Origin of the sequence: Curtobacterium sp. Leaf154, from assembly GCF_001424595.1 — a bacterium.
GTDB classification, from domain to species: Bacteria; Actinomycetota; Actinomycetes; order Actinomycetales; family Microbacteriaceae; genus Curtobacterium; species Curtobacterium poinsettiae.
The window spans coordinates 169,251-221,546 of the sequence record NZ_LMOS01000007.1; the positions used below are offsets into that span (position 1 = coordinate 169,251).

A 52,296-nucleotide genomic window follows, 5' to 3' on the forward strand; every position below is an offset into this window, starting at 1 on the left:
GTGTCCGCCGGGGCGTTCCCGACGATCCACGTGTCCTTCGCGCCGCCGCCCTGCGACGAGTTGACGACCATGCTGCCCTCGGGTGCGACGCGGGTCAGGGCCACGTCGGCCAGGTGCACGTCGTCCGGTCCGGTCCCCGTCGCGTACACGAAGGCCCGCAGGTCCACGTGCCGCGGGTCGAGCCCGGCCGGTCCGATCGTCGGGTGCGAGGAAAGCTGCACCACCTCCTGCCCCACCCACCCGGCGGGGTCCGCGGCGATCTCGCGCCGTCGTTCGGCGACCTCGGGGGCGCTCGCGCTCGGTCCGATCAGGACCCCGCGGCCACCCTCGCCGTCGACCGGCTTCGTGACGAGTTCGCCGACGCGGTCCAGGACCGACAGCCGTTCGACCTCGATGCTCGTGCGGTACGTCGGCACGGACGCCAGCAGGGGTTTCTCGTCCAGGTAGTACCAGATCAGGTCCGGCACGGTGACGTACATCGCCTTGTCGTCGACCAGCGCGTTGCCCGGCGCGTTCGCCAGGTAGACGCGTCCTGCCTCCGCCGCGTCGAGGATCCGCGCACCGAGGTCGGGAGCGTGCTCTGCCGTCAGCGCGCTGACGTCGCGGTCGATCCGCAGGTACAGCCCGTCGAGCACGTCACCCGTCGTCGCGTCGACCACGCGTCCGTCACGGACGTCCAGGTCCGACCCGGACACCAGGCGCAGCCCGGCCCCGTCGGCCAGCCTGCGGTGCTCGAACCACGCGCCGGCGGCGGGGCCGTCACTGACCAGCGCGATCACCGGGTCGGTCGCGCCCGTCACCGCGGTGGTGTTCGCGCAGAGGGTCCGGCGCAACCGGTCGGTCACGCCGTGCGGATCGCGCAGGTTCGCCGGCCGCGGGGCGTCCGGCACGACGTCGTCCATCAGCTCGCGCAGGGCGATGCCGTACGCGACGCCCGAGGGCGAGCGGACGTTGTCCTCGAGCACCCGCCAGCCGCCGAACTCGTTGCGCACCAGGTCGAACCCGAGCACCGGCGCACGGACCGCGGTCGCCGGCAGCCGCGTGGCGTCCGGGTCCCAGCCCTTCGCACCGACGAAGTGGTCCGCGTCCAGCACGCCGTCGGCCACGATCCGCCGATCGCCGTACGCGTCGCGCAGGAACAGTTCGATCGCGCGGGACCGCTGCCCCAGGCCACGCTCGAGCTGCGACCACTCGTAGGCGCTGATCGTCCGGGGCACCAGGTCACAGCCGAACGCCTGCGCCCCGCCGTCGACCACGAAGCCGACCTGGTGCTCGCGGGTCCAGGCGTCGCGGGCGGTGCAACGGTCGATCGCGGTCTCGGCGTCCCAGCCGTCGAAGAAGGCAGCCAGGTCTCGGAACGCCGGTCGGGGTCGCGCCCCGGGGCCGACCGCCTCGTCGCCGGCACGGACGCGGTACCCGGGGAGCGGGACCACCGGGTCCTCGTCGCGTCCGGACGGCAGCCCCGCGGTGTCCTCCACCACCAGGGCGACGACGTCGTCGATCTCCCCGCGCTCGGCGTACGCGGTGCGCTGCCGATCGGTGGAGTTGCCGCGGGCCAGGGTGGCGTCGAGCAGCTCCGTCACCGTGCCCCAGTCGCCGAGCTCCTCGAGCTCCGGGCGCAGGCGGGACACGAGCTGGCGCACCGCGACCTCGGCGGGCAGGCGTTCGGGGTGCTGCCCGAGGCCGACCAGCTCGCCGCTCAGCCCGGAGCGGGCGGCCTGCCACATCGCCGCACGGTGCAGCGGTTCGCTGCGCGGGTGCCACTCGGCGCCGGACACGACCGACTTCTCGGCCTTGCGCACGGCGGCGCGGAAGAGTCCGGCGATGAGCACGGCGTCGTCCACCACCGGGGTCGCGTCGCAGACCCGCAGCTCGAGCGTCGGCGCGTGTGACGACGGCCGGACGTCGAAGTAGGCCATCTTCTTGTCGGCGATCACGCCCGAGGCGATCAGGTCGTCGAGCACCCGGTCGTACTCGGCGGCGTCCTCCACCGGGCCGAAGCTGCCGGCCGACGGCCACCGCTGCCAGATGATGCTCCGGAACGAGGCGTACCCGGTGTCCTGCCCGTTCCAGAACGGACTCGACGCACTCAGGGCCAGCAGCACCGGGAGCACCGGTGCCACCCGCTGGGCGATCAGCACCGCCAGGTCGCGGTCGCTCACCCCGACGTGCACCTGCAGGCCGCAGATGAGCTGCTCGTCGACGAGCATCCGGTACTGCTCCTGCATCCGGCCGTACCGCCCGCCGGCGCTCAGCTCGAAGTCGGCGTACTCCGACCTCGGCGCGGTGCCGACGGCGGCGATCGTGACCCCGGCCGGGGCGATCGCGGCACTGAGCTCGCTGCGCAGGTCGACGATCACCCGCCGCAGGTCGTCGAGGGTCCGCACCACCGGGGTGTTCGTCTCGATCGTCGTGCGCTGCAGCTCCGCGCCGAAACGGTCGGTGGGCAGCTTGGGCAGAAGGCGGGGGGCCTTCGCGGAAAGTCGGCCGGACTCGAGGTCGATGAGGTGCAGCTCTTCCTCGGCGCCGAGCGTCAGCTCTGCACTCATGGCTGGAACCTACGCGAGACGCCCGTGCCGTGTCTGCCGCGGCACTCCCCCGACTCACACTCGTAACACGCCCGCGGGGTGCGGTCACGGCACCGTGCGACACTCACTCCGTGACCCAGACCAGGACCGGCCCCCGACACGAACACCGGGCACCGGTCGCCGCGGCGGTGCTGGTCAACCTGGCGCTCAGCCTGTTCCTGCCCGACGAGGTGCTGTTCTTCCCGTCGTGGGTCGTGCCGGTGCTCGGCGTCCTGCTGCTCACCCCGCTGATCGTCTTCAACCCGCGGCGCCTGACCCGCGAGACCACCTGGTCCCGGTGGGTGTCCTTCGCGCTGGCGGGACTGCTGACCGTCGCGAGCCAGCTCACGGTGATCCGGACGATCACCGAGTTGCTGGGCGGCCACGCGGACGGAGCGGCCGTGCTGCTCACCGCTCTGCAGGTGTGGGTGAGCACGATCATCGTGTTCGGGCTCGTCTACTGGGAGCTCGACCGCGGGGGTCCGGTGGCCCGGCGACGCCCCGAACTGTGGTCGAGCGCCGAAGCGGACTTCCAGTTCCCGCAGGAAACCGACCCGAAGACCGCCGACTGGCGCCCGGTCTACCTCGACTACCTCTACGTCGCGATGACGAACATGATGGCCTTCAGCCCCACAGACACGATGCCGATGACCGTCCGGGCGAAGATGATCATGGCCTACCAGGCGCTCAGCGGGTTCATCCTGCTGGCGCTGGTCATCTCGCGCGCGGTCAACATCATCAGCTGACACCGCGCTCCGGACCGGCGGAACCACGGACGGGAGGCACGGTGCCAGCTGGCACCGTGCCTCCCGTCCGTCGTCCGGTCGCCGCTACTGCGGGTCGTCGGGCTCGCCGCCCGAGTCGACGTCGCTGTCCTGCTGCGGGTCCTTCGTCGCGTCACCCGTCGACGACCCGTCCGGCAGGTCCTCGGTGTACTGCTGCTGGGTCTCGGTGGGATCGCTCGATCCGTCCGGTGTCGTCGAATCAGTCATGGCCCGGACGGTACGCGGACCGGCACCACGACCGTTCAGCGAGCGGACCCGCGCCGGAGCGCCACCCACTGCAGCAGCATGATCGTCTTGCCGTCGGCGATCCGGCCGTCCGCGACCATCGCGAGTGCCGCATCGAGCGGGAGCTCGAGCACCTCGATGTCCTCACCCTCGTCCTCCACACCGCCGCCGGCCTCGACCCGGTCCGCGGGCGTGTACGCGCCCACGTAGAAGTGGACCCGCTCGGTGACCGAACCGGGGCTCATGAACACGGCACCCAGGTGCTCGAGCGCGCCGAGCCGGATGCCGAGCTCCTCGGCGGCCTCGCGCCGGACGGCGGTCTCCGGGTCGTCCTCGTCGAGCAGACCCGCCGCGGCCTCGATCAGCATCCCGTCCGGGTGTCCGTTCACGTACGCCGGCCACCGGAACTGCCGCGTGAGCAGCACCGTGCCGCGCTCGGCGTCGTACGGCAGCACCGTCGCACCGTTGCCGCGGTCGTAGGTCTCGCGCTGCTGCCGGTCCCACCGACCGTCACGGCGCCGGACGTCCAGGGTCGTGCGGCGGAGCACGTGCCATCCGTTCGACACCACCTCGACGTCCCGCACGACGACGTCGGGGTTGCGGTCGAGGTCGCGGCCGACGGCGTCGAGCCCAGTCCGGCCACGATCGTCGGGGACGTCCACTCCGGGACGCTGGACGGTGGTGCGTTCGTCGGTCACACGATCACCGTAGCGAGGCACCCCGGCAGGACTCCGCCCCCTCGGTACGCTCGACGTGCCGCACCAGGGAGCGGCAGAGGACGGTGCAGCATGACCAGGACGTTCATCCTCCGACGACCGGACCGACCGCAGGTGGTCACCGTGTCATTCGTGCTGTGGCTGGTGTGGGTGGTCGCCTGCATCGCTGCCACGGTGCTGCAGTTCTGGAGGCCGGACGCGGCGGTCGACCCGGCTCCGGTCATCGCCGGGATCGTCGCCCTGGTGCTCTGGGCTCTGGTGACGTGGGCGGTGTTCCGGACGGCAGCGGGATCCCGGGTCGCACGCATCGTGCTCGTCGTCGTCGCGGGCTTCCGCGCGGTCCTGAGCATCACCGGCGGCCAGCTCGACGTCCTGACGATCGCACTGTCGGTCGTCGCCGCGGTCCTGCTCTTCCTGCCCACCGCGCGCCCGTACTTCGCCGCACGAGCGGCGTGGAGGACCGGCCACGGGTTCGACGGGACCGGCGTGTCGGGGCCGAGCCGTGCCTCCGCGCCGGATCCTGACCGCACGACGGAGGCGGACCGGTCCTGACGCCGGCGGCTGGACGGACGGCCCGGGGAAGCCCCTGGAGACCAGGCCCCGGAAACAGGAAAGGCCCCGGATTCCTCCGGGGCCTTTCCTGTTCTTCGCCTGGTGCGCGAGGGGGGACTTGAACCCCCACGCCGTTTCCAGCACACGGACCTGAACCGTGCGCGTCTACCAATTCCGCCACTCGCGCCAGCCCCGAAACACTACCACGCACAGACGGGTGTCAACGCCAACCACTACCATGCAGTGGTTGACGACCGACGACACGGGAGACGCATGGGCCTGCTGGACAACTTCGAGCGAGGGTTGGAACGCGCCGTCAACGGCGCGTTCGCCAAGACCTTCCGCTCCGGGGTGCAGCCCGTCGAGATCTCGAGCGCCCTGCGGCGCGAGCTCGACACCAAGGCCGCGGTGGTCTCCCGCGAGCGCATCCTCGTGCCGAACGAGTTCACCGTTCGCCTGGCGCCGCCGGACTGCACACGCATGAACGACGTCGGTCGTCCGCTCATCGACGAACTGACCCAGATGGTGCACCAACACGCCGTGGCGCAGAACTACTCGTTCTCCGGCCCGGTCACCATCCGGCTCCAGCAGGACGGCACGCTCTCGACGGGCATCCTGCAGGTCGACTCCACCACCGTGCAGCGCGACGTGGCCTGGATCCCGGTGCTCGACATCGGCTCCCAGCGGCACCGCCTGCACCGCGGGCGCACGGTGATCGGGCGCGGCAGCGACGCGGACATCACCATCGCCGACACCGGGACGAGCCGGAAGCACGTCGAGGTCCTGTGGGACGGCAAGCACGCGCAGGCCACCGATCTCGGCTCCACGAACGGCTCGAAGCTGAACGGTCAGCACTTCCAGCAGGCGATCGTTGAGCCGGACTCCACCATCGAGATCGGTCGGACCCGTATGGTGTTCCGGGTGATCCCGGAGAACGACGGAGGTGCTCGATGACCACAGGCCTGACCCTGCTCGTCCTGCGCTTCGTGTTCCTCGCGGTGCTCTGGCTGTTCGTCTTCGTGATCGTGTTCGCCCTGCGCAGCGATCTGTTCGGCCAGCGCGTCCGCACGATCCCGACCGATCCCAAGTCGGCCCCGTCCGGACCGAGCACCCCCACCGTCCCGGCAGCGGCGGTCCCCGGCCCCGCGTCCAGCGGCGCGTTCACGGACGTCATCGGACAGCCCGGTGGTGGGCAGCGTCCCGCCTCGTCGGCCGCGTCCCGCCTGGTCATCACCGAGGGTGCGCGCGAGGGCATGGAGATGCCGCTCGGTGGCGGCCCCATCACGATCGGGCGCTCGAGCGAGTCGAACGTCGTGATCCGCGACGACTACACCTCGACCAACCACGCCCGCCTCGACCTGCGCGCCGACGGCTGGCTCCTCACCGACCTCGAGTCCACGAACGGCACCTTCGTCAACGGTCAGAAGGTGAGCGCTCCCGTCCTCGTGGCAGAGGGCACGCCGATCACGATCGGGACGACGACGTTCGAGCTGCGGCGGTAACCCGGCATGACCGCTCGCACGCTGAGCGCCGCTGTGTCCCACGTGGGGCGCATCCGCGCGAACAACCAGGACTCCGGCTACGCCGGGGCGCACCTGTTCGCGGTGGCGGACGGCATGGGCGGCCACGCCGGCGGTGACGTCGCCTCGGCGATCGCGATCCGCCGCATCCGCGAGGTCGACCGCGAGTTCCCCTCGGCGCACGACGCCGAGTTCGCACTGCAGTCGGCACTCATCGCCGCGAACCAGCTGATCACCGAGACCGTGTTCGAGCACCAGGAGCTCACCGGCATGGGCACCACGGTGTCCGCGATGATCCGCGTCGGCGAGCAGATCGCGATCGCGCACATCGGCGACTCCCGCATCTACCGCCACCGCGACGGCGAGCTGCAGCAGATCACGTCGGACCACACGTTCGTCCAGCGACTGGTCGACAGCGGCCGGATCACGCCGGAGGAAGCCGCGGTCCACCCGCGCCGCTCCGTGCTGATGCGCGTACTGGGCGACGTCGACGCAGCACCCGAGGTCGACACCGCGATCATGGACATCCAGCCGGGCGACCGCTGGCTGCTCTGCTCCGACGGGCTGTCGTCGTACCTGGCCGAAGAGCGGATCCGGCACGCCCTGGCGTCGAACATGGACGCCAACCAGGTCACGCAGCGCCTGGTGAAGGAGACGCTCGACCACGGCGCCCCCGACAACGTCACCGTCGTGGTGATGGACGTCACGGACACCGAGCCCGAGGACGACGACGACGCGGCCACCACCGTCGGGTCCGCCGCGGCACCCCTCACCTTCGAGGCGTCGACCGGCCGCAAGCCGATCCGCCTCCCCACGATCCTGCTGCACCCGCTCAAGGTCACCACCGCGCCCGAGGACTCGCACTTCGAGCCCGAGTCCGACCAGTTCTTCGCCGAGCTGATCGCCGAGGACCGCCGACGCCGCATCCGTCGTCGGGTGTCCTGGACCGTCGCGCTCGTGGTCGCCGTCGCCGTGCTCGTCGGCGCCGTGTTCGTCGGTTGGCGGATCACCCAGGACCACTACTACGTCGGCACCGACCGGGGCACCGTCGCGATCTACAAGGGCGTGCAGCAGTCGATCGGGCCGTTGGCGCTGTCGGACGTGTACGAGGACAGCGACATCACGGTCTCGTCGCTGCCGGACTACACCCGCGAGAACGTCCGCTCGACGATCAACGCGCAGTCGCTCTCCGACGCCCGCGACATCGTCGAGCGCCTGCGCAAGGCCGCCGCGACCGGTGAGGACCAGGCCGGCACCGGCGGGGACGGCAACGCGAGTCCGTCGCCGTCGCCCTCACCGACGCGATCGTCCTCGCCGTCGCCGAACCCGACGCGGAGCTCGCGATGAGCACCGCCACGGCCGCCCAGTCCTTCACGCAGGCGATCACGATCAAGCTCCGGGAGCCCGCCCGTGCGCGGAACCTCGAGCTCTTCCTGCTCGTCATCGCCTGCGGCATCTGCGCGGGCGCGATGGTGCTCGTGCAGCTCGGCACCAAGGGCCGGCTGTTCGACCAGTCGGTGCTCTGGGTGGGTGGCGGCATCCTCGGCCTCGCGCTCGTCATGCACGTGGTGTTGCGCGTCGTCGCGAAGAACGCCGACCCGTTCATCCTGCCGATCGCGCTCGTCCTGAACGGCATCGGCATCGCCGAGATCTACCGCATCGACGTCCACAACGGCCTGTCCGGCTGGGACGCCATCGGCGTGAAGCAGATCGTCTGGACGATGCTCGCGATGGTCCTGGCGATCATCACGCTCGTCGCCGTCCGGAACCACCGGTTCCTGCAGCGGTACCGCTACATCTTCATGGCGCTGACGATCGTCCTGCTGCTCCTGCCCATGCTGCCCGGCATCGGCACGAACATCGGCGGCGCGCGGGTCTGGATCAAGATCGGCCCGTTCTCGTTCCAGCCCGGTGAGCTCGCGAAGATCACCATGGCGCTGTTCTTCGCCGGGTACCTCGTCACCGCCCGTGACTCGCTGTCGATCGTCGGCAAGAAGTTCCTCGGCATGACGTTCCCGCGTGCCCGCGACCTCGGCCCCATCCTGGTGATGTGGGGCGCCGCGATGGCCGTGCTCGTGTTCCAGCGCGACCTCGGCACCGCCCTGCTCTACTTCGGCCTGTTTCTCGTGATGATCTACGTCGCCACGGCACGGGTCAGCTGGGTCGCGATCGGTCTCACGCTGTTCATCGGTGGCGCCCTCGTCGCACAGAGTCTCCTCGAGTACGTCCGTGGCCGCTTCGAACAGTGGCTCGACCCGTTCAACCAAGAGGTCTTCAGCCGCGACACCCAGGCGAGCTACCAGCTCGTGCAGGGCCTGTTCGGCTTCGCGAACGGCGGGATCACCGGCACCGGCCTCGGCCAGGGCCGGCCGTACATCACCCCGGTCGCCAACGCCGACTACATCGTCGCGTCACTCGGCGAAGAGCTCGGCCTGATCGGTGTCTTCGCGATCCTCGCGCTCTTCATCGTGTTCGCGTCCCGTGGCATCCGCGTCGGGTTCATGGCGCAGGACGACTTCGGCAAGCTGCTCGGTGTGGGCTTCGGCTTCATCATCGCCCTGCAGGTGTTCGTCGTCGTCGGCGGCATCACCCGGATCATCCCCGTCACCGGTCTGACCACCCCGTTCATGGCCGCGGGTGGTTCCTCGCTCATCGCCAACTGGATCATCGCCGCGATGCTGCTGCGCCTGACCGACGCGATCCCCGCCGAACAGCGTGTCCAGCAGGGCGCGATCCCCGCCGCGAGCGGGCGGTCCGCGCGCGCGACCAGGAAGGAGCGTCGTCGATGAACCGACAGCTCCGCGGTGTCTCGACCGTCATCGTGCTCATGTTCGTCGCACTCTTCGTGTCGACGACCTCGATCCAGTTCTTCTCGGCAGACTCGTTGCGCGCCGACTCCCGGAACTCCCGAACCATCTTGGACAGTTACTCGACCAAGCGCGGCGCGATCCTCGTGGACGGCAGCCCGATCGCCGAGTCGACCCCGGTGAACGACCAGTACGAGTACCAGCGCAAGTACACGAACGGCGACCTGTACTCCGCGGTCACCGGCTACTTCACGATCGGCCAGGGCAACACCGGCATCGAGAGCGCGGAGAACACCGTGCTGTCCGGCAACTCGGACGCCTCGTTCTTCCAGAACCTCAACTCGATCCTCACCGGCCAGGACGTCCAGGGCGACAACGTCAACCTGACCATCGACCCGGACGTGCAGCAGGCCGCGTACGACGCCCTCGGCACGAACAGCGGTGCGGTCGTCGCGATCCAGCCCAAGACCGGCAAGATCCTGGCGATGGTGTCGAAGCCGAGCTACGACCCGAACTCGCTCACCTCGCACGACACGGCCGAGGTCAAGCGGCAGTACGACGCGCTGCTCGGTGCCGACACCGCCCCGTTGCAGAACCGTGCCATCGGCGGCGACCTGTACACGCCCGGATCGGTGTTCAAGCTCGTCGTCGCCTCGGCGGCGCTCGAGGGCGGCAAGTACAACCTCGACTCCACGTTCCCGAACCCGTCGCGGCTGCAGCTGCCGGGGACGAGCTCGTACATCAACAACGCCGAGGGCGGCACCTGCGGCGGCGGCGACAAGGTCAAGCTGCGCACCGCGATCCAGTACTCGTGCAACATCCCCTTCGCCGAACTCGGTCAGAAGCTCGGGTACGACGCGATCAAGGACATGGCCGACAAGTACGGCTTCGGCGACGCCATCGAGATCCCGATGGCCGCGACCGCCAGCCAGTACCCCGACGTCGACTCGACGGCCCAGCTCATGCTGAGCGCCTTCGGCCAGGCGAGCGTCCGGGTCTCCCCGCTGCAGATGGCGATGGTGTCGGCCGGCATCGCGAACGGCGGCAAGGTCATGCAGCCCTCACTCGTCGACTCGATCACCACGAGTGACCTGAAGACCGTCGAGTCCTTCTCTCCGAGGCAGTACAGTGATCCGCTGTCGTCCTCCGAGTCCGCTGACCTCACCGAGGCCATGCAGAGCGTCGTGAACGCAGGGACCGGTACCAATGCCAAGATCGACGGTGTCGACGTCGCCGGCAAGACCGGCACGGCTGAAGGCGGCACCGGCGATCCGTACACGCTCTGGTTCACGGGGTTCGCCCCCGCGAAGGACCCGGAGGTCGCTGTGGCGGTGGTCGTCGGGAACGGCGGCGGGCTCGGGCAGTCCGGAGTCGGCAACACGGTCGCGGCCCCGGTCGCGAAGAAAGTCATGGAGGCGGTGCTGAACAAATGAGACCCACCAGCGGACTCACCTTCGGTGGGCGGTACCAGCTCTCCTCCCGGGTCGCCATCGGCGGCATGGGCGAGGTGTGGCAGGCGACCGACCTCGTCATCGGCCGAACCGTCGCACTCAAGATCCTCAAGGACGAGTACCTCGGTGACCCCGGCTTCCTCGAGCGCTTCCGCGCCGAGGCCCGGCACGCTGCCCTCGTCAACCACGAGGGCATCGCCAACGTCTTCGACTACGGCGAGGAGGACGGCAGCGCCTACCTCGTGATGGAGCTCGTCCCCGGCGAGGCCCTGTCGACCATGATCGAACGCGAGCACACGCTCCCGGTCGACAAGGTGCTCGACATCGTCGCGCAGACCGCGAACGCCCTGCAGGCCGCACACGCGGTCGGCCTGGTGCACCGCGACATCAAGCCGGGCAACCTGCTCATCACGCCCGACGGTCGCGTCAAGATCACCGACTTCGGCATCGCCCGCATCGCCGACCAGGTCCCGCTCACCGCGACCGGTCAGGTGATGGGCACGGTGCAGTACCTGTCGCCCGAGCAGGCCAGCGGCCACCCCGCCTCGCCGTCGACCGACATCTACTCGCTCGGCATCGTCGCGTACGAGGCCCTGGCGGGTCGTCGTCCGTTCACCGGTGAGTCGCAGGTCGCGATTGCGATGGCGCACATCAACGAGCAGCCGCCGCCGCTGCCCGGGGACATCCCCGAGCCGGTCTCGGCCCTGGTCATCTCGTGCATCGCGAAGAAGCCCGCCGACCGTCCCGCGACGGCAGCGAACCTGGCCCGCGCCGCCCAGGCGCTCCGCCGGGGTGACGTCGCCGCCGCCACCGTGGCCGTCCCCGCCATCGCGGGGAACGGCACCGTCGCGTTCAACCCGCCCCAGGGCCAGGGGAACGACGCCGCGACCGCACTCATCGGCACCCAGGCAGGATCGATGGCCGGCGGACCCGGGGCCCCCCGCTCGCCCGTCAGCGACGAGCCCGAGGAACCGAAGAAGAAGCGTGCCTGGATCTGGTGGGTCGTCGGCATCGTCGTCGTGCTCGCCATCGCCGCCGGCACGGCGTACGCCCTGAACGCGAACAACGCCCCGGAGCCCGAGCCCACGAAGTCCTCGAGCACGCCGAAGCCGTCCCGCACGCCCAGCGAGACGCCGTCCCCCGAGCCGACCGAGACCCGCGTCACGGTGTCGGCAGCCGACTACCAGGGGCAGAACGCCGAGGACGTCGCGAACCAGCTGCGTGCCCGGGGTCTGCAGGCCGAGGTCGTCGACGGATCGAACGCGACGACGTCCGACCAGGTCGGCACCGTCGAGTCGCTCAGCCCCGAGGGCAGCCTGGCACCGAACACGCTCGTCACGATCAAGTCCTACGGCGACGTGCTGACCGCACCGGCGCCCGAGCGTGCCACCGGTGGGACCGTCAGTGAGTCCGGTCGCGTGACCTTCAGCTGGCCGGCGTACACGAGCTGCCCCGCCGGGTACTCGGACGTCAGCTACACGTACACGATCGACAACGGCACCGTGACGTCGAACGGCAGCAGCTCCGGCTCCACCTCGGGCACCGCGGTGACCGTCGCCGGTGCCCAGTACGGCAAGGTCGCCCTGTCGTACAAGGTCACCTGCAAGTCGCCGCAGTCCGATGCCTCGGTCGTCTCGGCGTCCTCGCCGGGCGCCCAGGTCGAGTGGACCGAGCCCACGGACCAGGAGACGACGGACCCGGGTGACGGAACGGACCCCGGCGACGGGACCAACCCGAGCCAGCCCGGCCCGCAGGACGGCCAGTGAACGACCCCCGGACGGGGGCTGTCGACACCGTTCGGTAACGGTTCGGTCGACCCCTCTCCGGCCAGCGTCTCACCAGGTCGTGCTGCCGTACACTAGCCGGACGAACAGACGGAGGAGTACGTGCCAGAAGGTGTGACCGCGGGGATCACGCTCCTCGCCAATCGCTACGAGATCGGTGACGTCATCGGTCGGGGCGGCATGGCGACCGTGCACCTCGGCAACGACACCCGCCTCGGCCGCAAGGTCGCGGTGAAGCTCCTCAAGCCGAGCCTCGCCAACGACCCGGCCTTCCGCACGCGCTTCCGGCAGGAAGCCCAGGCTGCTGCGCGCATGGCACACCCGACCGTCGTGCGCGTGTACGACGCCGGCGAAGAGACGGTGTCCGAGCCCTCGGGTGCCGAGGTGCAGGTGCCCTTCATCGTGATGGAGTACGTCGAGGGCCGACCGCTCTCCGACATCATCGCCGAAGGTGCCGTCGCCCCGGACGAAGCCGTCCGCATCACCGAGGGCATCCTCACCGCGCTCGAGTACTCGCACCGCGCCGGCGTCGTCCACCGTGACATCAAGCCCGCCAACGTCATGGTCACGCACAGCGGCCAGGTGAAGGTCATGGACTTCGGCATCGCCCGGGCGATCACCGACACCTCGGCCACGGTGGCCCAGACCACCTCGATCCTCGGCACGGCCTCGTACTTCTCACCGGAGCAGGCCCGCGGCGAGACCGTCGACGCCCGCACCGACCTGTACTCCACCGGCGTCGTGCTCTTCGAGCTCCTCACCGGTCGCGCGCCGTTCCTCGGGGACACCCCGGTGGCGGTCGCGTACCAGCACGTCAGCGAGCAGCCGGTCGCACCGTCGACGATCTCGCCCGAGGTGTCCCCGGCCCTCGACGCCGTGACGCTCCACGCCCTGGTCAAGGACCGCACGCGCCGGTTCCAGAACGCGGCCGAGTTCCGCGCGGACCTGCAGCAGGCCGCGGCCGGCCGGGTCCCCACCTCCACCAAGAAGCAGCAGCAGAACGCCCAGAACGATGCGTCGACCGTGCTGTTCGGCGTCGATCCCCGCACGACGACCAACGCCGCCTCGGCGTTCCGCGAGCTCGACGACGACACCGCCGAGCACCGCCCGCAGCGCACGCAGAACCGTCCGCCGGTCGCGTGGATCTGGGTGGGCATCCTGCTCACCGTCGCGGTCATCGTGGCCGTGGTGTTCTTCGTCGCGAACCTGCAGCCCGGCAAGCCCCCGGTGTCGTCCTCGGTCAGCGTGCCGAACGTCGCAGGGTCGACGTACAGCTCCGCGGCCAGCGCCATCGAGAAGAAGTCCCTCAAGCCGGTCAAGGTCGAGGAGAACTCCGACAGCGTCGACAAGGGCCTGGTCATCCGGACCGACCCGGGTTCGGGCGTGAACGTCGGACGCAACCAGAACGTCAACGTCGTGGTCTCCATCGGACCGGAGCGCGTCCCCGTGCCCGAGCTGAACGGGCAGTCGCAAGCCGCAGCGCAACAGGCGCTCGACAACGCCGGCTTCCGCTTGGGCGCGATCTCGAGCGACTACTCCACCGACGTCCCCGAGGGCACGGTCCTGAGCTCCGACCCCGAGTCGGGTTCCCTGCACACCAAGGGCATCGTGATCAACCTGACGGTCTCCAACGGCAAGGTGCAGCTGCCCGACGTGACGCAGCAGCAGTACTCGGCGGCGAAGGGCACCGTGGAGCAGCTCGGACTCACCGTGAACCCGGCGCCGTCCTACTCGTGCACCGGCGGCGTGGTCACGCAGCAGGACACCCCCGCTGGCGACGTCGCGCAGGGCAGTGCCGTCACGCTCACCTACTGCGCACGAGCTGCGGCGCCGCCGAAGGCACCGTCGTCGAACAACAACAACGACAGCGGCGGCAACGGTGGTGACGGTGGGAACACCGACCGCGGTGGCGACGACGGTGGCGACGGCCGCTGAGCCGACCACGGGGCCGGGCGGCGAACCCGACCATCTCGTGACGGGGCCGTCCTGACGGACGGGTGACGGGCCTCCAGTCCGCGGACCGGCGTTGCGGTCGCGTGCGCCGCGCCCGTTCGTCACGGCTCCTTCGTCACGGCTCCTTCGTCACGGCGTGTTCGTCACGGCGTGTTCGTCACAGCCTGGAGGCACAGCGCACGCCCGCCCCAGAACGCGCGGCACGCAGGCGGCCCGGTCCAGTGCCAGGCACACGCCGGCGTGTCGGCGTGACGCCCCGCAACGCACGAGACGCCGCCGATTCCGGCGGCGTCTCGACAAGACGACGGCGTCTGCCGCCGTGGAGGCTCGTCAGGCGCGGTGCGTCGCGATGAGCGGCCCGAGGCCGGCGGCACGCTCGGCCGCCCCGGACAGCCCGGTGGTCTCGAGCCAGTTGCCGACCATGCGGTAGCCGCCCTCGGTCAGGACCGACTCCGGGTGGAACTGCACACCGAACACGGGGTGCTCGCGGTGCTGCACCCCCATGATGACCCCGCCGCCGGTGCGCGCCGTCACGGTGAGCTCGTCGGGGACCGTGCCGTCGACGATCGCGAGCGAGTGGTAGCGCGTGGCCGTGAACGGGTGTGGAACGCCGTCGAACAGCGGACTGCCGTCGTGGTCGACCTGGGAGGTCTTGCCGTGCATGAGCTCCTCGGCGTGGGTGACCGTGGCACCGAGGGCCTCGGCGATGGCCTGGTGCCCGAGGCAGACGCCGAGGAGCGGGACCTCGGCGGCGATGGCGGCGTGCACGGTGGGGATCGAGACGCCCGCGGCCGCCGGTGTCCCCGGACCCGGGGAGAGCAGCACGCCGTCGTACTCCGCGATGCGGTCGGCGATCTCGGACTCGGGGAAGGCGTCGTTGCGGACGACGTCGGTCTCGGCGCCGAGCTGCTGCACGTAGCCGTTGAGCGTGTAGACGAAGCTGTCGTAGTTGTCGACGACGAGGATCCTGGTCATGGCGGTCCACCGTACTCGTGGGCGATGTGTGCGGCGGTCCGCGGGCCGATCCACACACGTGGTCACGGTAGGATACCGGCCATGGCCAAGGACAAGGACCGCACCAAGCCCGCCCGGAGGACCCGAGCCGACTCGGTCGACACCGCTGGGGACGCCCCCAACCCGGTGTGGTTCAAGCCGGTCATGTTCGGCTTCATGCTCGTCGGCCTGGTGTGGGTGATCGTCTTCTACATCTCGAACGCCACCCTGCCGGTCCCGAGCCTCGGCTCGTGGAACATCCTGATCGGCTTCGGCATCATGTTCGTCGGCTTCCTCATGACCACCCGGTGGCGCTGACCTCCAGGTCGCTGCCCCCGACGCCCGTCGCACCGCAAGGTGCGGCGGGCGTCGTCGTTCTCCACAAGCAGGACCGACACCGAACCGCACATCCTCGACGATCCTGCTGTTCTCCACACTTCTCCCCACTCTCCACACGATCATCCACAGCACCGCCCCGGAGTTATCCACAGCTGAGTCCACAGTGGGGATAATCACACTGGTGTAACTCACCACCTTCTCCACACCTGTGGATAACTCTCGGTGGCGCTGTGGACAGCTGTGGACGAGCAGGGCACGGACAGCACCGGGAACGACGAACGCCCCGTCGCAGTGCGACGGGGCGTTCGAGGAGCGCGTTGTGGCGGTGTCAGCCGATCGTGACCGCGTACCCGACAGCCGTGAGCGCGATGCCGAGCACCGCCGCGCCGATGATCAGGGCGATCTGCAGCGGTCGCTTCCGGACGTTGCGCGTCTGCGCGAAGACGAAGCCCATCAGGAACCCGCCGATGATCCCGCCGACGTGCGCCTGCCACGAGATGTTGACTCCGGGCAGGAACCCGATGACCAGGTTCAGTCCCATGAGCACGAGGAGTTGCACGGCGTTGTTCCCCAGGCTGCGCTGCAGCACGAAGAACGCGGCGAACAGCCCGAAGATCGCACCCGAAGCACCCAGCACGGTCGTCCCCGGCGCCAGGAAGGTGACGAGCATGGACCCGAAGATCCCGGTGATGAAGTACAGCGCCACGAACCGCCAGGTACCGAGCATGTTCTCGAGCATGCGACCGAAGATCCAGAGCGCCCACATGTTGAACAGGATGTGGAAGATGCCCGAGTGCACGAACAGCGAGGTCACCACACGCCAGGGCTGCGTCGGCAGCAGCAGCGAGTTGTAGGCGAGCAAGCTCGTGAAGAACCGTCCGCTGACCTGGTCGAGCAACCAGATCGCCACCGTGATCGCCACGATGACGGTCGTGCCCTTCTGGTCGAGCATCGCGAACCGACGCCGAGCGACCGTGAACCCGCTGGGGGCTCCGGACGCTCGGCGGTTCGCTGCGAACTGTGCGCGCTGTTCACGCACGCACTCCGGGCAGTGCACCCCGACCGCCGCCGGCGTCTGGCACTCCGGGCAGATCGTCCGCCCACAGCGCTGGCAGAGCACGAAGCTCTGCCGGTCCGGATGCCGGTAGCAGGTGTTGTTCGGGTTGTACGCCTGGTCGGTCACGTGCGGGTCAGACGCCTTCGACGTCGATGCTCTGGATGACGACGTCCTCGACGGGCTTGTCGCGGCCGTCGGTCGGCACGGCCTCGATCGCGTCGACGACCGCGCGGGACTCGTCGTCGGCGACCTCACCGAAGATGGTGTGCTTGCCCTGCAGCCACGGCGTCGCCACCGTGGTGATGAAGAACTGCGAGCCGTTGGTGCCGCGGCCGCCCTGGATGCCGGCGTTCGCCATGGCGAAGATGTAGGGGTTCTGGAACGTGAGCTCCGGGGAGATCTCGTCGTCGAAGCGGTAACCCGGGCCGCCGATGCCCTGGCCGAGCGGGTCGCCGCCCTGGATCATGAAGTCCTTGATGATGCGGTGGAAGATCACGCCGTCGTAGAGCTTGTCGGTCGAGACCTTGCCCGTGCCGGGGTGGGTCCACTCCTGCTGGCCCGTTGCGAGGTCGACGAAGTTCTTGACGGTCTTCGGTGCGTGGTTGCCGAACAGGTTGACGCGGATGTCGCCCTTGTTGGTGTGGATCGTTGCGACAGCGGTGTGCAGAGACATGTTCCGATTCTCGCATGTACTCCTGACCGTGGACGGATCCCACAGCTACGGCTCCGTGACCTGTCAGGCAGTGTGGTGGCAGGATGGGGTCACGCCGATCCGATGGAGGTACCAGATGACGACGATCGAGATCCCGCGAAAGCGTCGGAAGCAGATCAAGAAGCTCAAGGGCCAGACCGCCTCGCTCCTCGGCGAGCAGCGCAAGGTCCTCGAGCACGCGAACGCGATCCTGGCTGAGGCCCGGACCAACGCCGCGGACGCAGCTCGCAAGGACATCGCACCCCGCGTGCAGAACGCGATCGACAACGGGATCCGTCCCGCGTTCGCGACCGGCGTGCACGCTGCCACCTCGGCAGCGCAGAGCGCTTCGCACAAGTTCCAGTCCGAGGTGGTCCCCGGACTCGTCTCGACCGCTGGTTCGGTGCTGAGCGTGACCGATCTCGCGAAGGACCCCCGGGTCAAGAAGATCGTGAAGAACGCCCAGAAGAAGGGCAAGAAGGCCAAGAAGGCCGCTGCGAAGTACGTCCCGTCGCAGCAGAAGAAGGGCCTCGGCTTCGGCGGAGTCGCACTCATCATCGTCGGCGTCGTCGCCGTCGCCGGTGCTGCGTACGCCGCGTACCAGACGCTCCGTGCCGACGACGACCTCTGGGTCGCCGACGACGCTGACACGGCGGAGAAGCCCGCCGCCTGACCTCCCGGTTCGTACGAAGGGCCCCGGCACCAGCCGGGGCCCTTCGTCGTTCCCGGGCCTGGCGACCACGCACCCGCGCACGGTGACGCGCCCTGAACGCGCCCGCCCACCCGCCTGGAGGCCCGCACCGGCCTGGCACCGCGCCTCCCGTCCGGCGGGCCGTCACGCAACACGCCCCGGGGCAGCCACCGACAGGTCGCATCCTGTCGTCCGGAGGACGCGCAGACGACAGTTCCAGCCACCTCGGCAAACCGCACGCGGCATGTCGTGACCACTCGACAAGAAGCAACCTGCAGGGAGAGTGGCAAACCCAACCATCGCGGAGCGGCGCGTCGCCGAAGGCGTGCAAACAAGCACGACGACCGAAGACGGCGGAGCGAGGAACGAGCGAAGCAGGACTCGTGCAGAGGGAGTGGAGCCTGGGAGAATCGAACTCCCGACATCCTGCTTGCAAAGCAGGCGCTCTACCAACTGAGCTAAGGCCCCGAGTGCCACCGAGGTGATCGGCGACAGGATCGGATTGTCGTGCTGTTCCGGAGAACTGGTGGGGCTACAAGGACTTGAACCTTGGACCTCTTCGTTATCAGCGAAGCGCTCTAACCGCCTGAGCTATAGCCCCTCAGACCGGATGAAAGCCTACCGTACCGATCCCAGAGAACGAAATCGAGCGGTCGGCCTCATCCGGCCGGGTGTGTCAGTTGTTCGTGAAGCCCACGAGCAGCCCGCCCGTGATCCGCACACTGAGGTTGTAGAGCACGCTCACGATGGCGCCGAGCACGGTGCCGACGACCACGTTGAGGATGCCCACGACGATGGAGAACCCGAGGACCTGGCCCAGCGAGAACTGGTCCATGATCGAGTAACTGTTCTGACCGGTGACGTCCTTCAGCAGGGCGTCGATCTGGGTGAACACACCCGTCTGGTTCAGGATGACCCACACCAGTGCCGTGGCGACCACGATCACGATGCTGCCGGCCAGGGCGATGAGGAAGCTCAGCTTCACCATCGACCAGAAGTCGACGTAGACCAGTCGCAACCGCACCTGGCGGGTGCCGACGGGTCGCTTCGCCTTCTTCTGGAGCTTCTCGGCGACACTACTCATTGCTTGACTGGTCCTCTCCGGCCTCGTCTGCGACGGGCTCGGTGTCGATGGGATCAGTGGAATCCGGGGCCGCTTCGGCAGGGCTGACCGTCTCCACCGGGCCCGCGGGCTCGATCTCGGCGTCGTCCTGGTCGTCCAGGTTCCGCTCGGTGTTCCGGGCCACCGCGATGATCCGGTCGTTCTCCGCGAACCTCGCGAAGACGACGCCCATCGTGTCACGGCCCTTGGCAGGGACCTCGGCCACGGCAGACCTTACCACCTTGCCCGATTGCAGCACGACGAGCACTTCGTCGTCCTCGCCGACGATGAGAGCGCCCACAAGATCGCCTCGGTCGAGCGCCAACTTGGCCACCTTGATGCCCAGACCGCCACGGCCCTGCACGCGGTACTGGTCGACTGCGGTGCGCTTGGCGTAGCCACCCTCGGTCATCACCCAGACGAACCCGTCGTCGGAGACGACCCGAGCCGCGAGCAGCGAGTCACCGTCGCGGAAGGACATGCCCTTCACACCCGAGGTCGATCGACCCATCGGACGCAGGGTGTCGTTCGTCGCCGTGAAGCGGAGCGACATGCCCTGGCGGGACACCAGCAGCAGGTCGTCGTGCTCGTCGACGAGCAGCGCCTGGCGGAGCTTGTCGCCGTCGCGCAGGTTGATCGCGATGATGCCGCCGGTGCGGTTCGTGTCGTACTCGGTCAGCGCGGTCTTCTTCACCAGGCCGTGCTCGGTCGCGAGGACGAGGTACTGGGCGACCTCGTAGTCGCGGATGTCGAGCACCTGCTGGATCTGCTCGTCGGGCTGCATCGCCAGCAGGTTCGCGACGTGCTGGCCCTTCGCGTCACGGCCGGCCTCCTGCAGCTCGTACGCCTTGGCGCGGTAGACCCGTCCCTGGTCGGTGAGGAACAGGAGCCAGTGGTGCGTCGTCGTGACGAAGAAGTGCTCGACGATGTCGTCGGCGCGGAGCTGGGCCCCACGGACACCTCGGCCACCGCGGTGCTGCGAGCGGTACTGGTCGCTCCGCGTGCGCTTGACGTACCCGCCGCGGGTGATGGTGACGACCATCTCCTCTTCGGGGATCAGGTCTTCCATCGACATGTCGCCGTCGTAGCCGAACATGATCTCGGTGCGGCGGTCGTCGCCGAAGCGGTCGACGATCTCGCTGAGCTCGTCGCGGATGATCGAGCGCTGACGGCTCTCCGACGCCAGGATGTCCTGGAAGTCGGCGATCTTGCGCTCGAGTTCTTCGGCCTCGTCGTGGATCTTCTGGCGCTCCAGGGCCGCGAGGCGACGGAGCTGCAGCTCGAGGATCGCGCGCGCCTGGATCTCGTCGACGGACAGCAGGTCCATCAGGCCGGTGCGGGCCTCTTCGACGTCGGGCGAACGACGGATGAGCGCGATGACCTCGTCGAGGGCGTCGAGCGCAGCCAGGTACCCGCGCAGGATGTGGGCGCGCTTCTCGGCCTCACGCAGCCGGTACTGCGTGCGGCGCACGATGACGTCGACCTGGTGGGCGACCCACGCCGAGATGAAGCCGTCGAGCGGCAGGGTGCGGGGCACGCCGTCGACGATCGCGAGCATGTTCGCGCCGAAGTTCTCCTGCAGCTGGGTGTGCTTGTACAGGTTGTTCAGCACGACCTTGGCGACGGCGTCGCGCTTCAGCACGATGACCAGGCGCTGCCCGGTCCGACCGGAGGTCTCGTCGCGGATGTCGGCGACACCGGCGAGCTTGCCGTCCTTGACGAGCTCGGCGATCTTGATCGCCAGGTTGTCGGGGTTGACCTGGTACGGCAGCTCGGTGACGACGAGGCAGGTGCGACCCTGGATCTCCTCCACCGAGACCACGGCACGCATCGTGATCGAGCCACGGCCGGTGCGGTAGGCGTCCTGGATGCCCTTGGTGCCGAGCACCTGTGCACCGGTCGGGAAGTCCGGGCCCTTGATGCGCTGCATGAGCGCGGCGAGCAGCTCTTCACGGGTGGCGTCGGGGTTGTCGAGCGCCCACTTGGCCCCCTCGGCGACCTCACGCAGGTTGTGCGGCGGGATGTTCGTGGCCATGCCGACCGCGATGCCGACCGAGCCGTTGACGAGCAGGTTCGGGAACCGGGCGGGCAGGATCGCCGGCTCCTGGGTGCGGCCGTCGTAGTTGTCCTGGAAGTCGACGGTGTCCTCGTCGATGTCGCGGACCATCTCGAGCGCGAGCGGCGCCATCTTCGTCTCGGTGTACCGCGGGGCGGCGGCGCCGTCGTTGCCCGGCGAACCGAAGTTGCCCTGGCCGAGCGCGAGCGGGTACCGGAGCGACCACGGCTGCACCAGGCGGACGAGGGCGTCGTAGATCGCCGAGTCACCGTGCGGGTGGAACTGGCCCATGACGTCACCGACGACACGGGAGCACTTCGAGAACGCACGGTCCGGGCGGTACCCGCCGTCGAACATCGCGTAGATCACACGGCGGTGCACCGGCTTGAGGCCGTCGCGGACCTCCGGCAGGGCACGACCGACGATGACCGACATCGCGTAGTCGAGGTACGAGCGCTGCATCTCGAGCTGCAGGTCGACCTGCGAGATGCGGTCACCGGAGACGACGATGTCCCCGCTGTCGCCGTGGACGATCTCGGGCTGCTCGTCGGCGCCGTTCTCGTTGTCGTCAGCCATGTGGCTTCGTTCCCTTTCTGGACAGCCTGGAGGCTGTGGTTCCGTTGGTCGCGCCGGGCGCGACCACAGGTGGTCAGGACTGGTCGACGCGGCTCACACCGCGCCTCCTGGCCGTTAGATGTCGAGGAAGCGGACGTCCTTGGCGTTCTGCTGGATGAACTGGCGACGTGCGTCGACGTCCTCACCCATCAGCGTCGAGAAGGTGCTGTCGACCGCGGCTGCGTCCTCCAGCGTGACCTGCAGGAGCGTGCGGGTGTCCGGGTTCATCGTGGTGTCCCAGAGCTCCTTGTAGTCCATCTCGCCGAGGCCCTTGTAGCGCTGGATCCCGTTGTCCTTCGGGATGCGCTTGCCGGCGGCGAGGCCGGCCTGCATCAGGGCGTCGCGCTCCCGGTCGCTGAACACGTACTCGTGCGCCGAGTTCGACCACTTCAGGCGGTACAGCGGCGGCTGCGCGAGGTACACGTACCCACGCTCGATGAGCGGACGCATGTAGCGGAACAGCAGCGTGAGCAGCAGCGTCGTGATGTGCTGGCCGTCGACGTCGGCATCGGCCATCAGCACGATCTTGTGGTACCGGGCCTTGTCCGGGTCGAAGTCCTCACCGATGCCGGCGCCGAACGCCGTGATCATCGACTGGATCTCCTGGTTGGCGAGGGCACGGTCGAGCCTGGCCTTCTCGACGTTCAGGATCTTGCCGCGCAGCGGCAGGATCGCCTGGGTCATCGGGTTGCGGCCCTGCACGGCGGAACCACCGGCCGAGTCGCCCTCGACCATGAAGATCTCCGACAGGGTCGGGTCCTTCGACTGGCAGTCCTTGAGCTTGCCGGGCATGCCGCCCGACTCGAGCAGCCCCTTGCGACGGGTGGTCTCGCGCGCCTTGCGGGCCGCGAGCCGAGCCTGCGACGCCTGGATCGCCTTGCGGACGACGTCGCGTGCCTGCGTCGGGTTGCTCTCGAACCAGTGGGTCAGCTCGGTGCCGACGACGCGCTGCACGAACGACTTCGCCTCGGTGTTGCCGAGCTTGGTCTTCGTCTGCCCCTCGAACTGCGGCTCGCCGAGCTTCACGGAGATGACGGCGGTGAGCCCTTCGCGGATGTCGTCACCCGTCAGGTTGTCGTCCTTCTCCTTGATGATCTTCGCCTCACGCGCGTAGCGGTTGACGAGGGTCGTGAGCGCGGCGCGGAAGCCCTCTTCGTGGGTCCCGCCTTCGTGCGTGTTGATCGTGTTCGCGAAGGTGTGGACGCTCTCCTGGTACGAGGTGTTCCACTGCATCGCGACCTCGAGCGCGATCTTGCGGTCCGGGTCCTCGGACTCGAAGCCGATGACGTCGGGGTGGACGAGGTCGGCCTTCTTCTGCGCGTTGATGAACTCGACGTAGTCGGCGAGCCCACGCTCGTACATGAAGGTGTCGTTGCGAGCTTCTTCCCCTTCTTCGGGGGCGCGCTCGTCGCGCAGGTTGATCCGCAGACCCTTGTTCAGGAAGGCCATCTGCTGGAAGCGCGTGCGCAGGGTCTCGTAGTCGAAGACGACGGACTCGAAGATCTCGGCGTTCGGCCAGAACGTGATCGTCGTCCCGGTCTCGTCGGCCGGTTCGTCCTTCGAGACGGGGGCCACTGGGACACCGTCGGTGTAGCTCTGACGCCAGACGTGGCCCTGCCGACGGACCTCGACGTCGAGCTCGGAGCTCAGCGCGTTCACGACGGACGAACCGACGCCGTGCAGACCACCGGAGACGGCGTAGCCGCCACCGCCGAACTTGCCGCCGGCGTGCAGGACGGTGAGGACGACCTGCAGGGTGGAGACCCCCTCGGCCGCGTGGACGTCGACCGGGATGCCACGGCCGTTGTCGACCACCCGGACGCCACCGTCTTCACGGATGCTCACGTCGATGGTGTCGCAGTACCCGGCGAGGGCTTCGTCGACCGAGTTGTCGACGATCTCCTGGACCAGGTGGTGCAGACCGCGGGGACCGGTCGAACCGATGTACATACCGGGACGCTTGCGGACCGCCTCGAGCCCCTCGAGCACCTGAATCTGGTCTGCGCCGTAGGACGGTTCGCTCTGCGGGGTCTCCGCTTCGAGCGGGTTCTGCGGGTCGTCTTCAGATTCTGATGCCATGTCGAGCGTGCTCCTGCCTGCGCGCGGAACGCCCGCGCACTGCACCTCCCAGTCTACCGCAGAGCCCCCTCTTTCGAGGGCTCATCTGCCCCACAGACGGGCTTTTCTGGCACTCCAGGATGATTTCGTCGCCTCAACCGTAGGTGTCGCGAGGACCGCGCCCCTGGACCGTCCTGGGGCCGCGTTTCCAGGTGGGGGCGTCCGGGCCGGAAACCCTGATCGACTCGACCCCTGCTTCCGGGTGCCGTTCCGCGATGGTGGTCGTGACCGTCGCGCGCATCAGTCGGAGCTGGGTCGCCCAGGCCGTCGAGTCGCACCGGATGACGAGTGCGCCGTCGTCGATGGTCACCGGGCGGGAGTGCTTCGCCAGCTCCTCGCCGACGACGCTCGGCCAGTCCACGAAGAGCTCGGAGCGGGCGAGTGGTTCGGTCCACCCGAGCTCGTGGGCGAGCGACCCGACGATGTCGGCGAGGCCCTTCGGCTCACGGCCGCGCCCGTACGGCACGGTGTCGGCGTCGAACTCGCGAGCGCGTCGGCGGCGGGCATCGGTGCCGCGCTTGGACGGGTCGCCGAACACGGCGCGCAGGTGCCGGTACACCTGCGAGGGTTCGGTGGGCTTGCGGGGCTTCGGCATCAGGCGTCGGCTCCGGCGGGGGTGGGGTCGTCGTCGGTCTTGCTGTCGGCGCCCGCCGTGGTGTCGGCGTCCGCCGGCTCCGTCGCGCCCGTCCGGTCCGTCGCCGGACTGGAGGCGCGGGTCGCGTCCGCCTCGTCGGTCACGATCGTGCCCGCTTCGATCCGCACCGTGTGCGCCGCCAGCTTCGGGGGCACGTCACCGAACACCGCTGCCGTGATGAGCACCTGCTCGTAGTCGGCGACCGCGTTCGCCAGCCGTTCCCGTCGCGATTCGTCGAGCTCGGCGAACACGTCGTCGAGGATGATGATCGGGTCGCCCAGGTTCGACTCCGCGCGCAGGATGGACGCGCTCGCGAGCTGTATCGCCAGCGCGAAGGACCAGGATTCGCCGTGACTCGCGTAGCCGCGGGCCGGTAACCCGTTCAGTTGGAACAGCACGTCGTCCCGGTGCGGTCCGACGAGGGTGAGTCCGCGGTCGAGTTCGTCCCGCCGACGTCGTTCGAGCGCTGCCGCGAACGCCTCGGCCGCCGACGCCACGGTGACCGGTTCGTCAGGTGTCCCGAGCACGGGGTCGGTGGCCGCCGCGGACTCCGGGTCGCCACCGCGGATCGACAGGACCCCCGTGATCGAGGCGTCGTGGTGCTCGCCGGCGACGGTGGCGTAGGCCTCGGCCACGAAGGGGGCGAGGCGTCGGGTCAGGTGGTCGCGGGCCGCGACGATCTCGGCACCGAGCCCCACGAGGCGGTCGTCCCAGACGTCGAGCGTCGACAGGGCGTTGGCCTTCGCACCCGTGGCGCGGGCCGACTTCAGCAGCGTGTTCCGCTGCCGGAGCGTGCGGTCGTAGTCGGCGAGCACACCCTGCATCCGCGGCGCGATCTGACCGAGCAGCTCGTCGAGCATCCGGCGTCGCCCGGCCGGCTCGCCCCGCACCAGGGCGAGGTCCTCCGGTGCGAAGAGCACCGACGTGCAGTAGCGCGGCAGCTCCCGCGGCTTGATCGCCGAACGGTTCACCTGCGCACGGTTCGCACCGGTGCGGTTGATCTGCACCTCGGCGAGGATGCTGCGGTCTTCGTGCGCGAGTCGAGCCCGGACGATCGCGGCGTCACAACCCTGGCGGACGAGCGCTGCGTCGGTGGGGACGCGGTGCGAGCCGAGGGTGGAGAGGTACCCGATCGCCTCGACCAGGTTGGTCTTGCCCTGTCCGTTGCGTCCGACGAACACGTTCGGCCCGCGTGCGAGGGCGACGTCCGCCTCCCGGTAGTTCCGGAAGTCGGTCAGTTGGAGATGGTCGACGTGCACGCGGGCCGAGGCCGGGTTCCCCCGGGAAGTCCTAGGACTTCTTGACGGCGTGACCGCCGAACTGGTTGCGGAGCGCCGCGACGGCCTTCATCGTCGGCGAGGCACTGCCCTGGCGCGAGACGAAGCGCGCGAAGATCGACGCCGAGAGCGCCGGCATCGGCACGGCGAGCTCGATGCCCTCTTCCAGCGTCCAGCGACCCTCGCCCGAGTCCTCGACGTAGCCCTCGAGCTCGTCGAGCTTCGGGTCTTCGTTCAGGGCGAGGACCATGAGGTCGAGCAGCCAGGAACGGACGACCGTTCCGCGCTGCCACCCGGCGAACACGGCGGGGACGTCGGTGATCAGGTCCTTGGCTTCGAGGAGCTCGTAGCCCTCGCCGTACGCCTGCATGATCGCGTACTCGATGCCGTTATGGACCATCTTCGCGTAGTGGCCGGCGCCGATCGGGCCGGCGTGCGAGAAGCCTTCTTCGCGGGGGCCCTCGGGGCGCAGGGCGTCGAAGACCGGCATCGCGAACTCGACGTCCGCAGCGTCACCGCCGACCATCAGGCCGTAGCCGTTGTCCTTGCCCCAGACACCACCGGAGACGCCGGCGTCCATGTAGCGGATGCCGCGCGCACCGAGCTGCTCGGCGTGCTTGGTGTCGTCCAGCCACTTCGAGTTGCCACCGTCGATGACCAGGTCGCCCTCGCCGAGGACACCGGCCAGGTCAGTGATCACGTCGTCGGTGATCTTGCCGTGCGGGACCATGACCCACACGAGGCGCTTGCCCTCCGGGAGGGCAGCGGCGAGGGCGCCGAGGTCAGCGACGTCGGAGACGGCGGGGTTGGCGTCGTACCCGGTGACCTCGATCCCTGCGTTGCGGAGACGGGCACGCATGTTGTTGCCCATGCGACCGAGGCCGACAAGACCGATGTGCATGATTTCCTCTTCTGTTCGTCGTCGCGCTGATGCTGCCGGTGGTGTGCGCCAGCGCAGGTTGCCTGTTGCGCCTATCGCAGCAGCAGGTTGGGCTGCAGCAGGTACCGGTATCCATCGGTCGCTGCGGCCTCTTGCGAAGTCTGGCCGGTGATCAGCACCGGGCCCGGCTTGTTGGGGTTCTCCGTCTTGGTGAAGGAGATGCGGACGAACTCGGAGTGCACCGCGTTCAGCCCGTCCAGGAGGAAGGCGGGCTTCAACGAGACCACCGTTTCCTCGCCGGTCAACAACGCACTGATCGACTCTGACGCCTGCGCTTGTTCGGATCCGATCGCCTCGAGCGTGAGCCCGTCGACCGTGAAGGAGAACCGGAGCGCGGCTTCGCGCTCCAGGACGAGGGAGACCCGTCGGACCGCTTCGACCAGCTCAGCGGTGTTGATCACCGCGTGGTCGTTGACGGTCTCGGGGAAGAGCCGGCGGACCGGCGGGTAGTTGCCCTTGATGAGCAGCGACGTCACGGTCTTGTCGTCGGCGTGGAAGGCGATGAGCTCGCGGTCCGAGTTGCCGCTGATCGACACCGACACCGTCGACGCCGAACCGAACGTGCGGCCGACCTCCTGCAGGGTGCGGGCCGGGACCAGTGCGTGCAGGGGGTCCGAGCCGACTCGGCCGGAGTCCCACGCGATCGTGCGGACGGCGACACGGTAGCGGTCGGTCGCGATGAGGGACAGGTCGTTGTCGCCGACCTCGAGCTGCACGCCCGTGATCACCGGGGTGACGTCGTCACGGCTGGCGGCGACGGCGACCTGGGACACGGCTTCGGAGAACGCGTCGCCCGGGATGACACCCGTCTGCGGACCGATCTCCGGCAGCGTCGGGTACTCCTCGACCGGCATGGACAGCAGCGTGAAGTGTGCCGAACCGCAGGTGACCGAGATCTTCGCGTCCTCGGTGGTGAAGGACACCGGGGCGTTCGGCAGCCGGCTCGCGATGTCGTTCAGCAGCCGGCCGGAGACCAGGACGGTGCCCGGTTCGTCGATCTGCGCCGAGATCGACGTCTGCGCCGAGACCTCGTAGTCGAACGACGAGAGCGTCAGGCGATCGCCATCGGCGTGGATCAGGACGCCCGACAGGATCGGCAGGGTCGTGCGCTGCGGGAGGAGCTTCACTGCGAAGGAGACGGCTTCGGAGAAGACGTCCCGGTTGACCTCGAACTTCACAGCTGGAACCCCTGTCGATCGGCTTGGACTGTCCGGCCGCCCCATTCTGGCACAGGCGGAGGAGCGCCGGATTTCTTGTCATCCCGCCGTCCACAAGGTTGTCCCGCGGAGATTGATCGTTAACCAGGAGTAATGGTGTTAACGCCTGTGCACACTGTGGATAACCCTGTGCATCCCGGTCCGGAGTAGGGAACTACACGCTTGTGACTTGTGAGCGGTGTGTGAGCGTTAACGGGATGAATGAATCTCATCTATCCACTTCCATCCCCAGTCTCCACAGGCGACCCCTCACCTGTGTACAACCGGGCGGCGTGTCCTCCACAGTTATCCACAGGCTATCCACACTGTGAGAACTCCGGCCCATGGAACCGTCTCAGATGGTGGATGGGTCCGGGAACCCGCCGATCTCAGCGGTAGCGGCGGTCCTGTTTGATGCGGCTGGTGAGCTCGGTGACCTGGTTGTAGATCGACCGACGCTCCTTCATCAGCTCGGTGATCTTCTTGTTCGCGTACATGACCGTGGTGTGGTCGCGGTTGCCGAACAGTTGCCCGATCTTGGGCAGGGACAGGCTCGTCAGCTCACGGCACAGGTACATCGCGATCTGTCGTGCCGTGGCGATCGCCTGGGAGCGGGACGAGCCGTAGAGGTCGTCGACGGAGAGCTTGAAGTACTCCGCGGTGTGGTTGATGATGTCCGTCGGCGCGACGACGTTGTCCTCGTCGAGGGTGATCAGGTCCTTGAGCACCGTCTGCACCAGCGCCATGTCGACGGCCGTCCGGTTCAGGCTCGCGAACGCGGTGACCCGGATCAGGGTGCCCTCGAGCTCGCGGATGTTGCTCGACACCTTCGACGCCATGAACTCGAGGATGTCGTCGGGCACCTGCAGATGGTCGGACTGCGCCTTCTTGCGGAGGATCGCGATGCGCGTCTCGAGCTCGGGCGCCTGGACGTCGGTGATCAGACCCCACTCGAAGCGCGACCGCATCCGGTCCTCGAACCCGGTCAGGTGCTTCGGCGCCACGTCCGACGTGATGACGACCTGCTTGTTGTGGTCGTGCAGCGTGTTGAAGGTGTGGAAGAAGGCCTCCTGGGTGGAGTCCTTCCCCTGCAGGAACTGGATGTCGTCGATCAGCAGGATGTCGATGTCGCGGTAGCGCTGCTGGAACTGGTTCGACCGGTTGTTCGCGATCGAGTTGATGAAGTCGTTGGTGAACTCCTCGCTCGACACGTAGCGGACGCGGATCCCCGGGTAGAGGCTCTCGGCGTAGTGCCCGATGGCGTGGAGCAGGTGGGTCTTGCCCAGTCCGGAGTCCCCGTAGATGAAGAGGGGGTTGTAGGCCTTGGCCGGTGCCTCGGCGACGGCGACGGCTGCGGCGTGGGCGAACCGGTTCGACGAGCCGATGACGAAGTTGTCGAAGTTGTACTTCGGGTTGAGCCGCGACTCCGGGCGCCCGCTGGTGCCGGGAGAGTCGATCTGGCTCGGGACGAACGGCGCCTCGATGTACTGACGCGGCGCGGCACTCTGCTCGACGGCTTCCTGCACGGGTTCGGCGTACTCCGGCACGTTGGGGTCCACCCGCGGCTCCGACGCCATGTCCGGGTTGACCGTGATCGCGAAGTTCGCGACCGAGTCGTCGCCGATGCGTGCGACGGCCTCGGTGATCGGGATGCGGATTCGCTGCTCGAGCATGCCGCGGGTCAGGTCGTTCGGGACCTCGAGGTACAGGGTGCCGGCGAGCACGCCCTTCGGCTCGACCAGGTTCAGGAACCCGTGGAGCTGCGGCGTGATGCGGGGGTCCTCGGCGAGGATTCGGAGTACGGATGACCAGAGGTCCTCGACGGGGTCGGCCGGCATCGTCATGTCGCGCTCGTCTCCAGGGGTCGTGTCGTGCGTTCGCTGCCGGACGAGAGTGCGTCCCGCGGGGTCGGACATGCCGTGGCGTCCTCGGCGACCGCACTCGGGACAGGGTCGTCTCCGGCGGATCGTCGGTGGCTCCGGAAAGTTCTCCGAAGCCTCGTTGCCACGGAGGTTCCCACAGGGTTGTCCACAGTGTTGTCCACGACCGCTCCGAGTCGTCCGACAGGAGTACTTCCCTGTCGTACCGGGCCTTCGAGGCGATCGATCACACCACTGTAAAGGACCGGACCGAGTCCCACCGAACGGAAGTTGTCCCCAATGTGGAGAATGGGCTCGAGCGACACCAGCCACGGGTGTGACGGCACCACCTGTCCGCGCGGGGTTTGACCTGCCCGCCGCTGTCACGTACCGTTAACCAGTTGACTGCGGCCCTTTGGTCGCGCCCATCTGCGTCGTCCGCACCCGGACGACTACACATACGTGACGGCTCGCCGCGAGCAGCCGTGTGGAGAACATCATGAGCAAGCGCACCTTCCAGCCGAACAACCGTCGCCGCGCCAAGAAGCACGGCTTCCGCCTCCGCATGCGGACGCGTGCCGGCCGCGCCATCCTGTCGGCGCGTCGCGCCAAGGGCCGCACCGAGCTCTCGGCCTGATCAGGCTCATCCGCCTGATCCGGTCCTCGGTCTGACCCCGGCGTCGCAGTGTTGGCCAGCGCCAACCGCATCGTGCGCGGGGACGACTACCGGAACGTCGTGCGTCGTGGTCGCAAGAGCGCCACGGCGCACGTCGTCGTGTCCGTGGTCCGCCAACCGGCCGACCGCGACGGACCGACACGCTTCGGCTTCATCGTCGCGAAGACGGTGGGCAACGCCGTGACCCGGAACCTGATCAGGCGGCGGCTCAAGGCGATCGCGCACGACCTGCTCGTCGAGTGCCCAGAAGGGTTCGACGTGGTGGTCCGTGTACTGCCAGCCGCATCGCAGGCCGGATGGCCTACCCTGCTCGAAGACGTCACGCGCTCCTTCGCGCGCGGGGTGGAGAAGGCAGCATGAACCGCACTCTGTGGACCCGGCTGGCCTGGGTCATCGCGTTGCTCCCACGCAACGCGTGCGTCGTCGTGCTCCGGGCCTACCGTGCGGTGATCTCCCCGCTGTACGGCAACGTCTGCCGCTACCACCCGTCGTGCTCCCGGTACGCCCTCGACGCGATCCAGCAGTACGGCGTCGTGCGCGGATCCGCCATGGGCGCCTGGCGCATCGCCCGCTGCAACCCCTGGGCTGCCGGCGGCATCGACGACGTCAAGGAACGTCGTCACCCGTTCGTCGTCAACCGGTTCGGGTTCGTCCTCGCGCCGATCCCGCAGCAGCCGCACCCCGCGGTCGGAACGGCCCGGCCGGTCCTGCTCCCCCAGCGCACTCGAAAGGCGTAGCCGTCCCCATGGACATCATCGGAACGATCCTCTGGCCGCTCAAATGGGTGGTCTCGGCCATCCTCGTCGGCTTCCACTGGATCTTCGAGAGCATCGGGATGGACCCGAGCGCGGGCATCACGTGGGTGCTCTCGATCATCTTCCTGACGTTCGTCGTCCGCGCCGCGTTGATCCCGATCTTCGTCCGGCAGATCAAGTCGCAGCGTCGCATGCTCGAGGTCGCGCCGCAGCTGAAGAAGATCCAGGACAAGTACAAGGGCAAGAAGGACCAGTTCTCGCGCGAGGCCATGAGCCGCGAGACGATGGCGCTCTACAAGGAGACCGGGACCAACCCGCTCAGCTCCTGCCTGCCGCTGCTCCTGCAGATGCCGATCTTCTTCTCGCTGTACTCCGTGCTGCACGAAGCGCAGATCAACAAGACCGGCATCGGCCTGCTGACGAACGACCTCGCGGCCTCGTTCGGCAACGCGGCGCTGTTCGGCGCTCCGCTGCACGAGACGTTCACGAACGCCTCCGGCTGGGAGGTCCGCGCGATCGCCGGCTTCATGATCGTCGTCATGACCGCGTCGCAGTTCATCACGCAGCTGCAGCTCGTCGCCAAGAACATGTCGCCGGAGACCAAGGAGTCTCCGATGTACCGCCAGCAGAAGATGATGCTGTACATCCTCCCGCTGGTCTTCGTGATCTCGGGCCTCAGCTTCCCCCTCGGCGTCATGTTCTACTGGCTCGCCTCGAACCTCTGGACGATGGCGCAGCAGTACTTCGTCATCCGCAGCATGCCGACCCCGGGTTCCGAAGCTGCTCTGGCTCGTGAAGCCCGCCTGGCCAAGAAGGCCCAGCGTCGCGGGACCGCCACTCCGGTCCTCGCCGAGGCCGGCGCCGGCGTCGGCGCGACGGAGATCGAGCCCGTGCGCGTCACCACCCAGCGTCAGCAGCCGGTCGGCAAGCAGCGCCAGAAGAAGAACGGGAAGAAGTAAGTGACCGAGCAGGACACCGCGGCCGCCGTCGATACGACGGACACCGAGACCGAAGACGTCCGCGACGAAGCGGACATCGCAGCGGACTACATCGAGGAACTCCTCGACATCTGTGATCTCGATGGCGACATCGAGATCGAGGAACGCGGCGGTCGCGTGTACCTGTCGGTCACCGACGACGGAGAGGCACTTCGTGTCCTCTCGAAGCCCGACACGGTGACCGCACTGCAGGAACTCACTCGCATCGCGGTGCAGGCGGAGACCGGCGAGTTCAGCCGACTCATCCTCGACGTCGGCGGCTCGCGCGACGCCCGTGCCGAGGAACTCCAGCGTCTCGTCGACACCGCGGTCGAGCGGATCGAAGCCGGTTCGTCGACGGCAGCACTCCCCCCGATGTCGTCGTACGAGCGCAAGCTCGTCCACGACCTGGTCGCTGAGAAGGGCTTCCACTCGGAGTCCGAGGGTGAGGGTCGGGACCGCCACACGGTCGTCACCCGATGACGGACGAGCCAGTGGCACCCACGGCCGCACCGGTGCTCGAAACCGAGCCTGCTGCCGCCGTGACGCTGTTCGGCGACCAGATCGAGGTGGCGCGGTCGTTCACGGACGAGCTGGCGCGACGAGGTGAGGAGCTGGGCCTGATCGGCCCGCTCGAGCTCCCCCGGCTGTGGACTCGACACATCCTCAATTCTGCGTTGCTGGCGCCCCTCCTGGAGGCGCGTGGCCGGGTTGCGGACGTCGGTTCCGGCGCAGGACTGCCGGGCCTCGTGCTCGCCATCGCCCGCCCCGACGTCGAGTTCGTGCTCATCGAGCCGATGGAGCGCCGGACGGATTGGCTCCGCGGTGAGGCCGACCGCCTCGGCCTGCAGAACGTGACGGTGCTCCGTGGCCGTGCAGAGGACGTCGCTGACGAAGTGGTCGTTGACCAGGTCACCGCTCGGGCCGTCAGCGCGCTCTCGAAGCTGATCCCCCTGACCGTGCCCTTGGTTCGGTCCGGTGGCCAGCTCATCCTGATGAAGGGTGCGCGTGTCGACGAGGAGATCGAGAAGGCCCGCAAGGTGATCCTCCGGAAGCGCCTCTCCGACGTCGAGGTGCTCGAGCTCGGAGACGGTGTGGTCGACGAGACCACTCGCGTCTTCCGGGCTACAGTTGACTGACGCTGCGGCTCGGGCCGGGTCATCCGGCCGCCAGTGGCTCCGCGTTCCACGTGAAACATCGAACCGGGGAAGAGGCACTCGTTGAGTTCATCGACCGACTACGACGCGTCGACACCGCTCGCTCGCGAGATCGCCGACCTCAACCGTCGCCGCCGCGCGATTGCGACGCAGCAGTTCCCGCTGCCTGCTGAGACGCGGATCATCACGGTCTCGAACCAGAAGGGTGGCGTCGGCAAGACGACATCGACGGTCAACCTCGCAGCGGGACTCGCCCACGGTGGCGCTCGAGTGCTCGTGATCGACCTCGACCCGCAGGGCAATGCGTCGACCGCACTCGGCGTCGATCACCAGGCCGAGGTCGCGAGCATCTACGACGTCATCGTCGATGAGGCACCGATGGCCGACACTGTCCAGGCCTCCCCCGAGTCGGACACGCTCTGGTGTGTGCCGGCAACGATCCACCTCGCCGGTGCAGAGATCGAGCTCGTCTCCCTCGTTGCACGTGAGCAGCGCCTGCGGACCGCGCTCGACATGTACCTGCAATCGCTCGACGAGCCGTACCACTACGTCTTCATCGACTGCCCGCCGTCGCTCGGTCTGCTGACGATCAACGCGTTCGTCGCGGCACAAGAGGTCCTGATCCCGATCCAGTGCGAGTACTACGCGCTCGAAGGGCTGAGCCAGCTCCTGCGGAACATCGAGCTGATCGAGCGCCACCTCAATCCGAACCTCCGGGTGTCCACGATCCTCCTCACGATGTACGACAGCCGCACGAACTTGGCGAACCAGGTGGCGAACGACGTCCGGGAGCACTTCGGTGACCAGGTACTCAAGGCGATGATCCCCCGCTCCGTCCGAGTGAGCGAGGCACCCAGCTACGGGCAGAGCGTCGTCGCGTACGACGTGAACTCCACCGGGTCGCTGTCCTACCTGGAAGCGGCCGCCGAGATCGCAGCACGAGGAGCAAAGCACTGATGGCACCGAAGCGAACCGGGCTCGGCCGAGGCATCGGCGCCCTGATCCCCACAGCGACGGACCAGCAGGACCGTCCCGTGGATGTGTTCTTCCCGACCGGCGGCTCCCCCGCCTCCGCGCCGACGGCGGACGATCTCGTGGCAGTGCCGGGCGCCCGTCTGGCGAACCTCAACCCGCTCGACGTGATCCCCAACGCGCAGCAGCCGCGGAAGGAGTTCCGCGAAGAGGAGCTCCAGGAGCTCGTTCACTCCATCCGCGAGATCGGCGTGCTACAGCCCATCGTCGTGCGTCCCATCGCCGGCGCGACGGGGACGGACCCGCAGTACGAGCTCATCATGGGTGAGCGTCGTCTGCGGGCCACCAAAGAACTCGGGCTGAGCACGATCCCTGCGATCGTGAAGGACACCCCTGACGACGCGATGCTCCGGGATGCATTGCTCGAGAACCTCCACCGGGCACAGCTCAACCCCCTCGAAGAAGCGTCTGCCTACCAGCAGCTCCTCGCGGACTTCGGCATCACGCAGGAGCAGCTCGGTCAGCGCATCGGACGGTCTCGACCGCAGATCACCAACACCATTCGGCTCCTGCGCCTCCCCTCCCCCGTCCAGCGCCGAGTCGCCGCAGGTGTCCTCTCTGCCGGGCACGCCCGTGCCATCCTCGCTGCGCCGGACGCAGAGGCGATGGAGTACCTGGCAGAGAAGATCGTCAACGAAGACCTCTCGGTCCGGGCGGCTGAGGCGATCGCGCAGCAACTCGCCTCGAAGACCCCGCAGACGAAGCCGAAGTCCGAGCCGTCGAAACGTCAGGCGCACTTCGACGACCTCGCAGAGCGGCTCGGTGACCGGTTGAACACCCGGGTGAAGATCGCGGTCGGCGCCCGGAAGAGCTCGGTCACCATCGACTTCGCGAACGGTGACGATCTCAACCGGATCCTCGCCGAGCTCGGCGTGCGGGACCTCGAGAGCTGAAGCAGGCCTCACGCGGCGCTGTGGGGCGCTGTGAGCCTCTGGGACGCCCGAGCCGGGGTTCCACGGACGCGCGACTCCTGCGGCACGCTCTGGCGGCAACGCAGCGCTCCGCACGATGCTGCGCCGTTGGCGGACGCGATCGGCCTCAGCTGAGATGGTGGTGTGGTGACCACCAGCGGCTCGCCCTTCACGCCAGCGATCCGGGGAACGTTCTTCCGCGCCGTGGATCCGAGGTTCCGAGAGTTCGCGATCGCGGGATCGCGCTCCGTGGGCCGGTATTCCAGGGCCGATGAGCCGACGTTGTACCTCAGTGCGTCGGTCGAAGGAGTCGAAGCTGCGATGGTCGCGCACAGGGACGTCCGTGCGGAGACGTTGGAGATCGTCGCGATCGATGTCGACGCTGCACGAATCGTCGACCTGCGTGATCCAGGCACGCTCGATTCGATCGGCATCGACCTGCAGGACGCTGTTGCTCCATGGCAGGACATCGCCGCCGCCGGTGGGACGCCCGGGTCGTGGCAGGTGCGCGATCGCTTGCTCGAGATCGGCGCCGACGGACTCATCGATCCGTCTCGGACGAGCCCCGGCCTGTGGCACTTGGTGCTGTTCCGGTGGAACGAGGACGACGCGCCAACCGTTGTGATCCGTCGATGAGATCGGCCGGACGAGCAGTGCGACGTTCCACGTGGAACATCGAAGCCCGTCAATCACGCCAGCGTGGTCCCGAGCGCGCGGTGTTCCACGTGGAACATCGCGCGACACTGATCAGGCGCGGTGGTCCCGGATGGCCTGCTCGGCGAGCTCGGCGTAGGTCCAACCGAGGTCGAAGCCCGACGCCGAGAGCGCTTGCGGCAGCAAAGACGTCTCCGTGAGCCCGGGGAGTACGTTGGCCTCGAGGAACCACGGTGTTCCGGCGCCGTCGATGATCAGGTCAACGCGCGACAGGTGACGGAGTCCCAAGGCCGTGTGCGCGGCGACTGCTGCCGCTTCCGCTGCTGCTGCGAACTCCTCTGACAGCCGCGCCGGCGTGTAGAAGGTCGTCTCCCCCGCGTTGTAGCGAGCCTCGAAGCCGTAGATACCGTTGCGGGGCACGATCTCGACGGCGGAGAGGGCGACCGGGCCGTCGCCGGTGTCGATGATCCCCACGGCCACCTCGGTCCCGCGGATGAGCTGCTCGACCACGACGTCGTCGCAGTACGTGTAGGCAGTGACCATGGCGCGTGGCAGGTCGTTGACGTCGTCGACGAGGGTCACGCCCTGGGCGCTCCCGCCACGTGCGGGCTTCACGGCGAGTGGCACCGGGTGCTCGGTGGCGATCGACTCGAGGACGCCGACAGCGCCGAGCTCACGGAAGACGTCGTGGGACAGCGTCACCGAACGAGGGGTCCGGACGCCGGCGCGGGCGACCAGTGCGGACGCCGTGGGCTTGTCCCATGCCAGCCGAGCCGAGGTCGAACGCGAGCCGACGAACGGGATGTCCACGGCCTCCAGGATGCCCCGCAGGGCCCCGTCTTCACCGGAGGCGCCGTGCAGTGCCGGCCACACGACGTCCGGGCGGGACTCCGCGAGGGCGGGCAACAGGAGCGCGTCGGCGTCGCGGAGATCGACCTGCCAGCCGTAGCCGGTCAGTGAGTCGGCGACCCGCCGACCGGATCGCAGGGAGACGTCCCGCTCGTGCGAGATGCCTCCGGCGACGACGACGACGTGACGACGGGTGAGCTCGGCCATGCGGGGTCCTCCGGTGTGGAACTGCGGTGCTGTGCGATCAGCGTCGCGCAAAAGTGCTGATCAGGAGATGTTCGGCGGCGGCGCGCTGACGGATGACGTCGCTCGGACCACCGTGTTGGGGCGCGTGGTCGGCCCGAAGGTCTCGATGAGTTCGAGCTCGTCGTTGACGACGTTCGCCAACCGCTTGACGCCGACGCGGATCTGCTCCGGCGTCGGGTAGCAGAACGACAGGCGGATGTGTCCACCGCCACGTCCGTCGGCGTAGAACGCCGTCCCCGGTGTGTAGGCGACGAGCTCCTTGACGGCACGCGGCAGCATGCTCTTGGAGTCGAGCGACTCCGGCAGCGTCAGCCAGACGAAGAAACCACCGTTCGGCTTGGTCCAGGACAGGTCGGGCAGGAACTCCCCCAGCGCGGACAGCATGGCGTCACGTCGCTCGGCGTAGATGCCCCGGAAGGTGTCGACCTGACCCTTCCAGTCCGCGGCGTCGAGGTAGGCGTTCACGACGTACTGGCCGAAGGAGTTGGGCGCGAGGACGGCCGACTCGTTGGCGAGCACGAGCTTCTCGCGGATCGCGTGCGGCGCGAGTGCCCAGCCGACGCGGAACCCGGGCGCGAGCGTCTTGGAGAAGGAGCCGAGGTACACGACGCCCTCTTCGTCGATCGAGCGGATGGCCTGGGGTGCCGGCTCGTCGAACCAGAGGAGTCCGTAGGGGTTGTCCTCGAGCACGAGGATGTTGTTCGACCGGCAGATGTCGAGCACCTCGATGCGTCGCTCTCGGCTCATCGTGACGCCGGCCGGGTTGTGGAAGTTCGGGATCGTGTAGAGGAACTTGATGCGCTTGCCCTGGGTGCGGAGGTTCGCGATCGCCTCACGCAGCGCCTCGGGGACCAACCCGAGCGCGTCGGTCGTCACGTGCACCGTCTCGGCCTGGTACGACCGGAAGACACCGATCGCACCGACGTAGGACGGCGACTCGGCGAGCACGACGTCGCCCGGATCGATGAACAGCCGCGTGACGAGGTCGAGCGCGTGCTGTGAGCCCGTGGTGACCACGACGTCCTCGGCGCTGGCACGGATGCCCTCGAGGCTCATGACGTCCACGATGTGCTCGCGGAGGGAACGCAGGCCCTGTCCCCCGCCGTACTGGAGCGCCATGGCGGCGTGCTCGTTCATGACACGGTCCAGAGAGCCCGTGACGAGCTCCCTGGGGAGCGCGGAGACGAACGGCATGCCGCCGGCCAGCGAGACGACTTCGGGGCGCGAGGCGACGGCGAACAGGGCTCGGACCTCGGAGGCGCTCAGCCCGGCGGTGCGCTGGGCGTAGGAGTCGTACCAGGGGTCGAGGCTGTTGCCGTTCGTCATCGAGTGCTCCGTTCAGTGGGACATTCCCGCCACACTACGACATCGGCCCGGGGAACCCGGGTTCCGCGACGGGGCCGATCGGCATCCGGTGGCTCCGGACGAGAACGGCCCCGCTCTCCGGGGAGAGCGGGGCCGTTCGTGCGGGGCGACCTACGCGAGGAACTCGGCGAGGTCGGCCTCGAGCGCGGGCTTCGGCTTGGCGCCGATGACGGTCTTGACGACCTCGCCACCCTTGAAGACCTTCATCGCCGGGATCGACGTGATCTGGTAGTTCATGGCCGACTGGGGGTTGTCGTCCACGTTGAGCTTCACGATCTCGATCTTGCCGGCGTGCTCTTCGGCGATCTGGTCGAGGATCGGCGAGACGGCGCGACACGGGCCACACCACTCGGCCCAGAAGTCGACGAGGATCGTCTTGTCGGACTTGAGGACCTCGTCCGAGAAGGTGGCGTCGGTGACAGCCTTGGCGTTGGACATGTGTGCTCCTTCGAGAAGTCGTTCAGGGGGTACAACGGCGATGCCGTCGTGGTATTCCGAGACTGCTCAGGCCCGGGAGGCGATGACGTCGACCATGGCGGGTTCGGTCGGACCGACACCCTCGGCCTCGTTCGTCAGTTCGTCGTCGAGCTCGGCGAGGTACTTCTCGGCGTCGAGCGCGGCGACCGTACCCGAACCGGCGGCCGTGATGGCCTGGCGGTAGGTCGGGTCGATGACGTCACCGGCGGCGAAGACACCCGGCAGGTTGGTCTTCGACGAGCGGCCCTGGACAGCGATCGTGCCCTCGGGCGCGATGTCGATCTGGCCGTGGATCAGGTGCGTGCGCGGGTCGTTGCCGATCGCGATGAACAGGCCGTCCAGTGCGAGCTCGGACTCCTCACCCGTCACGGTGTCCGTGAGGGTGACGCCCTCGACCGCGGAGTCACCCGTGATGCCGGTGACCGCCTTGTTCCACGCGAACTCGATCTTCGGGTCGTTCATCGCGCGGTCCTGCATGATCTTCGACGCACGCAGCGAGTCCTTGCGGTGGATGACCGTCACCTTGTCGGCGAAGCGGGTGAGGAACGTCGCCTCTTCCATCGCGGAGTCGCCACCGCCGACGACAGCGATGTTCTTCTGGCGGAAGAAGAAGCCGTCGCAGGTCGCGCACCACGAGACACCGTGGCCGGACAGGCGCTCTTCGTCGGGGAGACCGAGGTGGCGGTACGCCGAGCCGGTGGCGTAGATGACCGCGAGGGCCTCGTACGTCTCGCCCGAGCCGACGGTGACCTTCTTGACCTTGCCGGTCAGGTCGACGGAGACGGCGTCGTCGTACAGGACCTCGGCACCGAACTTCTCGGCCTGCTCCTGCATCTTGATCATGAGGTCGGGGCCCTGGATCCCCTCGGGGAAGCCGGGGAAGTTCTCGACCTCGGTCGTCTTGGTGAGTTCACCGCCCGTCTCGACACTGGAGGCGACGATGAGCGGCTTGAGCTCTGCGCGCGCTGCGTAGATGCCGGCGGTGAACCCGGCCGGACCGGAACCGATGATGATGAGCTGGCGCATGCCTGATTGCCCTTCCGTTGCGTCTGACCGGGTCAACCCATCGTACCGGCGTGGCATTCCGCACGGCCCGTGAGCGTGCGGTGACCGGCTGGGATCAGCGGCCGAGCTTGCTGCGGAGCATCCGGACGGCGTTGCCGATCTCGCCGTTCTTCGCGACGACCAGGGCTCCGAAGTACACGGCGACCATCGCGGCGCCGGTGAGGACGATCGTGATGAGGGCCCCGGTGCGGTCGGACATCGCGAACCCGGACTCCGAGAAGGCACCGAAGAAGTTCACGACGAGGAGCCCGACGACGCCGGAGATCAGCGCCGCGATGACGAACTGGACGTGCGACCGGGTGATCACCGGCCCCTCGATGTGCCCCAGCCGCTTGCGGACGACCACGAGCGCGACGATCGTCTGCGCCGATCCGGCGATCGTGGTGCAGGCGGCGACACCGATGCCGATGACCGAGGTCGGGAACGTCGAGACCGCCAGGGCCCCGATGACGAAGAGCACCGACTGGATGCACTGCATGAGGAACGGGGTGCGGTGGTCGTGCATCGCCCAGAAGACGCGCTGGATGACGAACAGCATGCTGAACAGGACGAGACCCGGCATGTAGGCGACGAGCACGGCACCGACCTGCAGGGCGCTCTCGAACGTGCCCTCGTACAGGCGGCCGAACGGGACCGCGACGACGATCAGTGCCACCGAGGCGAAGACGGTGAACAGCCCGACGATGCGCAGGGACAGCGACAGGTTGCGGCGGACCGCGTCGAGGTCACCGCGCTCGGCGTCGTGGCTCATCCGGGTGAAGTACGCCGTCGCGATGGACACCGTGATGATCGAGTGCGGGAGCATGAAGATCAGCCAGGCGTTTCCGAGCACGGCGTTGCCCGGACCGTCGTCCCGTCCGAGCCACGCGACCTGCGACTGCACGATGCCGGCGATCTGGGTGACGAGGATCATCGCGAAGAGCCAGCCGGCAGCGGTCCCCGTGGACTTGAGGCCCACGCCGCGCCACCGGAAGTCGGGGCGGAACGACAGGCCGGCGCGCTTCCAGAAGAACGGCAGGAACGCTGCCTGGGCGAAGACACCGAGCGATGCGCTGCCGGCCAGGAGTGCGATCTTCGCCGGCGTCCACTGGTCGAGCTGGCTGCCGCTGGTGCCGTACAGGGCGATGAACACGACGAGGCCGCCGATGGCGATGACGTTGTTGAGCAGCGGCGCCCACGTGAACGGCCCGAAGACCTGCTTCGCGTTGAGGACCTCGCCGAGCAGCGAGTACATCGCGTAGAAGAGGATCTGCGGCAGGCACCAGAACGCGAAGGCGACGGCGAGGTCGGTCGCCTCGGGCCCGGAGCCGACCGATGAGCTCGTGTAGAACCGGACCAGCAACGGTGCGAACACCGTCGCCACGATCGCGATGACGACGAACACGGATCCACCGAGCGTCACGATCTTGTTGACGTACGCCTGGCCGCCGTCCGTGCCGGTCTTCATCGCGCGGACGATCTGCGGGATGAGCACGGCGGACAGCAGACCGCCGGCGATGAGCGCGTAGATGTTGTTCGGCAGCTGGTTCGCGACCGCGAAGGCGTTGGCCGAGGGGCTCGCGTTCTGCCCGATCGCGTACGCGAGCACGAACGTCTTCGCGAAGCCGAGGATCCGGCTCACCATCGTGCCCGCTGCGAGCATCGCGCTCGCCCGGCCGAGACTGCGCTCGGCGACCGGCTCGGCGTCGACGTCGGGCTGGGGCTGGCTGGCGCTGATGGTCGGCTCCTCGGCGTCGCGGTCGTCCGCGACGGTGGTGCGTGCGCCGTCGGACGGGAGGCGCGGCTCGGCCCCGGCGCGCGCGATGGCGTCCTGCAGGGGGCCGTGGTCCACCGCCGCGGCCGGCGCCGTGGTCGACGTGGCGGCCGGCGTTCCTGCGGCCGCAGCGGCCGTGGACGCGGCCACGCTGGGTGCGGTTGCTGCTCCGGAGGGGTGATCCGTGCCTCCGGGCCGGGTCGTCGTCGCCTGCGCGCCCCCGACCGTCGGCTGGACCGCCAGGGGGCGGTTCGGGTCGTCGTCGTCCTCGTCGTCGAGTTCGCCGTTGCGGCGCCGGATGCGCTTGCGGATGCTGCGGAAGATGCCGAAGCCGAAGATGCCGATCAGGGCGATCGCAGCGACCGCGGTGATGACGGTCTCCCACTGCGCCTGCACGTTGAGCTCGACCGTGGCGGGCTGGGCGACGGCGACACCGGTCGGACTCGAGAGCGACATCGTCAGCTCGACCGTGCCGTTCGCGACCGACTGCACCGGGACGGTGGCACGGGTGGAGGAGTCCGGCTGGATCTCGACGACGATGTCGTTCCGGACGACCCGGAGCGCCGAGTTGGACGGCTGCACGGACAGGTGCACCGTGACCGGGTAGTCGGAGCTGTTCCGGATGGACACCGGCAGCGACGACCGGTCGCCGAGCAGGGTGAGACTGCTCGAGTCGACGATGCCGACCTCGGTCGTGCTCTTCGCCCACGCGGCCGCTCGGGCCTCCACCGCGGCTGCGAGACCCTGGTCGTCATCGCGCCAGGCGTTCGAGGCGAGGGCGAGCAGGCGGAGCCGTGCCGGGGCCGTCAGCTGGTTCGGGTCGCCGAGGATCGTCGCGAACGCGGTGAGGCCCTGCTCCCCCCGCACGAGCTTCTGGAGCTGGTCGATGCGGGAATCGCCGGTGGACGCGCTGGCGAGCGTCAGCGACCCGGGTGTGGCGTCCGAGGCGGTGGAGAGGTCGGCGGGAGCGACCCACGGGGTGCCCTCGAGCGCGTCCAGCGCCTGGCTGAGCCGCGTGGAGTCGGACGGCCACTCGCGACCCAGGGTGAGCAGGATCGGGCCCGTCGCCGAGCCTTCACGGGCCGAGGTGGCCAGGGTCGCGGTGAGCTCGGACATCGTCGACGACCAGCTCTGGCGGTCGGGGGCGGTCGCTGCGCGGCGGAGCATCGACGACATCGACTGGTCGGAGACGAGCACGTGGTCGCCGCCGATCTTCTCGGACGCGGCGATCGTGGTGTCCGCGCCGGCCGAGGTGTTGCCGCTCGAGACGATGGTGGTCTTGGTACCGGCTCGCCGGAGTGCGGGGAGGTCGTCGGAGGACACCGTGCCGTCGGTCGGCCAGGCGATCGGGTCCATCGAGTAGGGGAAGTCGAGCAGGGACTCCGTGGTGGGCAGGGTCTCCTGCGCCTGGTCGGTACCCGGGTCGGTCGTGGCGTCGTCCGGGGCCTGGGCGGGCGCCGGTGACGAGGTCTGCCCCGGGGTGGCGCTCGGCGTCGGCGCCGGGGTCTCGGCGCCGGGGAAGTTCTCGGCCTTGACGGACTCGTCGAGGGAGATCGGCGACAGGATGCCGTCGGACCCGGCCTGCCGGAGCCCGGTCACGTCCGCGTCGGCGTAGGGCAACGCGAAGGTCTCGTTGCGCATGGCCTGCAGGCGTTGGAGCCAGCTGACCGCGCTCGAGGGGGCGTTCTCGCCGAGGATCCGGATCGAGGCGATGATCCGGGGGTCGACGGCCACGGCGACGTTGTGGTCTTCGGCCGCGTCGAGCTGCTGCGTGAGGGTGCCGTCCACCGAGGTCGCGGCGGCCAGCACGGCAGCGCTGAGGATGCCGTCGGTGGACTTCGGCACCGTGACGGGCATCGCGACGGACACGCTGACCGGAGCCTGCTCGAAGTCCGGGTACCAGGTGATCGCGGACCGGTCGACGGCGAAGGCGTCACCCGCCGTGTACTCCGCCGCGATGCGCCGGGCACCGAACGACGAGTACCCGCCGAGTGCCACGTTGCCGGAGACGATGTCGACCGAGTCGATCGTGACCGAACGGTGCGCCGGGACCGCCGGGATGTCCACAGAGTCCATCGGGGCGCCGAGGTAACCGGTTGTGGTGGTGTCGTTGAGCCAGCTCGCCAGGACGTCCCGGGTGCTCACCGAGCGGAAGATGTCGAACTCCGCGGTGCCCGCCGGCAGGGCTGCGTCGGTGTCGTTCGTGACGGTGACCGACAGGGTGAGGTCCTGGTCGCGCTGGACGATCCCCCGGTTCGCGGGGGCGATCGAGATGGTCGCCTTCCCCGCGTCGGCGGCGGCCGGGTCGGCGACGTGGCTCTTCGGTGCGGAGACCGTGGCGGCCGAGGCGTGGTCGGTGGTGACGGGCGCGACGACCAGGCCGAGCGCGACGAGGGTCGACGCGGCTGCGGCGAGCGTGGTGCGGAGCATCTGCATACGGGGAGCGGGCCACGGGGTCGGTTCGGGCCGAGCACGAGTGTATGAGGCGCGACCATGAACAGGACCCGTGCGCGCGCGGCTTGTGGAGAACTCGGGGCCTCGATCTGGGAGGATGAGCACCGTCATGCAGTCCGTTGCCCAGGCCGTCGAACGACTCGACGCACTCGCCACCACCGAGCCCGTCGACCTCCTCGCTCGGGCCTTCGCCGACGCCGGACACGAACTCGCCCTGGTCGGCGGGCCCGTCCGTGACGCGTTCCTCGGCCGTCCGGTGACCGACCTCGACTTCACGACCGACGCCCGGCCCGACGACATCCTGCGGATCGTCGAACCCATCGCGAGCGCCACGTGGGACGTCGGCCGCCAGTTCGGCACCATCGCCGCACGGGTCGCCGGCGAGCAGGTCGAGATCACCACGTACCGCAGCGACGTCTACGACGGCGAGACCCGCAAGCCCGAGGTCGCGTTCGGCGACACCATCGAGGACGACCTGCTCCGTCGCGACTTCACGGTGAACGCCATGGCGCTGCGGCTGCCGGCCCGCGAACTCGTCGACGTGCACGGCGGTGTCGAGGACCTGCTCGCCGCCCGGCTCCGGACGCCGCAGACCGCGGTCGTCTCGTTCCGCGACGACCCCCTGCGGATGATGCGCGCGGCCCGGTTCACGTCCCAGCTCGGGTTCACCGTCGACGACGACGTGCGCGCCGCGATGCAGGAGCTCGTCGCGTCGATCGACATCGTGTCCGCCGAGCGCGTGCGCGACGAGCTCGTCAAGCTCCTCAACACCAGCGACCCCGTCCCCGGCATCCGGCTGCTCGTCGACACCGGCCTCGCCGAGCGGTTCCTGCCGGAGCTGCCCGAGATGCGGCTCGAGGTCGACGAGCACCACCACCACAAGGACGTCTACGAGCACTCGCTCACCGTGCTCGAGCAGGCCATCGGGTACGAGGCCGAGCGGCACGCCGGCGATCCCCCGGACACCGTGCTCCGGCTCGCGGCGCTGCTGCACGACATCGGCAAGCCCGCGACGCGCAAGCTCGAGCCCGGCGGCGCCGTGAGCTTCCACCACCACGACCTGGTCGGCTCGAAGATGGCGAAGAAGCGACTCCGTGCGCTCCGCTTCGACAACGACACCATCGCCGCGGTGTCCCGGCTGATCGAGCTGCACCTGCGCTTCTTCGGGTACACCGAGGGCGCCTGGACCGACTCGGCCGTCCGCCGCTACGTCCGCGACGCCGGGGACCAGCTCGAGCGACTGCACGAGCTCACCCGCTCGGACGTGACCACCCGCAACCGCCGCAAGGCCGACCGGCTGGCGTTCGCGTACGACGACCTGGAGGAACGCATCCGGGTGCTGTCGGAACAAGAGGAACTCGAGTCGATCCGTCCGGACCTGACCGGTGACGACATCATGCGCATCCTCGACATCCCGCCGGGGCGTGCCGTGGGCGAGGCCTACCGGTTCCTGCTCGAGGCCCGGATGGACGAAGGACCCCTCGGCGAGGAGACCGCCGAGGAGCGCCTGCGCGCGTGGTGGGCCGCCCGGGGCGAGACCGGCGGCACCGGCGCCACCGGCGCCTGAGACGCGACCGCCTGACGGGCGGAACCGTTCTCCACAGGCCGGTGGCGCGCCTCCAGGCAGTCCGGTAGGCTACGCAGGTTGCCCCTCGCGCACCTGCGTGGTCTGGGGCACATGCATCAACCCTCCTGCCCCGGGAACCGCCCGGGGCCGCTGAGACCAGAGGAGGTGGGTTCCGCATGCACCAGTACGAACTGATGGCGATCCTCGACCCCGAGATCGATGAGCGCACCGTCGCTCCCAGCCTGGACAAGTTCCTGGCCGTGATCCGCAACGCGGGTGGCACCGTCGACAACGTGGACGTCTGGGGCCGTCGCCGGCTCGCGTACGAGATCGCGAAGAAGTCCGAGGGCATCTACGCCGTCGTCGACTTCACGTCGTCGCCCGAGGCCGCCAAGGAGCTCGACCGTCAGCTCGGTCTCTCCGAGGCCGTGCTCCGCACGAAGGTCCTCCGCGCTGAAGAGGGCATCGCGCAGGTCGCCGCCCAGAAGCAGCGTGACGAGGCACGGGCGGCCCGCAAGGCCGCCAACGCCTCCCAGGCCGCAACCGCGACCGCGAGCGCCGAGTAACCCGTGGCCGGCGAAACCGTCATCACGGTGGTGGGCAACCTCACCGCGGACCCCGAGCTGCGCTACACGCAGAACGGGCTCGCCGTGGCGAACTTCACCATCGCGTCGACCCCTCGCACGTTCGACCGTCAGGCGAACGAGTGGAAGGACGGCGACGCGCTGTTCCTCCGTGCGAGTGTGTGGCGCGAGTTCGCCGAGCACGTGGCGGGGTCGCTGACCAAGGGCTCGCGCGTCATCGCGCAGGGTCGTCTGCGTCAGCGTTCCTACCAGGACCGTGAGGGCCAGCAGCGCACGAGCATCGAGCTCGAGGTCGACGAGATCGGCCCGTCGCTCCGCTACGCGACCGCACAGATCACCCGCGCAGCGGGTGGCAGTGGCGGCGGTCGTGGCCAGGTCGGCGGCGGCGGCAACGCCCCCGCGGGCAACGGCGGCGGCAACTGGAACAACAACGGTGGCGCTCAGTCGGACGCGCCCTGGTCTCCCCAGGGCGGCCAGCAGGGTGGCGGCAACGCACAGTCGAACGACGTGTGGAGCACCCCCGGCGGCAACTTCGACGACGAGACCCCGTTCTGATCGGAGCACGCAGCGCCGCCTGACAGCGGCAACTGCGAGTTCCGGACTGACCCTCCCGGTTCCGACGGACACACAACTTTTCTTCTAAGGACAAATCACTATGGCTGGAAAGAGCACCGGCGACCGCCGGAAGCCTCGCGGCAAGGGCGGCAAGAACGCTGCTCCCGCGAAGTCGATCAAGGTCGGCGTCATCGACTACAAGGACGTTGCGACCCTTCGCAAGTTCATCTCGGAGCGTGGAAAGATCCGCGCCCGTCGCATCACCGGCGTCTCCGTCCAGGAGCAGCGCCTCATCGCCCGTGCCGTGAAGAACGCCCGTGAGATGGCGCTCCTCCCCTACGCCGGCTCCGGCCGCTGATCGGAGGTCGACACATGTCGAAGCTCATCCTCACCCACGAGGTCTCCGGCCTCGGTTCCGCTGGTGACGTCGTCGACGTCAAGAACGGCTACGCCCGCAACTACCTCATCCCCCAGGGCTTCGCTGTCGCGTGGTCCAAGGGCGGCGAGAAGCAGGTCGAGTCGATCCGTGCCGCGCGTACCGCGCGCGAGCTCGCCACCATCGAAGAGGCACAGGACCTCAAGATGAAGCTCGAGAACGCGACCATCACCCTGTCGGTCAAGGCCGGCAAGGACGGTCGTCTGTTCGGTTCCGTCCGTCCGGGCGACGTCGCTGACGCCGTCCAGGCGCAGGGCGTCGGCTCGCTCGACAAGCGCAAGGTCGAGGTCCCCGCGACCATCAAGACCGTCGGTGACCACGAGGCCACGGTGCGCCTGCGCGAGGACATCACTGCCGTGATCTCGCTCCAGGTCGTCGCTGCCAAGTAGCACTGACGTTCCGCTCCACGACGGGCGGGTCTCCTCCGGGAGGCCCGCCCGTCGTTGCGTTCCAGGGGCGGTCGCGCGGCTTGTCGTACGGCTGTCGCCGAGACGGTCACCGGCCTGGAGGCGCGGGTCGACTCGGCTGGCAGGTTACGTTGCATGCGGGGTCAGGCTGGCTGGGAGCGGGCCGAGAACTCTTCCCACAGGAGGGGTGCTTGTCAAGTCGTTTTACACAGTGGAAACGTGTCAAATCGGAACCTTCAAGGGGTAGTTGAACCCCACTTTTCCACACACCGTGTGCAACACAAAAGCCCAGGTCAAGCGGTCGAAAGTGTGTTCGTACGGGCCTTTTTCCACAGGCTCCTCCACAGTTGTCCACACAGCAGTCCGGCGTGTTCCGCAGCCTCTCCACAGAGTTATCCACAGGGCCGTTTGTTGGGGATAACTCTCGGGCCGTACCTTGGGCCAGCGACTCGGGGATGTCGGTCGCCGGGGGTAGAAACAGGGGTGCGGGTTCCGGCCGGTGGGTGCTGTCCCGCCGGTTCCGGTCCGTGTCGTCAACAGAGGAGAGCGTGTGTCGATCGCACATCTTGAGCCCGCACCGCAGGACTACGCGGAGCGCGGCATGGAACGCACCCCGCCGCACGACATGCTCGCGGAGCAGTCGACCATCGGCGGCATGCTCCTGTCGAAGGACGCCGTCGCCGACGTCATCGAGACCGCACGCGGCGTGGACTTCTACGTCCCCAAGCACGAGGTCATCTTCGACGCGATCCTGTCGCTCTACTCGCACGGTGAACCCACCGACGTCATCGCCGTCACCGACGAGCTGACCAAGACCGGCCTGCTGTCCCGCGCCGGCGGCGCCGAGTACCTGCACAGCGTCACGAGCATGGTGCCGACCGCCGCGAACGCCGGCTACTACGCCGGCATCGTCGCCGAGAAGGCCGTGCTCCGTCGGCTGGTCGACGCCGGCACCCGCATCGTCCAGATGGGCTACGCGTCGGAAGGTGAGGTCACCGACCTCGTCAACAGCGCCCAGGCCGAGGTCTACAACGTCGCCGGTGGTGTGCAGACCGAGGACTACGTCCCGCTGACCGACGCCATCTCCGCCGCCCTCGACGAGATCGAGGCCGCCAAGGGCCGCGACGGCCAGATGACCGGCGTGCCGACCGGGTTCGCGCAGCTCGACGGCCTGACCAACGGCTTCCACCCCGGACAGCTCATCATCGTCGCCGCCCGCCCTGCGCTGGGCAAGTCGACGCTCGCCCTCGACCTGTGCCGCGCCGCCGCGATCAAGCACGACCAGACCGCCGCGTTCTTCTCGCTCGAGATGGGCCGCGCCGAGATCGCCATGCGTCTGCTCTCCGCCGAGACCAGCGTGCCGCTGCAGAACATGCGCAAGGGCACCGTGGACTCCCGCGACTGGACCACCATCGCGCAGACCCGCGGTCGCATCAACGACGCCCCGTTCTTCATCGACGACTCCCCCAACATGACGCTCGTCGAGATCCGCGCCAAGTGCCGTCGACTCAAGCAGCAGCACAACCTGAAGCTCGTGGTCATCGACTACCTGCAGCTGATGACCTCGGGCAAGAAGGTCGAGAGCCGCCAGCAAGAGGTCTCCGAGTTCTCGCGTGCCCTGAAGCTGATGGCCAAGGAGCTCCAGGTGCCCGTCATCGCCCTGTCGCAGCTGAACCGTGGGCCCGAGCAGCGTGCCGACAAGAAGCCCGCGATCTCCGACCTGCGTGAGTCCGGCTCCATCGAGCAGGACGCCGACATGGTCATCCTGCTGCACCGTGAGTCGGCGTACGAGAAGGACAACCCACGTCAGGGTGAGGCGGACCTGATCGTGGCGAAGCACCGTAACGGGCCGACGGACACCATCACCGTGGCGTTCCACGGGATGTTCTCGCGGTTCGTCGACATGCCGCAGTAGGAGCCTGTCGCCGCGCACACAACTTGTCTCCTTCGCGTACAACTTGTCGCCGGAGCGCGTTCCTCGGTGCTGCCTCAGTCAGGGTCGTCAGGAGCAGCGTGCCGTGCGCGCTAGGTTGTTGTCGCGTGGACATGGGGTTCTGCGGGGTCGTGCTCGAGCGGGACGCGCAGCGATCTGGCCTCCGCGCTGGCGTCACCCGACTGGAAGTGCCGCGCCCTTCCGCGGGCGCGTGAACGGTGTTGCGTTTAGCGCCCCTTCACCGGGCATTTTCGCGGGACAGTCATGCGGGAATCCCCAGGTCAGACAAGACACGGGGAAGTTGTCGTGGTTGTCGCCGCCAGCGGTGTGCCGGTGGACGACCGGCTATCGGGACTGATCCTGGTGTCCAGAAGCCGGTTGCCGAGGGGACAGCCATACCCTGCTCACATGGCCAATCGTCCGAATGCACAAGTGCTACGAGCGATGCATCTGGCAAGCGAGATATCGACGGCCACCGAACAACTCGCCCTTGGGCTTAATCAAGCAGCAAGCCCCTCATGGCAAGCGCGCCAACCCGGTGCTGTCTTCACTCAGCTCTCGCAGGGCGTCGAGCGCGTTCTGAAGGTGACTTACCTGCTCGGCGAGGAGAGCTCTGGGCGTCAAGTTGACCCGAAGTTTGGAGCCGGGCCCGGAGGGCACGCGATCAGCGAACTGGACGGTCGGGTCTTCGCTTCTCTTGCTGCTGCGTCCAAGTCCGCCGTTCCGTACTTACGAGAGCTCGTCGCGGAAACGTTGGACGACTCTTACTGGCGTGATGTGCTCGCTGCGTTGGACGCCTGGGCCGCGACTTCAGGCCGCTACCGGGACTTGGACGCGCTGCGCGGAAAGACTGCCCAAGTAGATCCGGCATGGGTGCCTTGGGAAGAGGCGGAACGCCGAGCCATAACCGAAGGCGGCGGCTGGACAACGCTGTCGGAGGAGACGCTGAAGGCGAGTCGACTCCGCGTCGTGCAGAGTGTCATGCGCTGGTGGCACACCCTCTATCGGTGTTGGCAGCACGGTCTCGTAGGAGCGGATGGGAGAACCTTTGCTAGCGAACTGAGTCCGCAGAATCTCCACCTCGATACGACAGTCGCCGGGCTGGTCGCCGGCCGTTAGGCCCTCGCTGTTTAATCCGTCTGTTGGGCGACCGGTCTCCGGGACGCTGCTCATCGCTACCGTGGCTGCATGGCCCAGCTGTTCCTGATCCGCACCACCACCGAGGATGACTGGGAGCGGGTTCGCGAGCTTCGCATCGAGAATGCGACCGACAATCCGATCTCATACGGGGCCAGCCTGGAGTACACGCTCCACATGACGGAGAGCGACTGGCGGCTGCGCGCGAAGCGCGGGGACGGCCCCGACTCGACAAGCGTGGCCGCGATCGAGCGCACATCAGGACGCTGGGTGGGAATGATGAGCGCCAAGCACGGTGATGTCGACGGGATGGCCCCGGTACTCACCGGGGTGTACGTCAGCCCCGACTTCCGAGGCCGTCGTCATGGCATCGCAGACGCGCTCCTGAAAAACGTCGTTGACTGGGCTGCCAGACGCGGCCCAACTCTGCGGCTGTACGTCTACGAGCACGCGGTACCAGCGATGCGCTTCTACTCGCGGCAAGGCTTCCATCCCACCGGCCGATACCGTCCCCTACAGCTCCTCGGCGACCGCCGTCCCGGCAATCAGACGATGCGGCTGCTTGAAATGAGTCGCGCACTGCAGCCCTGACGACGATCGGCGCCCTCAAAGTCGATTGATTACCGGGCAGGGCAACGCGCGTCCGGTCGCGTTCGTTGAGCCACCGGCTCACGGGCACGTTCTGCCGCCCGCCCGCCGGACACACCGCTACTTGTCGTAGACCGGTACGGAAGGAAGACCTCGGTCAGCTCGGGCACGATCAACGATGGACTGGATGACTGCCTTCTTGGCTGCGTTATACGAAGCTCCGGGCTGCTGAGCTCCCTCTACGGCAGCAACTTTCGCCGCCTCGTAACGCCTCATGTCCTTGGGGTGGCTGAGGAGCCAATCCCGCAAGATGCGCTGGTTGTTGTGCTCCCAGTCGTCTGCCGTGAAGAAGTGTGCGATACGAAGTCGTCGCCCGTCGCGCTCGAAGACCATCACGGGATGGGAACGCACGCTGCTTCCAAGTTCCCATCCGCCAGCTTCCAAGCGCTGGCGGTGGGCGTCGAAATCTGCGCCGTCGCAGACCCGGACTGCGAGATCGATGATTGGCTTCGCGGCCAGACCAGGAACTGACGTCGAGCCGATGTGCTCGACGAGCCAAACGCTGTTCCCCAGCTTCTGGATCTCCTCAGCGGCAGCTTCGAACTGGTCGGGCCAGGACGGATCGTACGGAACGAGCACAGTTCGCACTCTAGATCCCGCTGCTGTCGAGCCGCTGCCCGGCCGCCGATCGGCAAGCGAGACGAACGACGGTGGTTGGCGATCGCACCAGCGAGAGGAGCTAGTGGCCGATACGCTCCGACCATGAGCCTCATGACTTCCTGGGCTGTGT

48 protein-coding genes and 3 tRNA genes (1 of these 51 cut by a window edge) are annotated in these 52,296 nt (G+C 68.4%); 28 read left to right on the forward strand and 23 right to left on the reverse strand.

Going from position 1 to position 52,296, the window contains the following annotated elements; translation table 11 throughout:
• Positions 1-2,549 carry the 5' portion of a carboxylate--amine ligase/circularly permuted type 2 ATP-grasp protein gene (locus ASF75_RS14885; protein WP_056072679.1) on the reverse strand. 37 nt of this gene lie to the left of the window's left edge, so 2,549 of the gene's 2,586 nt are visible here — the first part of the coding sequence; it begins with the start codon at positions 2,547-2,549; its stop codon lies beyond the left edge, outside the window.
• Positions 2,550-2,659: 110 nt separating this feature from the next.
• Here ASF75_RS14885 and ASF75_RS14890 point away from each other — a divergent pair, with 110 nt between their 5' ends.
• Complete coding sequence (locus ASF75_RS14890; RefSeq protein WP_042539994.1) at positions 2,660-3,313, forward strand: DUF1345 domain-containing protein; 654 nt, start codon at positions 2,660-2,662, stop codon at positions 3,311-3,313.
• Between the two features lie 84 nt (positions 3,314-3,397).
• Here ASF75_RS14890 and ASF75_RS14895 read toward each other — a convergent pair whose 3' ends face one another.
• Positions 3,398-3,559 carry a hypothetical protein gene (locus tag ASF75_RS14895; RefSeq protein WP_156463914.1) on the reverse strand — a complete coding sequence of 54 codons (162 nt, stop codon included), beginning with the start codon at positions 3,557-3,559 and terminating at the stop codon, positions 3,398-3,400.
• Between the two features lie 35 nt (positions 3,560-3,594).
• A complete protein-coding gene (locus ASF75_RS14900) occupies positions 3,595-4,275 on the reverse strand; it encodes an NUDIX domain-containing protein (protein ID WP_017887795.1) in 681 nt (226 codons plus the stop codon).
• 90 nt (positions 4,276-4,365) lie between these two features.
• On the opposite strand from ASF75_RS14900, the gene ASF75_RS14905 reads away from it, so the two are divergent.
• Positions 4,366-4,845 (forward strand): hypothetical protein, encoded by a 480-nt coding sequence (locus ASF75_RS14905; protein WP_056072685.1) that lies wholly within the window; start codon positions 4,366-4,368, stop codon positions 4,843-4,845.
• 100 nt (positions 4,846-4,945) lie between these two features.
• Here the strand turns inward: ASF75_RS14905 and ASF75_RS14910 are convergent.
• Positions 4,946-5,032, reverse strand: a tRNA-Leu gene (locus ASF75_RS14910).
• An 86-nt stretch (positions 5,033-5,118) separates the two neighbouring features.
• On the opposite strand from ASF75_RS14910, the gene ASF75_RS14915 reads away from it, so the two are divergent.
• From ASF75_RS14915 to pknB, 7 genes are all read left to right on the forward strand, one after another.
• Entirely contained in the window at positions 5,119-5,799 is a 681-nt protein-coding gene (locus ASF75_RS14915; RefSeq protein ID WP_017887797.1) for an FhaA domain-containing protein, read from the forward strand.
• On the forward strand, positions 5,796-6,347 hold the full coding sequence (locus ASF75_RS14920) for an FHA domain-containing protein (protein WP_056072689.1): 552 nt from the start codon (positions 5,796-5,798) through the stop codon (positions 6,345-6,347). Before ASF75_RS14915 ends, ASF75_RS14920 begins: the two co-directional genes overlap by 4 nt.
• 6 nt (positions 6,348-6,353) lie before the next feature.
• Positions 6,354-7,712 carry a Stp1/IreP family PP2C-type Ser/Thr phosphatase gene (locus ASF75_RS14925; protein ID WP_017887799.1) on the forward strand — a complete coding sequence of 453 codons (1,359 nt, stop codon included), beginning with the start codon at positions 6,354-6,356 and terminating at the stop codon, positions 7,710-7,712.
• Positions 7,709-9,154, forward strand: a complete 1,446-nt coding sequence (locus tag ASF75_RS14930) for an FtsW/RodA/SpoVE family cell cycle protein (protein ID WP_017887800.1) — start codon at positions 7,709-7,711, stop codon at positions 9,152-9,154. The genes ASF75_RS14925 and ASF75_RS14930 overlap by 4 nt, the downstream gene beginning before the upstream one ends.
• The gene (locus tag ASF75_RS14935) at positions 9,151-10,605 is read left to right on the forward strand and encodes a peptidoglycan D,D-transpeptidase FtsI family protein (protein ID WP_017887801.1); all 1,455 of its coding nucleotides are present in this window, start codon (positions 9,151-9,153) and stop codon (positions 10,603-10,605) included. The genes ASF75_RS14930 and ASF75_RS14935 overlap by 4 nt, the downstream gene beginning before the upstream one ends.
• Positions 10,602-12,389: a serine/threonine-protein kinase gene (locus ASF75_RS14940; protein ID WP_056072692.1), complete on the forward strand. Its 1,788-nt coding sequence runs from the start codon at positions 10,602-10,604 to the stop codon at positions 12,387-12,389. Before ASF75_RS14935 ends, ASF75_RS14940 begins: the two co-directional genes overlap by 4 nt.
• Before the next feature lie 120 nt (positions 12,390-12,509).
• The gene (gene pknB, locus ASF75_RS14945) at positions 12,510-14,342 is read left to right on the forward strand and encodes a Stk1 family PASTA domain-containing Ser/Thr kinase (protein WP_268750878.1); all 1,833 of its coding nucleotides are present in this window, start codon (positions 12,510-12,512) and stop codon (positions 14,340-14,342) included.
• A gap of 348 nt (positions 14,343-14,690) precedes the next feature.
• Here the strand turns inward: pknB and ASF75_RS14950 are convergent, their stop codons facing one another.
• On the reverse strand, positions 14,691-15,335 hold the full coding sequence (locus ASF75_RS14950) for an anthranilate synthase component II (protein ID WP_017887804.1): 645 nt from the start codon (positions 15,333-15,335) through the stop codon (positions 14,691-14,693).
• An 81-nt stretch (positions 15,336-15,416) separates the two neighbouring features.
• Here ASF75_RS14950 and ASF75_RS14955 point away from each other — a divergent pair, with 81 nt between their 5' ends.
• Positions 15,417-15,671, forward strand: a complete 255-nt coding sequence (locus ASF75_RS14955) for a cell division protein CrgA (RefSeq protein ID WP_017887805.1) — start codon at positions 15,417-15,419, stop codon at positions 15,669-15,671.
• 349 nt (positions 15,672-16,020) lie between these two features.
• Here ASF75_RS14955 and ASF75_RS14960 read toward each other — a convergent pair whose 3' ends face one another.
• Complete coding sequence (locus ASF75_RS14960; RefSeq protein ID WP_017887806.1) at positions 16,021-16,875, reverse strand: rhomboid family intramembrane serine protease; 855 nt, start codon at positions 16,873-16,875, stop codon at positions 16,021-16,023.
• Between the two features lie 7 nt (positions 16,876-16,882).
• Positions 16,883-17,422: a peptidylprolyl isomerase gene (locus ASF75_RS14965; RefSeq protein WP_017887807.1), complete on the reverse strand. Its 540-nt coding sequence runs from the start codon at positions 17,420-17,422 to the stop codon at positions 16,883-16,885.
• Positions 17,423-17,537: 115 nt separating this feature from the next.
• Between ASF75_RS14965 and ASF75_RS14970 the strand changes: the two genes are divergently transcribed.
• On the forward strand, positions 17,538-18,113 hold the full coding sequence (locus ASF75_RS14970) for a hypothetical protein (RefSeq protein WP_017887808.1): 576 nt from the start codon (positions 17,538-17,540) through the stop codon (positions 18,111-18,113).
• A gap of 413 nt (positions 18,114-18,526) precedes the next feature.
• On the opposite strand, the gene ASF75_RS14975 is transcribed toward ASF75_RS14970, so the two are convergent.
• The 10 genes from ASF75_RS14975 to dnaA all read right to left on the reverse strand — a co-directional run bounded on the left by ASF75_RS14975 (position 18,527) and on the right by dnaA (position 29,913).
• Positions 18,527-18,599 (reverse strand) — tRNA-Ala (locus tag ASF75_RS14975).
• Positions 18,600-18,655: 56 nt separating this feature from the next.
• Positions 18,656-18,732 (reverse strand) — tRNA-Ile (locus tag ASF75_RS14980).
• Between the two features lie 75 nt (positions 18,733-18,807).
• Positions 18,808-19,215: a DUF3566 domain-containing protein gene (locus ASF75_RS14985; RefSeq protein ID WP_017887809.1), complete on the reverse strand. Its 408-nt coding sequence runs from the start codon at positions 19,213-19,215 to the stop codon at positions 18,808-18,810.
• Positions 19,208-21,865, reverse strand: a complete 2,658-nt coding sequence (gyrA, locus tag ASF75_RS14990; protein WP_017887810.1) for a DNA gyrase subunit A — start codon at positions 21,863-21,865, stop codon at positions 19,208-19,210. Before gyrA ends, ASF75_RS14985 begins: the two co-directional genes overlap by 8 nt.
• Positions 21,866-21,979: 114 nt before the next feature.
• The gene (gene gyrB, locus ASF75_RS14995; protein WP_017887811.1) at positions 21,980-23,983 is read right to left on the reverse strand and encodes a DNA topoisomerase (ATP-hydrolyzing) subunit B; all 2,004 of its coding nucleotides are present in this window, start codon (positions 23,981-23,983) and stop codon (positions 21,980-21,982) included.
• A gap of 133 nt (positions 23,984-24,116) precedes the next feature.
• On the reverse strand, positions 24,117-24,617 hold the full coding sequence (locus ASF75_RS15000) for a DUF721 domain-containing protein (protein ID WP_017887812.1): 501 nt from the start codon (positions 24,615-24,617) through the stop codon (positions 24,117-24,119).
• Entirely contained in the window at positions 24,617-25,915 is a 1,299-nt protein-coding gene (gene recF, locus ASF75_RS15005; RefSeq protein WP_056072699.1) for a DNA replication/repair protein RecF, read from the reverse strand. The genes ASF75_RS15000 and recF overlap by 1 nt, the downstream gene beginning before the upstream one ends.
• Positions 25,916-25,946: 31 nt before the next feature.
• Positions 25,947-26,834, reverse strand: coding sequence for a phosphogluconate dehydrogenase (NAD(+)-dependent, decarboxylating) (gene gnd / locus ASF75_RS15010; protein ID WP_017887814.1), 888 nt, complete (start codon positions 26,832-26,834; stop codon positions 25,947-25,949).
• Between the two features lie 71 nt (positions 26,835-26,905).
• A complete protein-coding gene (gene dnaN, locus ASF75_RS15015; protein ID WP_017887815.1) occupies positions 26,906-28,051 on the reverse strand; it encodes a DNA polymerase III subunit beta in 1,146 nt (381 codons plus the stop codon).
• A 407-nt stretch (positions 28,052-28,458) separates the two neighbouring features.
• Entirely contained in the window at positions 28,459-29,913 is a 1,455-nt protein-coding gene (gene dnaA / locus ASF75_RS15020) for a chromosomal replication initiator protein DnaA (RefSeq protein WP_017887816.1), read from the reverse strand.
• Between the two features lie 514 nt (positions 29,914-30,427).
• Here dnaA and rpmH point away from each other — a divergent pair.
• From rpmH to ASF75_RS15065, 9 genes are all read left to right on the forward strand, one after another.
• Positions 30,428-30,565, forward strand: a complete 138-nt coding sequence (rpmH, locus tag ASF75_RS15025; RefSeq protein WP_022889115.1) for a 50S ribosomal protein L34 — start codon at positions 30,428-30,430, stop codon at positions 30,563-30,565.
• Between the two features lie 48 nt (positions 30,566-30,613).
• The gene (rnpA, locus tag ASF75_RS15030) at positions 30,614-30,964 is read left to right on the forward strand and encodes a ribonuclease P protein component (protein ID WP_017887818.1); all 351 of its coding nucleotides are present in this window, start codon (positions 30,614-30,616) and stop codon (positions 30,962-30,964) included.
• Positions 30,961-31,341, forward strand: coding sequence for a membrane protein insertion efficiency factor YidD (gene yidD / locus ASF75_RS15035; protein WP_017887819.1), 381 nt, complete (start codon positions 30,961-30,963; stop codon positions 31,339-31,341). The genes rnpA and yidD overlap by 4 nt, the downstream gene beginning before the upstream one ends.
• An 8-nt stretch (positions 31,342-31,349) precedes the next feature.
• The gene (gene yidC, locus ASF75_RS15040) at positions 31,350-32,318 is read left to right on the forward strand and encodes a membrane protein insertase YidC (RefSeq protein WP_017887820.1); all 969 of its coding nucleotides are present in this window, start codon (positions 31,350-31,352) and stop codon (positions 32,316-32,318) included.
• Complete coding sequence (locus tag ASF75_RS15045) at positions 32,319-32,819, forward strand: protein jag (RefSeq protein WP_056072701.1); 501 nt, start codon at positions 32,319-32,321, stop codon at positions 32,817-32,819.
• Complete coding sequence (rsmG, locus tag ASF75_RS15050; RefSeq protein WP_042539979.1) at positions 32,816-33,475, forward strand: 16S rRNA (guanine(527)-N(7))-methyltransferase RsmG; 660 nt, start codon at positions 32,816-32,818, stop codon at positions 33,473-33,475. The genes ASF75_RS15045 and rsmG overlap by 4 nt, the downstream gene beginning before the upstream one ends.
• Before the next feature lie 81 nt (positions 33,476-33,556).
• A complete protein-coding gene (locus ASF75_RS15055; protein WP_017887823.1) occupies positions 33,557-34,450 on the forward strand; it encodes a ParA family protein in 894 nt (297 codons plus the stop codon).
• Positions 34,450-35,418 (forward strand): ParB/RepB/Spo0J family partition protein, encoded by a 969-nt coding sequence (locus ASF75_RS15060; protein ID WP_017887824.1) that lies wholly within the window; start codon positions 34,450-34,452, stop codon positions 35,416-35,418. The genes ASF75_RS15055 and ASF75_RS15060 overlap by 1 nt, the downstream gene beginning before the upstream one ends.
• 165 nt (positions 35,419-35,583) lie before the next feature.
• Positions 35,584-36,072: an RES family NAD+ phosphorylase gene (locus ASF75_RS15065; protein WP_056072741.1), complete on the forward strand. Its 489-nt coding sequence runs from the start codon at positions 35,584-35,586 to the stop codon at positions 36,070-36,072.
• 111 nt (positions 36,073-36,183) lie between these two features.
• Here ASF75_RS15065 and ASF75_RS15070 read toward each other — a convergent pair whose 3' ends face one another.
• The 5 genes from ASF75_RS15070 to ASF75_RS18175 all read right to left on the reverse strand — a co-directional run bounded on the left by ASF75_RS15070 (position 36,184) and on the right by ASF75_RS18175 (position 44,281).
• A complete protein-coding gene (locus tag ASF75_RS15070; protein ID WP_042539973.1) occupies positions 36,184-37,146 on the reverse strand; it encodes a D-alanine--D-alanine ligase in 963 nt (320 codons plus the stop codon).
• A 60-nt stretch (positions 37,147-37,206) separates the two neighbouring features.
• Positions 37,207-38,511 (reverse strand): PLP-dependent aminotransferase family protein, encoded by a 1,305-nt coding sequence (locus ASF75_RS15075; protein ID WP_056072704.1) that lies wholly within the window; start codon positions 38,509-38,511, stop codon positions 37,207-37,209.
• Between the two features lie 150 nt (positions 38,512-38,661).
• On the reverse strand, positions 38,662-38,988 hold the full coding sequence (gene trxA, locus ASF75_RS15080; protein WP_017887828.1) for a thioredoxin: 327 nt from the start codon (positions 38,986-38,988) through the stop codon (positions 38,662-38,664).
• Between the two features lie 66 nt (positions 38,989-39,054).
• On the reverse strand, positions 39,055-40,053 hold the full coding sequence (gene trxB, locus ASF75_RS15085) for a thioredoxin-disulfide reductase (protein WP_017887829.1): 999 nt from the start codon (positions 40,051-40,053) through the stop codon (positions 39,055-39,057).
• A gap of 94 nt (positions 40,054-40,147) precedes the next feature.
• Positions 40,148-44,281, reverse strand: coding sequence for a DUF6049 family protein (locus ASF75_RS18175; RefSeq protein ID WP_235517704.1), 4,134 nt, complete (start codon positions 44,279-44,281; stop codon positions 40,148-40,150).
• A 127-nt stretch (positions 44,282-44,408) separates the two neighbouring features.
• Between ASF75_RS18175 and ASF75_RS15095 the strand changes: the two genes are divergently transcribed.
• From ASF75_RS15095 to ASF75_RS15125, 8 genes are all read left to right on the forward strand, one after another.
• Entirely contained in the window at positions 44,409-45,866 is a 1,458-nt protein-coding gene (locus tag ASF75_RS15095) for a CCA tRNA nucleotidyltransferase (protein ID WP_040419842.1), read from the forward strand.
• Positions 45,867-46,042: 176 nt separating this feature from the next.
• Positions 46,043-46,432, forward strand: a complete 390-nt coding sequence (gene rpsF / locus ASF75_RS15100) for a 30S ribosomal protein S6 (RefSeq protein ID WP_056072707.1) — start codon at positions 46,043-46,045, stop codon at positions 46,430-46,432.
• A gap of 3 nt (positions 46,433-46,435) precedes the next feature.
• On the forward strand, positions 46,436-47,005 hold the full coding sequence (locus ASF75_RS15105; protein ID WP_017887833.1) for a single-stranded DNA-binding protein: 570 nt from the start codon (positions 46,436-46,438) through the stop codon (positions 47,003-47,005).
• Positions 47,006-47,105: 100 nt separating this feature from the next.
• Positions 47,106-47,363 carry a 30S ribosomal protein S18 gene (rpsR, locus tag ASF75_RS15110; protein ID WP_017887834.1) on the forward strand — a complete coding sequence of 86 codons (258 nt, stop codon included), beginning with the start codon at positions 47,106-47,108 and terminating at the stop codon, positions 47,361-47,363.
• Between the two features lie 14 nt (positions 47,364-47,377).
• The gene (gene rplI, locus ASF75_RS15115) at positions 47,378-47,830 is read left to right on the forward strand and encodes a 50S ribosomal protein L9 (protein ID WP_017887835.1); all 453 of its coding nucleotides are present in this window, start codon (positions 47,378-47,380) and stop codon (positions 47,828-47,830) included.
• Between the two features lie 568 nt (positions 47,831-48,398).
• Complete coding sequence (dnaB, locus tag ASF75_RS15120; protein ID WP_031260130.1) at positions 48,399-49,763, forward strand: replicative DNA helicase; 1,365 nt, start codon at positions 48,399-48,401, stop codon at positions 49,761-49,763.
• Positions 49,764-50,189: 426 nt separating this feature from the next.
• Positions 50,190-50,900, forward strand: a complete 711-nt coding sequence (locus ASF75_RS17785) for a hypothetical protein (RefSeq protein ID WP_156463915.1) — start codon at positions 50,190-50,192, stop codon at positions 50,898-50,900.
• A 69-nt stretch (positions 50,901-50,969) separates the two neighbouring features.
• Positions 50,970-51,509, forward strand: coding sequence for a GNAT family N-acetyltransferase (locus ASF75_RS15125; RefSeq protein ID WP_056072710.1), 540 nt, complete (start codon positions 50,970-50,972; stop codon positions 51,507-51,509).
• 117 nt (positions 51,510-51,626) lie between these two features.
• On the opposite strand, the gene ASF75_RS15130 is transcribed toward ASF75_RS15125, so the two are convergent.
• A complete protein-coding gene (locus ASF75_RS15130; RefSeq protein WP_056072712.1) occupies positions 51,627-52,145 on the reverse strand; it encodes a GrpB family protein in 519 nt (172 codons plus the stop codon).
• Between the last annotated feature and the right edge of the window lie 151 nt (positions 52,146-52,296).

What these genes read in the sequence shown, in the direction of transcription:
- gyrA (WP_017887810.1), bottom strand. Translation starts at nt 21,865, where the DNA reads ATGGCTGACGACAACGAGAACGGCGCCGACGAGCAGCCCGAGATCGTC.
- ASF75_RS14930 (WP_017887800.1), top strand. Translation starts at nt 7,709, where the DNA reads ATGAGCACCGCCACGGCCGCCCAGTCCTTCACGCAGGCGATCACGATC.
- trxA (WP_017887828.1), bottom strand. Translation starts at nt 38,988, where the DNA reads ATGTCCAACGCCAAGGCTGTCACCGACGCCACCTTCTCGGACGAGGTC.
- yidC (WP_017887820.1), top strand. Translation starts at nt 31,350, where the DNA reads ATGGACATCATCGGAACGATCCTCTGGCCGCTCAAATGGGTGGTCTCG.
- ASF75_RS15125 (WP_056072710.1), top strand. Translation starts at nt 50,970, where the DNA reads ATGGCCCAGCTGTTCCTGATCCGCACCACCACCGAGGATGACTGGGAG.
- ASF75_RS15075 (WP_056072704.1), bottom strand. Translation starts at nt 38,511, where the DNA reads ATGACGAACGGCAACAGCCTCGACCCCTGGTACGACTCCTACGCCCAG.
- yidD (WP_017887819.1), top strand. Translation starts at nt 30,961, where the DNA reads ATGAACCGCACTCTGTGGACCCGGCTGGCCTGGGTCATCGCGTTGCTC.
- ASF75_RS14940 (WP_056072692.1), top strand. Translation starts at nt 10,602, where the DNA reads ATGAGACCCACCAGCGGACTCACCTTCGGTGGGCGGTACCAGCTCTCC.
- ASF75_RS14905 (WP_056072685.1), top strand. Translation starts at nt 4,366, where the DNA reads ATGACCAGGACGTTCATCCTCCGACGACCGGACCGACCGCAGGTGGTC.
- rpmH (WP_022889115.1), top strand. Translation starts at nt 30,428, where the DNA reads ATGAGCAAGCGCACCTTCCAGCCGAACAACCGTCGCCGCGCCAAGAAG.
- ASF75_RS17785 (WP_156463915.1), top strand. Translation starts at nt 50,190, where the DNA reads ATGGCCAATCGTCCGAATGCACAAGTGCTACGAGCGATGCATCTGGCA.
- ASF75_RS14920 (WP_056072689.1), top strand. Translation starts at nt 5,796, where the DNA reads ATGACCACAGGCCTGACCCTGCTCGTCCTGCGCTTCGTGTTCCTCGCG.
- gyrB (WP_017887811.1), bottom strand. Translation starts at nt 23,983, where the DNA reads ATGGCATCAGAATCTGAAGACGACCCGCAGAACCCGCTCGAAGCGGAG.
- rpsR (WP_017887834.1), top strand. Translation starts at nt 47,106, where the DNA reads ATGGCTGGAAAGAGCACCGGCGACCGCCGGAAGCCTCGCGGCAAGGGC.
- ASF75_RS15000 (WP_017887812.1), bottom strand. Translation starts at nt 24,617, where the DNA reads ATGCCGAAGCCCCGCAAGCCCACCGAACCCTCGCAGGTGTACCGGCAC.
- ASF75_RS14915 (WP_017887797.1), top strand. Translation starts at nt 5,119, where the DNA reads ATGGGCCTGCTGGACAACTTCGAGCGAGGGTTGGAACGCGCCGTCAAC.
- ASF75_RS14965 (WP_017887807.1), bottom strand. Translation starts at nt 17,422, where the DNA reads ATGTCTCTGCACACCGCTGTCGCAACGATCCACACCAACAAGGGCGAC.
- ASF75_RS15095 (WP_040419842.1), top strand. Translation starts at nt 44,409, where the DNA reads ATGCAGTCCGTTGCCCAGGCCGTCGAACGACTCGACGCACTCGCCACC.
- trxB (WP_017887829.1), bottom strand. Translation starts at nt 40,053, where the DNA reads ATGCGCCAGCTCATCATCATCGGTTCCGGTCCGGCCGGGTTCACCGCC.
- dnaA (WP_017887816.1), bottom strand. Translation starts at nt 29,913, where the DNA reads ATGACGATGCCGGCCGACCCCGTCGAGGACCTCTGGTCATCCGTACTC.
- rsmG (WP_042539979.1), top strand. Translation starts at nt 32,816, where the DNA reads ATGACGGACGAGCCAGTGGCACCCACGGCCGCACCGGTGCTCGAAACC.
- ASF75_RS14955 (WP_017887805.1), top strand. Translation starts at nt 15,417, where the DNA reads ATGGCCAAGGACAAGGACCGCACCAAGCCCGCCCGGAGGACCCGAGCC.
- rplI (WP_017887835.1), top strand. Translation starts at nt 47,378, where the DNA reads ATGTCGAAGCTCATCCTCACCCACGAGGTCTCCGGCCTCGGTTCCGCT.
- ASF75_RS14935 (WP_017887801.1), top strand. Translation starts at nt 9,151, where the DNA reads ATGAACCGACAGCTCCGCGGTGTCTCGACCGTCATCGTGCTCATGTTC.
- ASF75_RS15060 (WP_017887824.1), top strand. Translation starts at nt 34,450, where the DNA reads ATGGCACCGAAGCGAACCGGGCTCGGCCGAGGCATCGGCGCCCTGATC.
- rpsF (WP_056072707.1), top strand. Translation starts at nt 46,043, where the DNA reads ATGCACCAGTACGAACTGATGGCGATCCTCGACCCCGAGATCGATGAG.
- ASF75_RS14970 (WP_017887808.1), top strand. Translation starts at nt 17,538, where the DNA reads ATGACGACGATCGAGATCCCGCGAAAGCGTCGGAAGCAGATCAAGAAG.
- gnd (WP_017887814.1), bottom strand. Translation starts at nt 26,834, where the DNA reads ATGCACATCGGTCTTGTCGGCCTCGGTCGCATGGGCAACAACATGCGT.
- ASF75_RS14895 (WP_156463914.1), bottom strand. Translation starts at nt 3,559, where the DNA reads ATGACTGATTCGACGACACCGGACGGATCGAGCGATCCCACCGAGACC.
- ASF75_RS15070 (WP_042539973.1), bottom strand. Translation starts at nt 37,146, where the DNA reads ATGGCCGAGCTCACCCGTCGTCACGTCGTCGTCGTCGCCGGAGGCATC.
- ASF75_RS14950 (WP_017887804.1), bottom strand. Translation starts at nt 15,335, where the DNA reads ATGACCAGGATCCTCGTCGTCGACAACTACGACAGCTTCGTCTACACG.
- ASF75_RS14925 (WP_017887799.1), top strand. Translation starts at nt 6,354, where the DNA reads ATGACCGCTCGCACGCTGAGCGCCGCTGTGTCCCACGTGGGGCGCATC.
- ASF75_RS14985 (WP_017887809.1), bottom strand. Translation starts at nt 19,215, where the DNA reads ATGAGTAGTGTCGCCGAGAAGCTCCAGAAGAAGGCGAAGCGACCCGTC.
- ASF75_RS18175 (WP_235517704.1), bottom strand. Translation starts at nt 44,281, where the DNA reads ATGCAGATGCTCCGCACCACGCTCGCCGCAGCCGCGTCGACCCTCGTC.